The organism is Methylosinus sp., assembly GCF_036560965.1.
Lineage (GTDB): Bacteria > Pseudomonadota > Alphaproteobacteria > Rhizobiales > Beijerinckiaceae > Methylosinus.
In genome coordinates, this window is sequence record NZ_DATBQF010000070.1 from 1 (window position 1) to 55926 (window position 55926).

53 protein-coding genes are annotated in these 55926 nt (G+C 65.6%); 32 read left to right on the top strand and 21 right to left on the bottom strand.

Features of this window, described 5'->3' with window-relative positions:
* The first annotated feature begins 620 nt into the window (after positions 1–620).
* Positions 621–1217 carry a rhomboid family intramembrane serine protease gene (locus VIF40_RS18335; RefSeq protein WP_331938961.1) on the top strand — a complete coding sequence of 199 codons (597 nt, stop codon included), beginning with the start codon at positions 621–623 and terminating at the stop codon, positions 1215–1217.
* Between the two features lie 32 nt (positions 1218–1249).
* Here VIF40_RS18335 and mutM read toward each other — a convergent pair whose 3' ends face one another.
* The 3 genes from mutM to VIF40_RS18350 all read right to left on the bottom strand — a co-directional run bounded on the left by mutM (position 1250) and on the right by VIF40_RS18350 (position 3629).
* Positions 1250–2119, bottom strand: coding sequence for a bifunctional DNA-formamidopyrimidine glycosylase/DNA-(apurinic or apyrimidinic site) lyase (gene mutM / locus VIF40_RS18340; protein WP_331938962.1), 870 nt, complete (start codon positions 2117–2119; stop codon positions 1250–1252).
* Positions 2120–2187: 68 nt separating this feature from the next.
* A complete protein-coding gene (locus VIF40_RS18345) occupies positions 2188–2781 on the bottom strand; it encodes a hypothetical protein (RefSeq protein WP_331938963.1) in 594 nt (197 codons plus the stop codon).
* 545 nt (positions 2782–3326) lie between these two features.
* Positions 3327–3629, bottom strand: coding sequence for a hypothetical protein (locus VIF40_RS18350; RefSeq protein ID WP_331938964.1), 303 nt, complete (start codon positions 3627–3629; stop codon positions 3327–3329).
* A gap of 745 nt (positions 3630–4374) precedes the next feature.
* On the opposite strand from VIF40_RS18350, the gene fdhF reads away from it, so the two are divergent.
* The 4 genes from fdhF to VIF40_RS18370 all read left to right on the top strand — a co-directional run bounded on the left by fdhF (position 4375) and on the right by VIF40_RS18370 (position 11234).
* Entirely contained in the window at positions 4375–7251 is a 2877-nt protein-coding gene (gene fdhF / locus VIF40_RS18355; protein WP_331938965.1) for a formate dehydrogenase subunit alpha, read from the top strand.
* A gap of 334 nt (positions 7252–7585) precedes the next feature.
* Positions 7586–9097 (top strand): sugar transferase, encoded by a 1512-nt coding sequence (locus VIF40_RS18360; protein WP_331938966.1) that lies wholly within the window; start codon positions 7586–7588, stop codon positions 9095–9097.
* A 196-nt stretch (positions 9098–9293) separates the two neighbouring features.
* The gene (locus VIF40_RS18365) at positions 9294–10310 is read left to right on the top strand and encodes an enoyl-CoA hydratase/isomerase family protein (protein ID WP_331938967.1); all 1017 of its coding nucleotides are present in this window, start codon (positions 9294–9296) and stop codon (positions 10308–10310) included.
* 66 nt (positions 10311–10376) lie between these two features.
* Complete coding sequence (locus tag VIF40_RS18370; protein WP_331938968.1) at positions 10377–11234, top strand: nitroreductase family protein; 858 nt, start codon at positions 10377–10379, stop codon at positions 11232–11234.
* Positions 11235–11245: 11 nt separating this feature from the next.
* Here VIF40_RS18370 and VIF40_RS18375 read toward each other — a convergent pair whose 3' ends face one another.
* The 7 genes from VIF40_RS18375 to VIF40_RS18405 form a co-directional block, all read right to left on the bottom strand.
* Positions 11246–12088, bottom strand: coding sequence for an ABC transporter permease (locus VIF40_RS18375; RefSeq protein WP_331938969.1), 843 nt, complete (start codon positions 12086–12088; stop codon positions 11246–11248).
* A 48-nt stretch (positions 12089–12136) separates the two neighbouring features.
* Positions 12137–12427 carry a hypothetical protein gene (locus VIF40_RS18380; RefSeq protein ID WP_331938970.1) on the bottom strand — a complete coding sequence of 97 codons (291 nt, stop codon included), beginning with the start codon at positions 12425–12427 and terminating at the stop codon, positions 12137–12139.
* A 161-nt stretch (positions 12428–12588) separates the two neighbouring features.
* On the bottom strand, positions 12589–13335 hold the full coding sequence (locus VIF40_RS18385; protein WP_331938971.1) for an ATP-binding cassette domain-containing protein: 747 nt from the start codon (positions 13333–13335) through the stop codon (positions 12589–12591).
* Positions 13332–14282, bottom strand: a complete 951-nt coding sequence (locus VIF40_RS18390) for a YVTN family beta-propeller repeat protein (protein ID WP_331939065.1) — start codon at positions 14280–14282, stop codon at positions 13332–13334. The genes VIF40_RS18385 and VIF40_RS18390 overlap by 4 nt, the downstream gene beginning before the upstream one ends.
* 173 nt (positions 14283–14455) lie before the next feature.
* Positions 14456–15640, bottom strand: a complete 1185-nt coding sequence (locus tag VIF40_RS18395; RefSeq protein WP_331938972.1) for an ABC transporter substrate-binding protein — start codon at positions 15638–15640, stop codon at positions 14456–14458.
* A gap of 28 nt (positions 15641–15668) precedes the next feature.
* Positions 15669–16073 (bottom strand): calcium-binding protein, encoded by a 405-nt coding sequence (locus VIF40_RS18400; protein WP_331938973.1) that lies wholly within the window; start codon positions 16071–16073, stop codon positions 15669–15671.
* A 115-nt stretch (positions 16074–16188) separates the two neighbouring features.
* The gene (locus tag VIF40_RS18405; RefSeq protein WP_331938974.1) at positions 16189–17652 is read right to left on the bottom strand and encodes a histidine kinase; all 1464 of its coding nucleotides are present in this window, start codon (positions 17650–17652) and stop codon (positions 16189–16191) included.
* A gap of 92 nt (positions 17653–17744) precedes the next feature.
* Here VIF40_RS18405 and VIF40_RS18410 point away from each other — a divergent pair, with 92 nt between their 5' ends.
* Positions 17745–18377 (top strand): response regulator transcription factor, encoded by a 633-nt coding sequence (locus tag VIF40_RS18410; protein ID WP_331938975.1) that lies wholly within the window; start codon positions 17745–17747, stop codon positions 18375–18377.
* Positions 18378–18597: 220 nt separating this feature from the next.
* Here VIF40_RS18410 and VIF40_RS18415 read toward each other — a convergent pair whose 3' ends face one another.
* Positions 18598–19218: a response regulator transcription factor gene (locus VIF40_RS18415; protein WP_331938976.1), complete on the bottom strand. Its 621-nt coding sequence runs from the start codon at positions 19216–19218 to the stop codon at positions 18598–18600.
* 111 nt (positions 19219–19329) lie between these two features.
* On the opposite strand from VIF40_RS18415, the gene VIF40_RS18420 reads away from it, so the two are divergent.
* Positions 19330–20694: an ATP-binding protein gene (locus VIF40_RS18420; RefSeq protein WP_331938977.1), complete on the top strand. Its 1365-nt coding sequence runs from the start codon at positions 19330–19332 to the stop codon at positions 20692–20694.
* A gap of 230 nt (positions 20695–20924) precedes the next feature.
* On the top strand, positions 20925–22211 hold the full coding sequence (hemA, locus tag VIF40_RS18425) for a 5-aminolevulinate synthase (RefSeq protein WP_331938978.1): 1287 nt from the start codon (positions 20925–20927) through the stop codon (positions 22209–22211).
* A 228-nt stretch (positions 22212–22439) separates the two neighbouring features.
* Here hemA and purC read toward each other — a convergent pair whose 3' ends face one another.
* Positions 22440–23234: a phosphoribosylaminoimidazolesuccinocarboxamide synthase gene (purC, locus tag VIF40_RS18430; protein WP_018267133.1), complete on the bottom strand. Its 795-nt coding sequence runs from the start codon at positions 23232–23234 to the stop codon at positions 22440–22442.
* Positions 23235–23533: 299 nt separating this feature from the next.
* Here purC and VIF40_RS18435 point away from each other — a divergent pair, with 299 nt between their 5' ends.
* From VIF40_RS18435 to VIF40_RS18445, 3 genes are all read left to right on the top strand, one after another.
* Positions 23534–23860: a DUF1476 domain-containing protein gene (locus VIF40_RS18435; protein WP_331938979.1), complete on the top strand. Its 327-nt coding sequence runs from the start codon at positions 23534–23536 to the stop codon at positions 23858–23860.
* A 52-nt stretch (positions 23861–23912) separates the two neighbouring features.
* The gene (locus VIF40_RS18440; RefSeq protein ID WP_331938980.1) at positions 23913–24908 is read left to right on the top strand and encodes a tyrosine recombinase XerC; all 996 of its coding nucleotides are present in this window, start codon (positions 23913–23915) and stop codon (positions 24906–24908) included.
* Positions 24909–25136: 228 nt separating this feature from the next.
* The gene (locus VIF40_RS18445) at positions 25137–25271 is read left to right on the top strand and encodes a hypothetical protein (protein WP_331938981.1); all 135 of its coding nucleotides are present in this window, start codon (positions 25137–25139) and stop codon (positions 25269–25271) included.
* 21 nt (positions 25272–25292) lie between these two features.
* Here the strand turns inward: VIF40_RS18445 and VIF40_RS18450 are convergent, their stop codons facing one another.
* Positions 25293–25853, bottom strand: coding sequence for a hypothetical protein (locus VIF40_RS18450; protein ID WP_331938982.1), 561 nt, complete (start codon positions 25851–25853; stop codon positions 25293–25295).
* A gap of 226 nt (positions 25854–26079) precedes the next feature.
* On the opposite strand from VIF40_RS18450, the gene VIF40_RS18455 reads away from it, so the two are divergent.
* Positions 26080–26349 carry an usg protein gene (locus VIF40_RS18455; RefSeq protein ID WP_331938983.1) on the top strand — a complete coding sequence of 90 codons (270 nt, stop codon included), beginning with the start codon at positions 26080–26082 and terminating at the stop codon, positions 26347–26349.
* Between the two features lie 158 nt (positions 26350–26507).
* Here VIF40_RS18455 and lpdA read toward each other — a convergent pair whose 3' ends face one another.
* Positions 26508–27920 carry a dihydrolipoyl dehydrogenase gene (gene lpdA, locus VIF40_RS18460; RefSeq protein WP_331938984.1) on the bottom strand — a complete coding sequence of 471 codons (1413 nt, stop codon included), beginning with the start codon at positions 27918–27920 and terminating at the stop codon, positions 26508–26510.
* Between the two features lie 119 nt (positions 27921–28039).
* Positions 28040–29248 (bottom strand): glycosyltransferase family 4 protein, encoded by a 1209-nt coding sequence (locus VIF40_RS18465; protein WP_331938985.1) that lies wholly within the window; start codon positions 29246–29248, stop codon positions 28040–28042.
* A gap of 179 nt (positions 29249–29427) precedes the next feature.
* Here VIF40_RS18465 and VIF40_RS18470 point away from each other — a divergent pair, with 179 nt between their 5' ends.
* From VIF40_RS18470 to VIF40_RS18525, 12 genes are all read left to right on the top strand, one after another.
* Positions 29428–30225, top strand: coding sequence for an alpha/beta hydrolase (locus tag VIF40_RS18470; protein WP_331938986.1), 798 nt, complete (start codon positions 29428–29430; stop codon positions 30223–30225).
* Between the two features lie 275 nt (positions 30226–30500).
* Positions 30501–31310 (top strand): cellulose biosynthesis protein BcsS, encoded by an 810-nt coding sequence (gene bcsS / locus VIF40_RS18475; RefSeq protein ID WP_331938987.1) that lies wholly within the window; start codon positions 30501–30503, stop codon positions 31308–31310.
* Positions 31311–31371: 61 nt separating this feature from the next.
* Complete coding sequence (bcsA, locus tag VIF40_RS18480) at positions 31372–33678, top strand: UDP-forming cellulose synthase catalytic subunit (RefSeq protein WP_331938988.1); 2307 nt, start codon at positions 31372–31374, stop codon at positions 33676–33678.
* A gap of 43 nt (positions 33679–33721) precedes the next feature.
* Entirely contained in the window at positions 33722–36454 is a 2733-nt protein-coding gene (locus VIF40_RS18485) for a cellulose biosynthesis cyclic di-GMP-binding regulatory protein BcsB (protein WP_331938989.1), read from the top strand.
* Positions 36451–37590 (top strand): glycosyl hydrolase family 8, encoded by a 1140-nt coding sequence (locus VIF40_RS18490; protein WP_331938990.1) that lies wholly within the window; start codon positions 36451–36453, stop codon positions 37588–37590. The genes VIF40_RS18485 and VIF40_RS18490 overlap by 4 nt, the downstream gene beginning before the upstream one ends.
* Positions 37587–39683 (top strand): hypothetical protein, encoded by a 2097-nt coding sequence (locus VIF40_RS18495; protein WP_331938991.1) that lies wholly within the window; start codon positions 37587–37589, stop codon positions 39681–39683. The genes VIF40_RS18490 and VIF40_RS18495 overlap by 4 nt, the downstream gene beginning before the upstream one ends.
* A gap of 19 nt (positions 39684–39702) precedes the next feature.
* Positions 39703–40701 carry a cellulose biosynthesis protein BcsN gene (gene bcsN / locus VIF40_RS18500; protein ID WP_331938992.1) on the top strand — a complete coding sequence of 333 codons (999 nt, stop codon included), beginning with the start codon at positions 39703–39705 and terminating at the stop codon, positions 40699–40701.
* Positions 40702–40851: 150 nt separating this feature from the next.
* Positions 40852–42024, top strand: a complete 1173-nt coding sequence (gene metX, locus VIF40_RS18505; protein WP_331939066.1) for a homoserine O-acetyltransferase MetX — start codon at positions 40852–40854, stop codon at positions 42022–42024.
* A complete protein-coding gene (metW, locus tag VIF40_RS18510) occupies positions 42021–42701 on the top strand; it encodes a methionine biosynthesis protein MetW (protein ID WP_331938993.1) in 681 nt (226 codons plus the stop codon). Before metX ends, metW begins: the two co-directional genes overlap by 4 nt.
* A gap of 315 nt (positions 42702–43016) precedes the next feature.
* Positions 43017–43718: a Crp/Fnr family transcriptional regulator gene (locus VIF40_RS18515; RefSeq protein ID WP_331938994.1), complete on the top strand. Its 702-nt coding sequence runs from the start codon at positions 43017–43019 to the stop codon at positions 43716–43718.
* A gap of 94 nt (positions 43719–43812) precedes the next feature.
* Positions 43813–44304 carry a hypothetical protein gene (locus VIF40_RS18520; RefSeq protein ID WP_331938995.1) on the top strand — a complete coding sequence of 164 codons (492 nt, stop codon included), beginning with the start codon at positions 43813–43815 and terminating at the stop codon, positions 44302–44304.
* A gap of 17 nt (positions 44305–44321) precedes the next feature.
* Entirely contained in the window at positions 44322–44708 is a 387-nt protein-coding gene (locus tag VIF40_RS18525; RefSeq protein WP_331938996.1) for a DUF1636 domain-containing protein, read from the top strand.
* 48 nt (positions 44709–44756) lie between these two features.
* Here VIF40_RS18525 and ppa read toward each other — a convergent pair whose 3' ends face one another.
* From ppa to VIF40_RS18545, 4 genes are all read right to left on the bottom strand, one after another.
* The gene (gene ppa, locus VIF40_RS18530) at positions 44757–45290 is read right to left on the bottom strand and encodes an inorganic diphosphatase (RefSeq protein WP_331938997.1); all 534 of its coding nucleotides are present in this window, start codon (positions 45288–45290) and stop codon (positions 44757–44759) included.
* A gap of 25 nt (positions 45291–45315) precedes the next feature.
* Complete coding sequence (locus VIF40_RS18535) at positions 45316–45837, bottom strand: GNAT family N-acetyltransferase (RefSeq protein WP_331938998.1); 522 nt, start codon at positions 45835–45837, stop codon at positions 45316–45318.
* Positions 45838–45954: 117 nt separating this feature from the next.
* Positions 45955–46827: an undecaprenyl-diphosphatase UppP gene (gene uppP, locus VIF40_RS18540; protein ID WP_331938999.1), complete on the bottom strand. Its 873-nt coding sequence runs from the start codon at positions 46825–46827 to the stop codon at positions 45955–45957.
* A gap of 90 nt (positions 46828–46917) precedes the next feature.
* Entirely contained in the window at positions 46918–47934 is a 1017-nt protein-coding gene (locus VIF40_RS18545) for an NAD-dependent epimerase (protein WP_331939000.1), read from the bottom strand.
* A 233-nt stretch (positions 47935–48167) separates the two neighbouring features.
* Between VIF40_RS18545 and ettA the strand changes: the two genes are divergently transcribed.
* Together ettA and VIF40_RS18555 are read left to right on the top strand one after the other, a co-directional pair.
* Positions 48168–49820, top strand: coding sequence for an energy-dependent translational throttle protein EttA (ettA, locus tag VIF40_RS18550; protein ID WP_331939001.1), 1653 nt, complete (start codon positions 48168–48170; stop codon positions 49818–49820).
* A gap of 42 nt (positions 49821–49862) precedes the next feature.
* Positions 49863–50111, top strand: a complete 249-nt coding sequence (locus VIF40_RS18555; RefSeq protein ID WP_331939002.1) for a hypothetical protein — start codon at positions 49863–49865, stop codon at positions 50109–50111.
* Positions 50112–50132: 21 nt separating this feature from the next.
* Here the strand turns inward: VIF40_RS18555 and VIF40_RS18560 are convergent, their stop codons facing one another.
* Positions 50133–51107 carry a LysR family transcriptional regulator gene (locus VIF40_RS18560; protein ID WP_331939003.1) on the bottom strand — a complete coding sequence of 325 codons (975 nt, stop codon included), beginning with the start codon at positions 51105–51107 and terminating at the stop codon, positions 50133–50135.
* Positions 51108–51302: 195 nt separating this feature from the next.
* Between VIF40_RS18560 and amoC the strand changes: the two genes are divergently transcribed.
* The 6 genes from amoC to VIF40_RS18590 all read left to right on the top strand — a co-directional run bounded on the left by amoC (position 51303) and on the right by VIF40_RS18590 (position 55077).
* The gene (amoC, locus tag VIF40_RS18565; RefSeq protein WP_331939004.1) at positions 51303–52079 is read left to right on the top strand and encodes a bacterial ammonia monooxygenase, subunit AmoC; all 777 of its coding nucleotides are present in this window, start codon (positions 51303–51305) and stop codon (positions 52077–52079) included.
* Positions 52080–52484: 405 nt separating this feature from the next.
* On the top strand, positions 52485–52826 hold the full coding sequence (locus VIF40_RS18570) for an AtpZ/AtpI family protein (RefSeq protein WP_331939005.1): 342 nt from the start codon (positions 52485–52487) through the stop codon (positions 52824–52826).
* A gap of 66 nt (positions 52827–52892) precedes the next feature.
* A complete protein-coding gene (locus tag VIF40_RS18575; protein ID WP_331939006.1) occupies positions 52893–53633 on the top strand; it encodes a F0F1 ATP synthase subunit A in 741 nt (246 codons plus the stop codon).
* 50 nt (positions 53634–53683) lie between these two features.
* Positions 53684–53911 carry a F0F1 ATP synthase subunit C gene (locus tag VIF40_RS18580; protein ID WP_159728953.1) on the top strand — a complete coding sequence of 76 codons (228 nt, stop codon included), beginning with the start codon at positions 53684–53686 and terminating at the stop codon, positions 53909–53911.
* Between the two features lie 78 nt (positions 53912–53989).
* Complete coding sequence (locus VIF40_RS18585) at positions 53990–54586, top strand: ATPase (protein WP_331939007.1); 597 nt, start codon at positions 53990–53992, stop codon at positions 54584–54586.
* A gap of 14 nt (positions 54587–54600) precedes the next feature.
* Positions 54601–55077, top strand: coding sequence for an ATP F0F1 synthase subunit B (locus VIF40_RS18590; RefSeq protein WP_331939008.1), 477 nt, complete (start codon positions 54601–54603; stop codon positions 55075–55077).
* Between the two features lie 165 nt (positions 55078–55242).
* Here the strand turns inward: VIF40_RS18590 and VIF40_RS18595 are convergent, their stop codons facing one another.
* Positions 55243–55881 (bottom strand): N-acetyltransferase, encoded by a 639-nt coding sequence (locus VIF40_RS18595; protein WP_331939009.1) that lies wholly within the window; start codon positions 55879–55881, stop codon positions 55243–55245.
* Between the last annotated feature and the right edge of the window lie 45 nt (positions 55882–55926).

The following is a 55926-nucleotide window of genomic DNA, read 5'->3' on the forward strand; positions in this document are numbered from 1 at the left end:
TCTTAATGGCGCCGTTTCGGCACGCCAGCGATCGAAATCGCGGGCGCCAGACTGTTAACTGCAGCAACCGAGCCACGCGGATGCGATTAACCCTTTCGAAAGAGTTGCGTTGCGCCAAGGGCCCCCGCGTGACATTCTCCATCCTGTCCCAGGGAGGCTCGGAACGAGATGCTCCGCTCGCCAACGAGCATCCCGGACAGGCTGGGAAAAGCTCCATAAGCTGTTGCTGCGGTTGACGATTCGAATAGATGGCGAAGGCGGGAGGGAGCGCATGCTCCGGCGGTTCCTCCCCCTCGGTTCGAAACGCCAGCCGCGAAGCGCGGCGAAAGATCGACGCGGCCCGAGATGAAACAGTTGCCTGTGTCGAAACGCGCCAGTGGGGCACGGCGCGCTTCGGGGGCCGCGAGGGCGCTGGAGCGCCTTGAACAGGCCGCCGAACAGGAGACGACGTGAAGCGGGAGAAGATTTTCAACCTGCCGGGCGTCGTCGCGGCTCTCATCGCGATATTGACGGTCATTCAAATCGCGGTCGATCTGTTTCCGCGATCCGTCGGCGTCTGGACGCTGGTGTATTTTTCGTTCATTCCCGCCCGCCTAAGTTTTCTCGTGGCCCCCAATCAGGTGGTGCATGCGCTCGCCGATGTCGACGTCGACGAGTTGGCGGCCTTTCTCAATACGGCGCGATTCGCCTGGTGGACGCCGCTCAGCTACGCCTTTCTACATGCCAACTGGACCCATCTCGCGATCAATGGCGTGATGCTGGCGGCGTTCGGCGCTCCGGTCGCGAGGCGTCTTGGATCGATGCGTTTTCTCGGCTTCTTCGCGGTGACGGCCATCGCCGGCGCGTTGGCGCATCTCGCCACGCATCCGTTCGACCTGGAGCCGGTGGTCGGCGCCTCGGCCGCGATTTCCGGCGCCATGGCGGCGATCGCGCGCTTTGCTTTCGCGCCAGGTGAGGCGCTCGGCGAACGCTGGGACGGGCGAGCGCGCGACGAAAGCGAAGGACGCCGCCCTCAAACGCTTGCGCAAACTCTCTCTGATCGGCGGGCCATGGTGTTTTTGATGAGTTGGTTGCTCGTGAACCTCCTGTATGGCCTGGTTCCGCAAGCGCCTGGCGGCGCGGGCGTCATCGCCTGGGAAGCGCATATTGGAGGTTTCATGGCCGGACTGCTTTTGTTCGGCTGGTTCGATCCGAAAAAGGGCGTCGCGCGGCGCTAAGTTTTTCGGCGCGAGACGGAGGCGCGCGCGGCCTATTTCTGACAAGCGGGACAGTAGAACGTCGAACGGCCCGCTTGCGTCACCCGCGCGACGAGACCCTTGCAGCCGCGCGTTGGACAGGGCGCGTTTTCGCGGTCGTAGACGCGAAAATTATGTTGGAAGTAGCCGAGCGAACCATCGGTCTGTCGGTGGTCGCGCAGCGAGGAGCCTCCCGCCTCGATCGCCTCCGTCAAAACCGCCTTTATCGAGGTCGAAAGGCGCTCCAGCGCCTTCAAAGGCTCTCCGGCGGCTGCGAGACTTCCTGCGATGCGCAGCGGCGAGAGTCTGGCGCGGTGAAGCGCTTCGCAGACATAAATATTGCCGAGCCCGGCGATGTTTTTTTGATCTAGCAGCGCGGACTTGAGCGGCGTCGCGCGGCCTTGCAGTATCCTCGCCAGCGCCGCGGCGCTCATCGCGGGGTCCAGCGGCTCCATGCCGAGCTTCGCGAACAGCGGATGCGCGGAAATCTCCTTGGCCGCCAGCAGCAGCATGAAGCCGAAACGGCGCGGATCATTATAGGTCACGCGGGAGCCGCTCTCGAAATTAAAGACGACATGGTCGTGGGCGGGATGTTTTGAAGGCGAAAGGTGAAAATCTCCGGAGGGCGGAGCCGCGTCGATACGAAACGATCCGCTCATGCCGAGGTGCATGATCAACGCTTCGCCATTATCCAGTTCGGCGACGAGGTATTTCGCCCGCCTGCGCAATGTCGCGACGCGCCTCCCCGTCAATCTCGCCCGAAAATTCGGCGGGAACGGAAAACGCAAATCCGCGCGGCGCAGTTCGACCTCGAAAATCGACGAGCCTTCGAAAATCGGCGCGAGCCCGCGCCGCACGGTCTCGACTTCGGGCAGTTCGGGCATGCTTTCGTTGCTTTCGCGCAAGGAACGATGGCGATTTCAACGGCAAGGCGAGCGGCCGACAGCGATTTTTACCGCGCGGCCTTGCACAAGCGTCGCTTCCACTTCTCGCCGGCTTTCAGCTCCGCGTCGAGAAGACGACGCTTTCGGAGCGATCTGGGCTCGCGATCGGGTTCGGCGGCGGTTGGCCTATCAGGCGGCAAGACGATCGCCGCGGGTTCCACGAAATCTTGTGGCGCGACGCTTTCCGGCCGAACGGTCGGCGTCTTCGGCCGCATCCGAGATTTGACCCGAATGGCAGGAGCCATCTCGGCTTTTCTCGCGACACGACCGCGACGGGGTTTCTCCTCAATCTCCGTCGAAGGAACCGCGAGCGCGACGCTTTCGATGAGACTCGGCAACACCCTGCCGGTCGGCGCGTTGGGTGGAGCGATCGGTTCGGCCGCAACGGCTCCGCTTCGACCGAAAACGGCGTCGGCCGCCTTCATCGCGGTTTCATAATCGTCGCCTTGACCGCTCCGGTTCGCCGTGAAAACACCGACATCGAGGAAGGCTGGCGGCGCATTTATCGTACCGGCCTTATCGCTCCTCGGCGAACGCGGCGCCGAGGATTTAAATGACCGGGGCTTGAATTCGATGACGAAAGGTCGGACGGGACGGCGCACGGAACCTCGACAGTAAACGACGCTTCGACAGCGTGGAAATTCTTTGGGCTTACGTTCAGGCGGCGATTTTGGCGACGTGGGCGCCGCCTTGAGAGGAATCGCTCGCGACGAGAACCCAGCCGCTTCGCGCTCGAATTAGGCGTCTTGCATTTTCCCAAGGCGGGACGGGACGGAAGGGCCGTTCAGAAGCGCCTAAAAGGATTTAACGATTCTGAAAGAAAAAACAACTCTCTTCTGTGCGATCACCTGGGCTGAACTCAGCTAAATGCGCTCGATCAGGTTCGTCGCTTCGTTTTAAGCGTTTTTACGCGGCCTGCAAAAGAGAACATTCGGATAACGAAGACCCTCGCGGTCGTGATTTGCTCGCTTTTCGCGCTTCGACATCGAAACCGAATCGATGTTCGTCATCGAATCATTAGCGACTCGTCGGGCCGGGCCCCCGGCCATGCGGGCTCCGAGCGAGAAGCGCCAGATGGCCCGAACCGCGAGCGAACGAGGCCGGATATTGGACGGCCCGTCCAATCCGGCGCTCGAGATCTAGCCCATTAATTTGGTCGTTGCACTTTCAAGGTCTCCAACTCGACACGGGTGAGGCGAAAGAAGCCTCGCCCGCCGGCGCGGGTCGCGAACTTGCCGCCAGCGCGCGCGCAAAGACGTTTGAACCATTCCTCATTGGTCATTTCAGCGGGACATTCGTCAATATTCAAAATCGTTGTATCAGGCCGAAAGCGCACATGCAGGAGAACCCTCGCGCCGTTAAGGTCGGCGGCGGGCGCTACAGCTTGCTCCGCGGCCGTTTCGATCCGCGCGACCGGCGGGGGATTTTCTCGGTCAATGGCTGTGTTCATTTGCATCGCATCCTCCTTAATGGTGAAGCACACAATCGGAGCCCGGAGGTTATCCAAGCGGCCGAGCGCGGGCAGTTCGATCGCCGGCCCAGGCGATGATTTATCGCCAGATCCGCTCACGGCGGCCGCGACGCCCCCAACAGCCCGCGCCTAAACGCGACCACCGCTATGTGCGCGATATACACAACGAGATCATTACGCTTGGCGTTGAGCGCCCGCAAGATGTATTCCGAAGGTGTCTTGCCTAAATTTCAATCATACACTTATGTAATGAGGTTCATCTGGCGTTCGATATGGAACAAAAACTGTCGATTGATTTGCCTGCATCGGATGTATTGCTAACAAAGTTGTGATATTTGGTACAATACCGCGCTTGCGTCGGTCGTGATTATAAAGAGCCCGGATTTCTCGGCTAGCGCATTTTCACCCGCGCTGCTTTCCTGTTCGTCTATCGAGCATAACGATATATGTATTTGTTTACAAATAAAGAAAGTAAGCACGGAAATGGATTGGCTGCGCCGCCCGCCGCGCTTTCGCCACTTGAAAATTCAGCATTGTCGCGTGTTGACAGGATTTTCCGGTTAGATGTATCAATCGATATAATTCATATATACGGCGTGGCCGGAATTGTCGGTTGGGCTTGAGCCCTTCCGATCGTCCCGCGCCAGCGTTGGCGGCGCGAGGCGCCCGCGGTCGAGGCGGCGTTCGCCGCATCCCTTGAAATCTTGTCGATGCGAGCGAAACAATGTGCCTCATCAAGGAAATCGATTACAGAACGCCGGCCTCCACGTCGGAAAAGACGGTGACCTTGACGATTGACGGCAGGGCGGTGAGCGTCCCGGAGGGGACGTCGATCATGCGCGCGGCGATGGAGATCGGCGTCGAAATCCCCAAGCTCTGCGCCACCGACAGCATCAAGTCCTTCGGCTCATGCCGCCTGTGCCTCATCGAGATCGAGGGTCGCAACGGCCTTCCCGCCTCCTGCACGACGCCTGTCGCGCCGGGCATTTCCGTAAAAACCTCGACGCCGCGGCTGCATGCGATCCGGCGCGGGATCATGGAGCTTTACATCTCCGACCACCCGCTCGACTGCCTGACCTGCCCGGCCAACGGTGATTGCGAGCTGCAAAAAATGGCGGGCGCGGTCAGCCTGCGCGAGGTGCGATACGGTTACAGTGGCAAGAACCACGTCTTCGCCCGCAACGAGGGCAAGCCAAACGCCGAATGGCTGCCCAAGGACAAGTCGAACCCTTATTTCACCTACGACCCCTCGAAGTGCATCGTCTGCAATCGCTGCGTGCGCGCCTGTTCCGAGGTTCAGGGCACGTTCGCGCTGACGATCGAGGGGCGCGGCTTCGACAGTCGCGTCTCGCCGGGGATGGGCGAGGGCTATATGGAGTCCGAATGCGTTTCCTGCGGCGCTTGCGTTCAGGCCTGTCCCACGGCGACGCTGATCGAGAATTCGGTCATCGAGATCGGCCAGCCCGAACATTCGGCCGTCACCACCTGCGCTTATTGCGGCGTCGGCTGCACTTTCAAGGCCGAGATGCGCGGCGAGGAGATCGTGCGCATGGTTCCCTGGAAGGGCGGCAAGGCCAATCACGGCCATAGCTGCATCAAGGGCCGCTTCGCCTATGGCTATGCGCTGCATCGCGACCGCATCCTTTCCCCGATGATCCGCGAAAAGATCACCGACCCCTGGCGCGAGGTGAGCTGGGAGGAGGCGATTAATCACGCCGCCTCGGAGTTCAGGCGGATTCAGGCGAAATACGGGCGTCTTTCGGTCGGCGGCATCACCTCCTCGCGCTGCACGATCGAGGAGACCTATCTCGTGCAAAAGCTGATCCGCGGCGGGTTCGGCAATAATAATGTCGACACATGCGCCCGCGTTTGCCATTCGCCGACCGGCTATGGCTTGAGCCAGGCCTTCGGCACGTCGGCCGGCACGCAGGATTTCGACTCGGTGACGGAGGCCGACGTCGTTCTGATTATCGGCTGCAATCCGACCGACGCCCATCCCGTGGTCGGCTCGCAGATCAAGAAGCGGCTGCGCGAAGGCGCCAAGCTCATCGTGGTCGATCCGCGCCGCACGGAGCTGGTGCGCTCGCCGCATATCGAGGCGGACTTTCATTTGCCCCTGCGCCCCGGAACCAATGTCGCCATCGTCACGGCGCTGGCGCATGTAATCGTCACGGAAGGTCTGGCCAACGAAAAATTCGTGCGCGAACGCTGCGATCTCGACGAATATCAGGACTGGGCGGCCTTCGTTTCGGAGGAGCGCAACAGTCCCGAAGAAAGCGAGAAATACACTGGCGTTCCCGCCCATCTCGTGCGCGGCGCGGCGCGGCTTTACGCGACGGGCGGCAATGCGACGATTTATTACGGCCTCGGCGTCACCGAACACAGCCAGGGCTCGACGACCGTCATGGCCATCGCCAATCTCGCGATGGCGACCGGCAATCTCGGACGGCGCGGCGTCGGCGTCAATCCGCTGCGCGGGCAGAACAATGTGCAGGGCTCCTGCGACATGGGCTCCTTCCCGCATGAGTTTCCCGGCTATCGCCATGTCTCCGACGACACTGTGCGCAAGCTGTTCGAGGAGGCCTGGGGCGTGCCGCTGGACGGCGAGCCGGGCCTACGCATCCCCAATATGTTCGACGCCGCCGTCGATGGCGTGTTCAAGGGCCTCTATGTGCAGGGCGAGGATATTCTGCAGTCCGACCCGGACATCAAGCATGTCTCCGCCGGGCTCGGCGCGCTGGAATGTCTCGTGGTGCAGGATCTCTTCCTCAATGAGACGGCCAATTACGCGCATGTCTTTTTGCCCGGCGCGAGCTTCCTCGAGAAGGACGGCGTCTTCATCAACGCCGAGCGCCGCATTCAGCGCGTGCGCCGGGTGATGAGCCCCAAGGCCCGCTACGCCGATTGGGAGGCGACGCAGCTCTTCGCCAATGCGCTGGGCTGCAATTGGAATTACACCCATCCGAGCGAGATCATGGACGAGATCGCCAAGCTCACGCCTTCCTTCGCCCATGTCTCCTACGCCAAGCTCGACGAGGTCGGCTCCGTGCAATGGCCTTGCAATGATGCGGCGCCGGAAGGCATGCCGATCATGCACATCGACCATTTCGCGCGCGGCAAAGGCAAGTTCGTCATCACTGAATATGTGCCGACGGAGGAGCGCACCGGGCCGCGCTTCCCGCTGCTGCTGACCACGGGCCGCATACTCTCCCAATATAATGTCGGCGCGCAGACGCGCCGCACCGAGAACAGCCAATGGCATCCCGAGGATGTGCTGGAGCTCCATCCGCATGACGCCGAGGTGCGCGGCGTGCGCGAGGGCGATTGGGTGCGCGTGCAAAGCCGCGCCGGCGAGACGACGCTCCACGCCAAGATCACTGATCGCGTCGCGCCGGGCGTCGTCTACACGACCTTCCACCATCCTCTGTGCCAGACCAATGTCGTCACCACCGACAATTCCGATTGGGCGACCAATTGCCCGGAATATAAGGTGACGGCGGTGCAGGTCTCGCCCTCCAACGGCCCCACCGAATGGCAGGAGCGCTATCGCGAAATGTCGGAGAAGAGCCGACAGATCGTCGCCGTCGGGGAAGCGCGCTAGGCGCAGTATCGGCGTTTCGCCGATCATCCGGCGACTTATCCACAAATGACTCGCCGCAGCCCCGCGCGGGCTCGGCGACGTCTGTCTCAGACATGCGCTGCATGATCGTCATGACGCGCGTCCGGCCCGAGCCTGTCCGTCATGAGCGCGTCCGTCATGGACCTTAGACGCCAGCCCGGAGTGACTTTTCGAAAAATGCGCGCCAGTTTCCGATCGCGATCGGAGAATTTGCGCCATGCGATTGGCTTCGCCAGCATCGAGAGACCGAATTCGTTTTCGAATCGAGGCCGCCGATCTTCTGTCTGCGATCGCTGCGCCCCTTGTCGCGCTCGCATTGCGGGACCCCGTCCTGCTCGATCCCGGCGCGCTTCCCTGGGACTTTCCGGCACCCTATCAATACGCTTTCATCTCGACCGCTTGCGCCCTGCTCATGATGCTCTGCTTCCGGCTGAGCGATCGCATGGGGCAGTTTTTCTCCGTGCGCGACGCCTTCGCCGTCTGCGGCGCCGCGGCGGGCGCCGTCGTTTCCAGCTGCGCGATTCTCTTCGCCCTCACGCGCTTCGAGGGCGTGCCGCGCTCGACCCCGCTGATCTATGGCCTCGTGCTGAGCGCCTCGATGATCGCGATTCGCGTGGCGACGCGGCTGCTGCACAAGGATCTCGAGCGCAAGCCCGGGCCCGACTCGAGGACGCGCGAGGACGATCTGCAACGCGTGATCGTGGTCGGCGTCGATCGTCTCGCCTCGGCCGCGATCAAATTGACGGATTACCTGCTGCCCCGCAAAACGCAGATCGTCGCCGCGCTCGATGGGCGGCCGGGTCTCGTCGGTCGGAAGATCGCCGGCGTCTCGATCGTCGGCGATCCTCGCGACATCGGCTCCATCATCGATGAATATGCGGTCCATGGCGTCTATGTCGATCAGGTTTGGCTCGCCGAAGACAGGACGCTTCTGGCCCCCGACCTCCTCGCGGCGTTCCATGCGCAATGCGCGGCGCGCGGCGTGGCGATCGTCGGCATATCGGAGGCCTTGAATTTCATCGCCTCGCCGCCGACCGCCTCGGTCGCGGGCGCCGCGATCGACGCGGCGGGACAATTCGAGCCGCCCGATTACTTCGAGTCGAAGCGCCTGATCGATCTATGCGCGGCGAGCCTTTTGTGCGTCGCGACTCTTCCGCTCGCGCTCTGCGTCGCCTATGTGGTCTTTCTCGATGTCGGCGCGCCTTTGCTGTTCTGGCAGCAGCGAATCGGGAGGAACGGTCAGAAATTCCTGCTCTACAAGTTCCGCACCTATCGCGCGCCCTTCGACGAGAACGGCCTACCGGCGCCGGAGGACCAGCGCCTCTCGAGAGTCGGGCGCATGATCCGCGCGATCCGCCTCGACGAGCTTCCGCAGCTCTACAATGTGATCGCCGGTCACATGTCGCTCATTGGTCCGCGACCCTTGTTGCCGCAGGATCAACCCGATGATCCAGGCCCCCGTCTCAGCGTGCGCCCGGGCCTCACCGGATGGGCGCAGATCAACGGCGGGACAGCCGTTTCGCCGGAGGAGAAAAACGCGCTCGACCTCTGGTACATCAAGCACGCCGACCTGCGACTCGATCTCGAAATCGTCGTCGGCACGCTGCTGGTCGCTCTGGCGGGCGTAAGGCTGAACGATCGCGCCATCGACGACGCGGTTCGCTGGTATCACGAAGAATTCGACGCGGCCGGACGCGACGCTGCGCGAGGCGAAGAGACGCCGCGCGACCGTCATCGCCGCGAGGGAGCCTCCGACCAGACCAATAGGCGTCGGAAGCTCGAGGCCGTGCAAATCGATTACCCCTATCGCGCCGTCGAACCCGGTTGAGCGCATCGTCCGACGTATTTCGGACGAGCGCGCTCGCTGTCGGGCGCGAAACGATCGCGCGGACGGTGCGGCCGCAGCCTCTCCTCGGTCTTTCGACCGATCCAGCGTCGTCGGCGAAAACGTCGTGCTGTCGACTCTGGCTCGACGCGCGGCTTTGCATTTTCGGTCGGCGCTCGACGTGAGCAGGAGATTTCAGATGCAGCATGACGTCAATTTTCAGGACGAGGCGAAGCGCGCATTGCTCGGGCTCGTCGATGTCACGGGCTTGCGCTACAGAATCGGCGACAGGACGCTTCGCGTCACCCTATCGGACCCGCCCAATCACAATGCTCTGACCAGAGCCGCGATGGACAGTCTCTATGCAACGCTTCGCCGTTTTCAGGCGCTTCCCTTCGACCGGCTGACGCTGGCGTTCGATACTGCGTCCGGTTCGGTCGCCTGCGCCGGTCTCAATCTGAAGGACTTCGAAACGTCGGCGCGGGCGCTGCGCCCCGGCGACGATCTGCTGGGGGAGGAGAGCTATTTCGTTCGCGCGGCCTCGGCTTTGCGCCGATTGAGCCGCATCATTCCCACATCGGCTTTCGTCGACGGACATCTCGTCGGCGCCGGCGTCGAGCTGGCTCTGAGCTGCCGAGAGGTCGTCTGCGCGCGGTCGGACAGCAAGATTCTGCTGCCGCATCTGCGGATCGGCGTTCCCTATCACACCTCCGGCCTCTGCCATATGGCCGGCGTCGTCGGATGGGACGTGATGTCGCGAGCGATGGTGACGGATGCGATTCCTGTGCTGCTGTCGCAGGTGCTCGCCGCTCGCGCGAGGATAGAAGGCCTCACGCCGGCCGAGCGTATCGCAGACGCGAAAATCGCGCTCGATCGCATGGCCGCCGTCTTCCATGGCCGGCCGGCGCAGATCGGCGACGCTTTTTTCGCCGTGGAGGATCGCACCGGCAAGACGCGCAGCATCGCCGAAGCGCATCTCATCCAGATCATGTCGCAAATATTCTTCGGCGACGATATGGACGCGCTGCCGCTCGCATTGCGGGAGATCATCGATGCGCCGCGCGTGCGCGCATCGTCTCGCGCGGACAGTCGGCTGGCGGAATCGCTCGCCGCCCATCGCGAGAAGCCGAAGCGTCTCAACCATCATTTCTCGAAAGCCATCGGCGCGGGCTGCGCTTCCGAGGAGCCGGGCGACGCCGATCGCCTCATCGGATGACGTCGCGCATCGGCGCTATCCGAATCGGCGCCGATGCGGCGTCTGCCCGAACGCAGGAGCGATTGCATGGAAACGATAGGCCTCGAGCAGGGATTGCGCGAGCGAAGGGCGGTCAGGCATTTCAGCGACGCGCCTGTCGGCGATGCGCTGCTCGCGGAGATTTTCGAGCTCGCGTCATGGGCTCCGTCGCCGGGCAATACGCAGGCGTGGAAAGTGATCGCGCTCGGCGATGACGCCTCGAAGGATGTGATCGCGCGCTTCGAGCTGGCCGGATGGGAATCGGTCTTTCCCGTGCTGGAGCAGGTGCTCCGCAATGACGCGGCCGAGCGCGCCTCTGCCGCGCCGCGCGGCGAGGCGGATGATCTGCGACCGGCGACGGCGGATGACTGGAGCCGGCGCGTGATCGCCATGTATCAGCGCCATTTCGAGGTGAGGGGCGGGCCGAGGCTGGTGTTCGTCTATCGCACCGTCGACAGGCGGAGATACGCAAATCTCGTGCGTCTGTCGCTGTCGGCGGCGATACGCCGCGCGCGTCGCGAGCCTTCGCGTCTCGATGGGCTGCGCTGCTTGCTTTCGTCGCTGCGAAACGTGCCTGTGCTGGTGCGCGTCAACGCGCTGACGCGAACATTCGGACTGGCCAATTTCACTTACGCGCTGACGCTCGCCGCCGCCTCGCGCGGTCTGGCGACTTGCATTCAATCCAACTATCTCAATGTTCAGCGCGACCTTCGGCGCTATCTCGGTCTTGCCGCGGACGTCGACATCGTCGCCTCGGTGTTGATCGGCTACAAGGCGGCCGACGCGCTGCCGGCGCCGGAGACGTTCCGCACGCGCAAGCCGGTCTCGGTCGATTGGATCGATGCCTCTCCCGGCGTCGCTGCGGCGTCGCGACGCGATGCGAAAATCTTCGAATCTGTCGAGTGAGGCAGGGCGGCTCAGCCGCCCTTGCGCGTCAGCATTCCTTTGGCCGGATCATAGGCGATGAGCGCTCCCGCCGAGAACAAGGTCGTGTAGCCCGCGACGGCGGCGAGCGACTCCCAGGAGATTTTCTCATAGAAGGCGAAGCGGATCAGCTCCACCGCATGGGTGAAGGGATTGGCGAGGCAGATCCAATAGAGCACGGGGCTGGATTCCTGCACGCGCCACAGCGGATAGAGCGCCGAAGAGGCGAAGAACATCGGGAAGATGACGAAGTTCATCACGCCGGCGAAATTCTCGAGCTGCTTGATCGCCGAGGAGAGCAGCATGCCCAGCGCGCCGAACATCAATCCGGCGAGCATGAGCGCCGGCAGAACGGTGAGATAGCCGAGCGGCGTCGGCGGCTCGATCTCCCAGAAATAGGCGATGATCAGATAAGCGTAGACCTGCAGGATCGAGACGGCGACGCCGGCGAAGAGCTTGGCGCCAAGAAGGAACCAGCGCGGGAAGGGCGACACCAGCAGCGTGCGCATATTGCCCATCTCCCGATCGTAGACCATGGAGAGCGACGATTGCATGCCGTTGAAGAGCTGGATCATCGCCATCAAGCCCGGCGTGATAAAGACCTCGTAGAGAACATAGGTCTCATAGGGCGGGATGATGGAGACGCCGAGCACCTGGCGAAAGCCCGCCGCGAAGATGAGCAGCCAGACGAGCGGCCGCACCAGCGCGGAGACGAAGCGCTCGCGCTGATGCAGAAAGCGCAAGGCCTCGCGCCAGACGACGCCTGCGAGGCAGATGGCGTATTGGTGAATGGAGAATGGCGCCAGCGTCGATGGAGAATTCGTCGCTGCTTTCATGCGCACGTCCTTTCCAGTTGTTTTTTCGCTTCAGTCGCGTTGTCATGATCATCGTGAGCGCGCGCTCGCGATGATCAGCAGGCCGATCGACAGGGCGACCGCAAATAGGACCAGAAATGTCTTCACATTCTTGCGGCTCCCTTCGATCGCATCCCCTGGCCGGCCGCGAGGGTAGACGATCGGCAGCTCGGCGCCGATAGGCGGCGGCGCCTCGCGCGCGATCGCCAGCTCGAATGTCCCACCCTCGACGGCATACTCGGCCATGCAGCGGTAATAGACGTGGTAGCCGGCTTCGCCGCGATCGTTGCATTGTCTCTCGACACGGGAAATTTTCGCCATCGTCTCGATTGGGGCGCGAGTCAGAAAGCGCAATGGCCTTCGCAACAAAAAGGCGCTGGCGCCGAAAAACAGCGTAAGTGCAACGACTACGCCGAATGTGCTTTGCAGCATTTCCACTCTGCGGCCTTTCTTTCGTCTGGCGGCGCGCTGGAAGACGCAGCCTAGCTCGCTGCGGCAAGACCGGTGATCGCCGTGAACGCCGCGCCGATGTCGACGACGCCGTTTTGCGTGACGATATTCTCCGCGCTTCCGCGCGCCAGCACCTTGCCCTGATGCAGAATAACGACATCGTCGCTCGGCGCGACCTCGTCGATGAGATGCGTCGTCCACAGCACGGCGAGATTTCGCTCGGCGACGAGCGCGCGCACCTGCGCGAGAATATCGGCGCGCGCCTTTATGTCCAGGCCGACGGTGGGCTCGTCGAGCAGCAGCAGAAGCGGCTCATGCAGCAGCGCGCGCAAGATTTCGACGCGGCGCATCTGTCCGCCGGAGAGATCGCGCGCCTTGTCCTTGGCGCGGTCGGCGAGGCCGGCGCGCTCGAGCAGGCCCGCGCCGCGCCGCTTCGTCTCGGCGGGGCCGATCCCATGCAGCGCCGCGTGATAGACGAAATTCTGCATCACGTTCAATTCGAGATCGAGCGTGCGCGCCTGGAAGACGACGCCGAGCCGGCGCAGCGCCTTGCCGCTCTCGCGCGCAACGTCATGGCCGAAGATTTCGATTTTTCCCTCGCGCGCGGCGTAGAGATGCGTGATCAGCGAGAACAACGTGCTCTTGCCGGCGCCATTGAGGCCGAGCAGCACGGTGAAGCTTCCCGCCGCGACGGAAAAGCTCACATCGTCCAGCGCGCGCCGCGCGCCATAGGAATGGCCGATCCGCGCGACATCGAGAGCGAGCGGCTCGGCGCTCATTTGGTCGCCACGGCGATGCCCCAGGGGAATGCGCCCACGGGAATGGACTTCAGCACCTTGAGGCTCGCCACGTCGATGATGGAGACATCATTGGAGACGCCATTGGCGGTCAGGAGATATTTCTTGTCCGGCGTGAAGGCGAGATGCCAGACGCGCTGGCCGACGAGCAGATATTTCTCGATTTTCTTCGTCGCCGTGTCGATGACGGCGACGCGATTGGCCGGGCCCAGCGCGACGAAGGCGCGCTTGCCGTCATTGGTGAAGGCGACGCCGATCGGCTGAATCGCCTCCTTGGAGAGGCCCGGAATCTCGAAGCGGATTTTCTGCGTCACGGCATGCGTTTGCGGATCGATAACGGCGACCGTGCCGCCGATCTCCGACGACACCCACAGCTCGGAAGCGTCGGGCTTGAAGGCGGCGAAGCGCGGGCGCGCGTCGACGAGCACATTGGCGATGATCTGCTTCGTCTGCGTGTCGATGAGATGCGCCATATTGGTCGTCTCGGACGTATTCACCAGAATGCGTCCGTCCGGACTCACCGCCATGCCTTCCGGCTCGACGCCGACGGGCACGTCGCCGATCTGGCGCTTCGTCTTGGTGTCGATCAAGGTGACGAGATTGTCGTTCTCGTTGGACACATAGATCGTCTTGCCGTCCGGGCTCAGTATCATCAGCTCGGGATCGGGGCCGGAGGGCAGATTGCCGGTGATCTTCAGCGTCTTGGTGTCGAGCACCTGGATCGTGTCGTCGTCGCCGGCGCAGATATAGAGCTCGGAATTATCCTTGGAGATCTCGATGCCGCGCGGCCGGCGCCCGACCTTCACGGTCTTGATCGCCTCCATCTTGTCGGTGTCGATGATGGTGACGCTATTGCCTTTCTCATTGCTGACATAGGCGGTGAAGGCGTGGGCCGGGGCGGCGAGAAGTGTGGCCGCCGCCGCGAACATGCAGAACGCGCGTCCCTTCTCCCATTTGTGGGAGAAGGTGTCGCGCGAATGCGCGACGGATGAGGGTCCGTCCTGGGCGGCTTCGTCGAGGGCCCTCATCCGACCCCACTTCGTGGGGCCACCTTCTCCCGTAAACGGGAGAAAGAAGAGCGCCCGGAGATGTCTCGTCGCTTTCATTGCAGCCTGCATTTGGTTTCGGGCTTGTCGACGCCCAATGTGTCGAGCTCGGAGGTCTGGTGCAGGAAGCCTTCCTGCGGCGACACCGAAACAACCATGCGGCCGTCGCCGAGCAGAATAGGCTGACGCAGCTGCCGATTCCAGGGCCGCAGCGACAAGCGCACGCCCTTGAACGCCGCAATGGTGAAATCCGGGCCGGTGAGATAGGCGGCCAGCGTCTTCGGATCGGCCGAGGAGGCGCGCGTCGCCGCCTCGCCGATCATGCGCGCGGCGACCCAGGCCTGATGATCGCGGGCGTTCATGCCGCGATGGAACTGCTTGCGGAAGCGATTTTGCAGCTGCACCGCGCCCCATTGCTCATGCGAGGCGTCCCAGCTCGTCGGAACGAGTCCGGCGGACCCCGCCACCGGCCGTGGATCGAAGGTCCGATAGGGCAGATAATTGCCGAACACGTCGCTCTCGTCGGCGGCGATCAGCACGTCATAGCTCGCGCCCTGCGTCAGCGGCGGGATCAGCCGCTGCGTCTGCACGCTGCCGGAATCGGAGCGGCGGCCGCCCTCCGTATCGACATAAATGCGCTCATCGACGATTTTCGCGCCGAATTTCTTCGCGCTGGCGCGATAGGCCTTGGCGAGAAGCTCGTCCTCCGGATGCGATCCCTTGACGAGGAGCCAGCGGCGCCATTGCTTCCAGACGAGATATTGCGCGAGCCCGTCGGTCAGCATGGAGCGCGTCGGCGCGACATGGAGGACATTGGCGCGGCAATCCTCCTCGCGCAGCGAATCATCGGTCGCGCTCACATTGAAGAGCAACGCGTCGCGCGATTTCAGCGCGTCGGCGACGCGGAGAAGATCGGCGGCGGGAAGATCGACGACAATGGCGACCGCGCCGTCGTCGACGAGCTTTTGCGCGGCGGCGACGGGGTCCTCGCCGCTCGCGAGCTTCGCGTCGACGGCCTCATAGCTCTGGCCGGTGAAGCGGCCGGTCGTATTGTCGTCGGCGACGCCGATCAGCGCGCCGGCCAGCGTGTCGTCCTCGGCCGGCAGGTCGAGGATCGACAGGGTCTCGCTCGAATGCGGCTGGCGCAGCACGCCGAATGTCACATGCAGCGGCTCGGCCGCGGCGGGGAGGGTGGAGAGGAGAGCGGCGATCGAGACGCCAATGACGCAACGCTTGATCATGACGCGTGACGGCCGCTCCTTCCTTCGTTCAGCGAATCAGCTTCAGCAGCGCCCGGCCGGCCTTGGACTTCAGCTCCTTGGCGTCGAGCGTGCCTTCGTCGTCCTTGTCGGCCGCTTTGAACAGCTTGCCGACGAGGGCGAGATATTCCTCTTTCGTGAGCGTTTTGTCATCGTCCGGATCGGCGGCGGCGAATTCTTTCTTGCCGATGCGCGCGCCGACCTCCTTGCGGTCGACCGTGCCGTCATTGTCCTTCTCGAGCGTGTCGAACACGGCCGCCGCCGCCTTGCTCACCTCGGCGAGGTCGAGCGTGCCGTCATTGTCCGTGTCGAAGCTCTTGATCGGCGAAGGAGCGGCGAAAACAGGTTGTGCGACCAAGGCCGATGCGAGGCAAAGTCCCGCGCCGAGGGCGATCACGTGAAATTTAGAAGTCATGTCTTGCCTCCATTTCCCGTTCATATCATGCAGAGTCGGCAATCTGATTGTCCGATTCTCCCAATATAGGCGGAGGCGGCCGATCACACAAAGCGTGGCGGGCGACAATGCTCCGCTACAGATCGTCACCCTCCCGCTCCTCACCGTCCCGCTCCTCGACCTCGGGAAGCGGCAACAGCACCTCTATGCGCGTGCCGCCTTGCGGGCCGGGCTCCATCCGCATGAGGCCGCCGAGCGCATGGACGCGCTCGCTCATGCCGATGAGGCCGAGGCCGAATCGGTGCGCCTCCGGCAGGCCGACGCCGTCGTCCTCCACCAGAACGCGCAGCGCCTCGGCCGCGCCGGCTTCGGCGAGCTCGGGCGGAGCCTCGACGAATTCGAGCCGCGCCTCGGCGTTGGCGGCGGCGGAATGGCGGAAAATATTGGTGAGCGCCTCCTGCACGACGCGATAGGCGGTGAGCGCGATCTTCTCGTCGAGGCAGGAGAGATCATGGACGATGCGCAGCGACAGCCGCACATCGCCGCGGCTGCCGGTCCAGGAGGCGAAAAGGCCGCGCAACGCCGTCTCCAGGCCGAGCTCGCTCATGGCCGGCGGGCGCAGCCGCTCGAGCATGCGGCGCAGCAGCGTCTGCAGCGCCTGCCCGGCGGCGTCGATATTGGCGCAGGTTCGCCGCAGCAGATCGTGATCGGGAAAATTGCCCGAAGTGGAGGCGGCGAGCGTCGCCGCGCCGGCGCGTATGGAGAAGAGACAGGGCCCGGCCTCGTCGTGCAGATCGCGCGCTATGTCGTGGCGCTCGGAATCCTGGACCGCGAACAGGCGGTCGATGAGCGAATGATTCTCGTCCTGCACGCGGTCGAGCGTCGTGGCGAGCGAGTTGAGCTTATGGGAAATATCCCTGAATTCCGTGGCGCCGCGCAGATCGAGGCGCACCTCCTTCTCGCCCGCCTCGAGCCTCGCCAATCCGCGGCCGAGCGAGTCGAAAGGCGCGAGCGTGCGGCGCAGCAGCTCGAGCACCAGAGCCAGCATCAGCAGCGTGACGGCGAGGCTGATCGCGCCGAGCCACAACAGGTCCGACCAGATTTCGGCGAGCTCGTCGACCGGATTGGAGATGATGGCGATATTGCCATATTGGACGTCGCCGATCCGCGCCGGAATAATGTCGACCTTGGGCGCCGGCGCGACGAGGCTCACGAACCAATCGGGCACGCCAGTCTGCATTTCGGCGCGCAGTTTCGAGTCGAAGCTCGGCGCAATGTCGTCATTGGGCAGGATCTCGATCTCGATATGGCGGAGATTGCGCAGATTTTCGAAGAGCCGCCGCAGCGATGGGATCGGGTCCCTGGTCTCCTGCAGGCTGGCGAGCGCGGTCTCGACGAGCTCATGCGACAGATGCTCTATGCTCTCCGCCTCGGCGCGCACGCGCGGGCCGGCATGGCCGATCATGATCGTCACATTGACCGCCAGCATGGCGGTGAGCACGACGGCGATGAGCCAGCCGAGGCGCGCCTTCAACGACATGGCTTTCCACGACACGGCTCTCAACGACCTGGCCTTCCACGAGATGGCCTTCAAGGACATGGAACGCTCCCGCTTTCGCCCTGCGCCGGTGATTGACAAACAAGATTTTGTATTCCCATAGTAATCTCACTCTGTAACAGTGGCTATGCCCGATGCGCGTGCTGATCGTCGACGACCATCCTATGGTGATTGCCGGATGCCGCGGCATGTTGTCCGGGCAATCGGACATAGAAGTGCTGGAGGCGCGCGACGCCGACGCGGCGTTGGAGGCGCATGCTTCCGCGCAGCCGGACGTCATCGTGCTCGACATTAATCTGCCGGGCCTTTCGGGTTTCGAGCTGCTGCGCCGCATGCTCAAGCGCAAGCCGGACACGAAGGCGATCGTCTTCACCATGAACGACGATCCGGTCTTCGCCGCGCGCTCCATAGAGCATGGGGCCAAGGGCTATCTCGCCAAGAACGAGGACCCTGCGCTGTTCGTGAAGGCGGTGCGCATGGTCGCCGCCGGCGAGCGCTATCTCTCCAATCAAGTGGCGCAGAAGCTCGCCTTCTTCGATCAAAAGCACGGCGCCAATCCGCTCGAGGGGCTGAACGGCCGCGAGCTGGAGATTTTGCGCCTGCTCGCCGAGGGCAAGGGCATGGCGGAGATCGCGCATATCATGCGCGTGTCCTACAAGACGGTGGCGAACAGCTGCTCGCTGCTGAAGCGCAAGCTCGGCGCCCGCTCGCGCGCCGATCTCATCCGCATCGCCGTCGAGAACAGGCTCGCCAAAGAACTGGTCTGAGATCTCCGTGCGCGCCCCTTGCTCCCGCTCGCGAGAGAAGGCGGCCCTCGCGTCGGATGAGGGCGCGGCGTGTTCCGAAGCCTCGATTTTGTCTCAGGAATATTTAGACATTTCGCTCGGGAAAAATAGGAAAACGAAATTCCGCGGGGCCCTCATCCGACGCTTGCTGCGCCAGGGCCGCCATCCGCCGCGAGCGCGAGCCGGAACGAAGCGAGCCTCTTCACGCCAGCCGCTGCTCGATCGCGATGCGCACCAGATCCATCGGCGTGCGCGCGCCGAGCTTGCGCTTCAGCAGCGAGCATGTGTTGGCGATCGTCTTGTACGACACATGCACGGCGTCGGCGATTTCCGTCATGCTCGAGCCCTTGCCCAGCATGCGCAATATCTCGAGCTCGCGCGCGCTCAGCTCCGCCAGAGGATTGGCGATCGCCGCGGTCTTGTCGAAGGCGAGCCGGTTGGCGAGCCGCGGCATCAGGAACACGCCGCCGGCCGCCACGTCCCGCACGGCTTTCAGCAATAGAAACGGATCGTCGTTCTTCGTCACATAGCCGCGGGCGCCGGCCTCGATCGCCCGCGCGGCGAAGATCGGATCGTCATTCATCGAGAAAATGACGATGCGCGCCTCGGCGTCGTGACGCAGCATGCGGCGGGTCAGCTCGAAGCCGGAGGCGCCGGGAAGGTTGATGTCGACGACGGCGACGTCCGGCCGCCATTCGACGAAGATGCCGAGCGCCGTCTCCGCGTCGCCGGCGTCGCGCGCCTCTATGTCGCCTTCGCCGGAGAGCATGGCCGCGCAACCGGACACGATGATCGGATGATCGTCGACGATCAGGACACGCATGTTGTGGCTCACGACGCCTTTTATCGGGACGCTTCGCTCGGAAGCGCCAGGACGGATTGACCGGGCGCTACCCATACGTAAAGTCGCCGCGCATTGCAAAGGCGGGTCCCCATGCTGCAAGGATTGTCGTTGCGCGCCCGGCTGCTGGCGCTGCTCGGCGCGACCCTCGCCGCCGGCCTCGCGCTCGGCGTGGGCCTGTTGATGCTGCACGCCGCCTCGCGCGTGCGCGCCGAATCGGACAGCACCGCCCGCCTCGCCCGGGAGTTCGTGGCGACGGCGCTGGCCAGCGTCGCGGAGAGCGACGATCCGCTGCTCGCTTTGCGTGGCCGGCTCGCCGATGTCGAGCGGCTGCGGCACATTCACATCGTCATGGCCGGCTCGGGCGAGGAGGCGGCGCTGGCGGGGGAGGGCCGGGGCGCGCCCTTCTGGTTCGCGGCGCTCGTCGCCGGCGCGCCCAGCGTGACGCGCATCGCCCTCGACGGCCGCGGCCGGCTGCAGGGCGAGCTGGTGCTCGCCGCCGACCCCGGCGACGAGATCGACGAGATCTGGGAGGAGGTCTGGCTGCTGGCGCTGGGCGCGGCGGCTCTGGCGATCGCCGGCTTCGGCGTGGTGTCGGTCGTCGTCTCGCGCGCGCTGGCCCCGGTCTCGACGGTCGCCGAGGCGCTGCTGCGTCTCGAGCGCGGCGACCGCAGCGTGCGCATGGCCGCCGGCGATGCGCCGGAATTCGTCGCCATCGCCAGCCGCGTCGATGCGCTGGCGGAGACGCTCGCGCGTTTCGACGCCGAGAATCGCGCGCTGGTCGAGCGCATCATCCATGTGCAGGACAAGGAGCGTCGCGACATCGCCCGCGATCTGCACGATGAGATCGGCCCCTTTCTCTTCAGCATACGCGCCGGGCTCGGCGCGCTCGCCCGCAAGCTCGAGGGCGCGCGGCGGGACGATTGCCTGGCCATAGACGGGCAGCTCGGCGCATTGCAGCAGGTCAATCGCCGCATTCTCGGACGGCTGCGGCCGGCGGCGCTGGAGGAGATGGGTCTCGAGGGCGCGCTGCAGGCGCTCGTCCAGGGCTGGCGCGATCTCGATCCGAAGGTCGCCGTCGACCTGCATGTCGCGGAGTCTCGGGCGCCGCTCGACGAATCGATCGCGCTCACCGCCTATCGCATCGTCCAGGAGGGGCTGACCAATGTGTTCCGCCATGCGAGCGCCGCGCGGGTCGATGTGACGGTGGAGCGCATTTTCTGCGGCGGAAAAGCCGAATTGCGCGTCACCGTGCGCGACGACGGCGCCGGCGTTCCGGAGGGCGTGCGCGAAGGCATCGGCCTGCGCGGCATGGCCGAGCGCGTCGCGGCGCTCGGCGGTCGGCTGACGCTCGACGCCGCGACGCCGCGCGGCGCGCTGCTCGAGGCGCGCTTGCCGCTCGAGAAGCGCTCGCCGCTCGAGACGCGCGCGCTCGAGATTTTGTGCGACGCAAAATAGGTTTTGATCCAGACGCGCGAAATTCTTTCACGCTCACGCTCGTGGAGAGAAAAGGATTCGTGGCCATTTCGTGACTTCGTCTCGGCGCGACGATCTGCCTCTCGCCAAGTCTCTTCAGATAGTTTATGTAGCAAAACGTACAAAGCGAGAGCAGCGCGGTTCCATCGCGCAGGCGCCTCGCAAGGGACGACGCGTATCGGTCTCCCTATAGCGGCATAAAGGGTCGTCACATGGACTATCGGCGCTTTTTCGAGACGGCGGTCACTCGTCTCCAGGAGGAACGTCGGTACCGGGTCTTCGCCCATCTCGAACGCTGTGTCGAAACCTTCCCACAGGCGGTCTGGCATCGCGACGACGGCTCCACCCGCGAGGTGACGGTGTGGTGCTCGAATGATTATCTCGGCATGGGCCAGAACCCCGAGGTGATCGCCGCGATGGTCGACACCGCCACGCGCGTCGGCGCGGGCGCCGGCGGCACGCGCAACATCTCCGGCACCAGCCATGCGATCGTGGAGCTCGAGAGCGAGCTCGCCGATCTCCATGGCAAGGAGGCGGCGCTCGTCTTCACCTCGGGCTGGATCTCCAATCTCGCGGCCATTTCGACGATCGCCGATCTACTGCCCGATTGCGTGATCCTCTCGGACGCCTCCAATCACAATTCGATGATCGAGGGCGTGAGACGCTCGCGCGCCGAGCGCAAGATTTTCCGCCACAATGATCTCGCCCATCTCGAGGAGCTGCTCGTCGAGGCCGGAAATCGGCCCAAGCTCATCGTCTTCGAGAGCCTCTACTCGATGAATGGCAATATCGCGCCGGTCGCCGAGATCGCGGCGCTCGCCGAGCGCTATGGCGCGATGACCTATATCGACGAGGTCCATGCCGTCGGCATGTATGGCGCGCGCGGCGGCGGAATCTGCGAGCGCGAGGGCGTCATGCATCGCATCGACGTCATCGAGGGCACGCTGGCCAAGGGTTTCGGCACGTTGGGCGGCTATATCGCCGGCGACCGCGTCGTCATCGATGCGATTCGCAGCTATGCCGCCTCCTTCATTTTCACCACGGCTCTGCCGCCGGCCATCGCCGCCGCGGCGACGGCCGCCGTTCGCTTCCTGAAAGCGCGCTCCGATCTGCGCGCCGCCCATCAGCGCGCCTCGCATATCACCAAGCATGCGCTGGCCGCCGCCGGCCTGCCGGTGCTGGAGAATGGCTCGCATATCGTGCCGGTGATGGTGCGCGACGCCGAATTGTGCAAGGCGGCGAGCGACATGCTGCTCGAGCGCCACGACATTTATATCCAGCCGATCAACTATCCGACCGTCGCGCGCGGATCGGAGCGTCTGCGCATCACGCCGACGCCGCGCCACACGCCGGAGCATATCGTCGCTCTGGTCGAGTCGGTGGTCGATGTGTGGCACACGCTGGGCATCGCTTTTGTGGAGCCGCCGCAGCATCTCCATGTCGATGCGGAGAGCCGCGAGCGCTGTACCTATCCCGAGATCAAGCTCGCCGCGCAGTGAGCGGTAGCGACTCGGGCTCGAGGATTTAAACAGCTTCGCGTCCCCTTCTCCCGCCTGCGGGAGAAGGTGGCCCTCGCGTCAGCGAGGGTCGGATGAGGGTCCGCGCCCTTGCGCACTGAAACCTTCATCGTCCCCGGAAACCGCAGCCGCCCTCATCCGACCCCGCTTCGCGGGGCCACCTTCTCCCACGAGTGGGAGAAGGAAGCGCGCTCGATTGATGCGGTTTTTTTACTGCACCAGCTTGGGCTGGCTCGGCCGAGGCGTCTCGTTCTCTTGCAGAATGCCGAGACGACGCGCCACTTCGGTATAGGCCTCGACGAGGCCGCCCATGTCGCGGCGGAAGCGATCCTTGTCCAGCTTGTCGTTGGACTTGATGTCCCACAAACGGCAGGAGTCGGGAGAAATCTCGTCGGCGACGACGATGCGCATCATGTCGCCTTCCCACAGCCGCCCGCATTCCATCTTGAAGTCCACGAGACGGATGCCGACGCCGAGGAAGAGGCCGGAGAGGAAATCATTGACGCGAATGGCCAAGGCCATGATGTCGTCGATCTCCTGCGGGCTCGCCCAGCCGAAGGCGGTGATGTGCTCTTCCGAGACCATCGGGTCGTCGAGCGCGTCGTTCTTGTAATAGAACTCGATGATGGAGCGCGGCAGCTGCGTGCCTTCCTCCATGCCGAGGCGCTTGGACAGCGAGCCGGCGGCGACATTGCGCACCACGATCTCGAGCGGAACGATCTCCACCTCGCGAATCAGCTGCTCGCGCATGTTCAACCTGCGGATGAAATGCGTCGGCACGCCGATGTCGTTCAGATGCTGGAAAACGAATTCCGAGATGCGATTGTTGAGGACGCCCTTCCCGTCGATGACTTCGTGCTTCTTGGCGTTGAACGCGGTGGCGTCGTCCTTGAAATGCTGGATCAACGTCCCGGGCTCCGGGCCCTCGTAGAGGACCTTGGCCTTGCCTTCGTAGATGCGGCGGCGGCGGTTCATCGGGATCAACCGGGGCTTGAGAAAATCCATTGACGGGCCCGTGGCTCCTCGGTTCGGCTCCGGAAACGATCGCCGCCCCGGCCAGAGCGCGAGCTCGGGTAGAGGGACGTCGGTCCGAAGCGGCGTTCGCAACGGCCGCGGATGGAACTGGGTCGTATCCTGTTCCAGCGGCCGTTACAACCCGCGATGCGAGACTAACCGAATCGAGGGGCGGACACAACTTGACTGAAATTTTCGTTAAATGGCCAATGTCATTGGTTTTTAGATCGAATCGCCTACATCCCGATCGCGCCTGATCAGCGCGGGCCGACAAAACATCCGAGGGTTGCATGAGCACATTCGACAACCGGGAAGAATCTTTCGAGAAGCGCTACGTCCATGAGCAGGAGCTCCAGTTCCGCGCCGAGGCGCGGCGCAACCGGCTGTTCGGCCTGTGGGCGGCGGAAAAGCTCGGCAAGACCGGGCCGGAGGCCGAGGCCTACGCCGAGGCGCTGGTCGCCGCGGAGGCTTCCGCCAATGCCGAGGAGCGGGTCCTGGATGCGGTGAGGGGCGATTTCGGCGCGGCCGGCGTCGACCAGTCCGACCATCAGCTGCGTCGCACGCTCGACGAATTGCTGGAGACGGCGAAAGCCGAGCTGAAGCAGGGCCCAGCCTGACGGCCGGCGCGGTTTACCCTTCCTTTATCCGCGCGCGTCACCACTTATCGCCATGCGCGATTCCCCAAGAGCCGCAAGCAAAAGATCGGGCGCCGCCTTTTTGGCGGCGCCCGATGTCGCGTCGCAGGCTCTGGCCTGGCTCGACCATCTGGCGGGCGAAAGGCGCTCCTCCCGCCACACGCTCGACGCCTATGCGCGCGACGCCCGGTTTTTTCTCGCCTTTCTCGCCGAGCATCGCGGCGCGCCGGCCGACGCCGCCACATTGAGCGCGCTCGCCCCGGCCGACATACGCGCCTTCATGGCGCGGCGCCGGATGGAGGGGCTCGAGAATCGCTCGCTGCTGCGGGCGCTGGCCGCCGTGCGCTCGCTGCTGCGCTTCCTCGAGAAAAAAGGCCTCGCCAAGACCGATGTCTTCGGCGCCGTCCACGCGCCCAAAAAGCCGCACAGCCTGCCCAAGGCGCTGAGCGTCGCCGACGCGCGCGACCTGACCGACGCCAAAACCCGGGCCGGGGAGGCGCGCGAGCCCTGGGTCCTCGCCCGCGACGCCGCCGCTCTGGCGCTGCTCTATGGCGCGGGATTGCGCATCTCCGAGGCGCTGTCGATCGAGCGCGACCGCGCGCCCATCGGCGCCGTCGATCGCGTCTCCATCGCCGGCAAGGGCGGCAAAACCCGCGTCGTCCCGGTCATCGAGCCGGTTCGCCGCGCGATCGAGGACTATATTTCGCTGTGTCCCTATGCGCTGGCCGGCGGCCCGCTGTTCGTCGGCGCGCGCGGGGGGCCGCTGTCGCCGCGCATATTGCAGCTCGCCGTGGAGCGCATGCGCGGCGCGCTGGGCCTGCCCGACAGCGCCACGCCCCATGCGCTGCGGCATTCTTTCGCCACCCATCTCCTGGGGCGCGGCGGCGATCTGCGCAGCATACAGGAGCTGCTCGGCCACGCCTCCTTGTCGACGACGCAGATCTACGCCGCCGTCGACAAGGAGCGCCTGCTCGAGGCCTGGCGCTCGGCGCATCCGCGCGGCGCCCGCCATCCCGCCAAATCGACTTGATTTTACTTAGAATTCAATCGATCTCGTCAAGCGCTCCCTTGCCGAAATTTTGATCTTCGGCGAGGTCTCGCCTTTTCGCGGCCGCGCCCTTCCTTTCCTTGCGAGCCTGCCTTGCGAGCCCGCTGGTTTTGTCGCTTCGTGCGATCCCGCACGCCTTTGATTTTCCGGCTCGGGCAGGTTGACGGCGTCCGTTGAGGGGACGAGCGCCGGCGATCGGTGGAGGGGAAAATGGGTCAGACGCCGAGGCTATCGCTGCTCGGAGTGTTTCTCGTCATGGCTTTCGCCTATGGCGTGTGGATCATCGTCACCTCGGGACAGGCGGCTTCGGCCGACGCCTGTCTCGGCTATGCGCTCTGCCGCTGAGCGGCGGAGCGGACCGCCTCGTCACGCCGCGCCGCGGCGGCGGACGAGGGCGCGCAACAAGGAGAGCTTGCGCGCGAAAGTCGAGCGGCCGTCCTCGCCGAGCGCGCGAGCGAGCTGCGCTTTCACGAAATCCATCGCCTCCCGAATCTGTCGCTTGAACGGCTCGACGCGCTCATGCGCCCAGCGGCTGACGCGCAGCACGGTCGCGTAGAGCTCGGCGAACCAGCCGATCTGCAGCAGCTTCTCGCGGCTCGCGTCGAAGAGGAAGGACGTGACGCCGAGCGCCAGCGTCTTGGCGGCGAGGATCACGCCCAGCCCGGCGATCACATGGCCATGGGCGATGGCCGCTACCGCCAGCAGCTTCAACGGCAGAATCGTGATCGCCGGAAGGGCGAAGACGGCGAGCGTCGCGGCCGGCGAGAGGCCGGCGATGAAGGCGCGCAGCCGCGTCTCGAGCTCCTTCACCCCCAAAGCGCTCGCGAGCCGCAGGAGCCATAATTTCACATGGTCCCACAGCCAGCTCTCGACGAGGAACAGCACCGCGAGGCTGAACCAGAAGGCGCGCGCGAGGCGCTGCTTCATCGATTCCATTGGCGTTCGTCTCCGATTCGGGCGCGTGAGGCGCAACAGCCGCGCGGCGTCGCGTCAGCCCTAGATGGGCGTTCGTCGCGCAAATGTCACGCGCCGCCGTCAGCACTCACTGGCGCCTGCTGCTAGCATATTGTTTTTAAAAGTTTATTCGGCATTCGTCTTGCATCTTGATCGCTGTCGAACCATCGTTCTCACGCGATCGAGGAGGAGGCGTCACATGGCGTCGCGCGAATTTCGCCGCATGCTCGAAGGCTATGGGCTGACGACGGCCAATATTTTCTACCGTCTGCCCGATCATCCCGCGATCATGCAGTCCTACATCTGGCAGGACTATGATCTGCAACCCGAATTTCCGCATTTGCGCAAATTCCTGGATTTCTGGCAGAAGAGCCTCGATGGACGGCTCCATTCCGTGCAGGTGGCGCATAGCGGGCTCATCCGCCCGGCGGAAATCTCGCTGGTCGGCGAGGAATTCCGGATGCACTGAGATTCGCAGCGCGAAACACTTCCAGTCCCCTCACCCTGAGGAGCCCCCGCAGCGGGCGTCTCGAAGGGCGCGCCGCGCCGCCTTCCGGAGCATCCTTCGAGGCTTTTTGCGTTCCGCGAAAAGCGCCTCGGGATGAGGGAATTGGATCTGCGAGCATGTCACAAATGGATGGAGCGCTTGGCGACGCCGAGCGCCGCTTCCTTGATCGCCTCCGACAAGGTCGGATGCGCATGGCAGGTGCGGGCCAAATCCTCCGCCGCGCCGGAGAACTCCATCAGCACGCCGGCCTCGGCGATCAATTCGCCGGCGTCCGAGCCCAGAATATGCACGCCGATCACGCGGTCGGTGGCGGCGTCGGCCAGCACTTTGACGAAGCCGTCCGTCTGCCGGTTGGCGCGCGCGCGGCCATTGGCGGAAAAGGGGAATTTGCCCACATTATAGGCGACGCCGGCCGATTTGGCGTCCTCCTCGGTCATGCCGACCCAGGCGATCTCGGGCATCGTGTAGACCACCGAGGGAATGACCCCGTAATTCACATGTCCCGACTGGCCGGCGAGGATTTCCGCCACGGCGACGCCCTCCTCCTCGGCCTTATGGGCCAGCATGGCGCCGCGCACGACGTCGCCGATCGCGAAAATCCCCGGCACATTGGCGCGAAAATGCTCGTCGACGACGACGCGGCCGCGCTCGGTGGCGACGCCGATCTCCTCGAGGCCGAGGCCGGCCGTATAGGGAATGCGCCCCGTGGCGATGAGCACGGCGTCGGCGGCGATGGGGGTGCCGCCGCCGCCCTTGGTGGAGGCGTAGGCCACCGAGACGCCTTCGGCGGTCTTGTCGATCTTGGTGACCTTGGCGGCGAGATGGAAGGCGAAGCCCTGCTTCTCCAGAAGCTTCTGGAAGCGGGTCGCGATCTCCGCGTCGGCGCCGGGCAAGATGCGGTCGAGATATTCGATGACCGTCACCTGCGCGCCGAGCCGCCGCCAGACCGAGCCGAGCTCGAGGCCGATGACCCCCGCGCCCACGACGACGAGATGCTTGGGCGCCGCATCGAGCTCCAGCGCCCCGGTCGACGACAAAATCGTCTTCTCGTCGAAGGCGATCTCCTTGCCGTCGACGTCGCGCAGCGGCGCCGCCGCCGAGCCGGTCGCGATCACGATATATTGCGATTCGAGAATTTGCGTCGCGCCATTCTCGCCGACCACCTCGACGCGCCCGGCGCCAAGAATGCGGCCGACGCCGTGATAGGAATCGATGTTGTTCTTCTTGAACAGAAAGGCCACGCCGCCGACATTGGCGGCGACAGTGTCGGCCTTGTGCTTCATCATCGTCTTCAGATCGAGGCGCGGCGGATCGACGATCACGCCGAGATCGGCGAGGCCGTGGCTCGCCTCGTCGAACATATGCGAGGCGTGCAGCAGCGCCTTGGAGGGGATGCAGCCGACATTGCCGCAGGTGCCGCCATGGGTCGAGCGCTTCTCGACGACGGCGGTCTTGAGGCCGAGCTGCGCCGCACGGATTGCGCAGACATAGCCGCCCGGCCCCGTGCCGATGACGATGAGATCATATGCCATCCGCCAACTCCTTTTGTTGCGCCGCGATCGACCGCTAGATATCTTTTATGGAAGGAGAATATCCGCTTCGCAGGCTCGAGGTCGAAACATTTCTTCCGCATCTGCTCGAGAGCCGCGCGTCATGCGCCTGCCGTGAGCAGGCGCTCATAGGCGTCGAGCGTCGCGCCGCACATGCGCTCGACCGAAAAATGCGTCTGCGCATGCAGCCGCGCGCGCGTCGTCAGCCCCTCCCGCGCGGAGGGGCGCAGCTCCAGCGCCTCGCGAATCGCCCGCGCCAGCGCGACGGCGTCGCCCGCCGGCGCGCGCCATCCGGTCGCATCGGCGGCGTCGACCTGCGGCGGCGCGAGCACGGTTTCCACCGCCGCGCCGAGATCGGAGACGATGACCGGAGCCCCCATCGCCTGCGCCTCTATGGCGATGCGGCCGAAGGCTTCCGGCGTCGTCGAGGGCGCGACCGCCACGGCGGCGGCGAGATAGGCGGCCGGCATGTCGGCGCAATAGCCGGGCGCGCACATGATTCCGGCGAGTCCGGCGCGCGCGATATGGGCTTCGACATCGGCGCGAAAGGCTGCGTTGGGCGCATCGCCGACGCAGACGAAGCGCACGTCGCAGAGGCCCTCGCCGACCAGCTGCTTCGCCGCGTCGACGAGCACGAGATGGCCTTTGCGCGCCGAGAGCCGCGCCGGCAGCAGCACGACGCGCTCATGCCGCGCCACGCCCCATGACGCGCGCACGCGCTCGACACGCGCCGGCTCGACGGCGGAGGGCGAGAAGGCGCGCAGATCGACCCCGCGCGCGATCACGACGATGCGCTGCGTCGCCTGCGGATAGAGCGCGGCGACATGGCGAGCGGTGAAATGCGAGTTGGCGATCACGAGATCGCCCGCCGCCATGATGGAATTGTAGCGCTGCTTGATCGGCGAGGAGCCGCCATAGATGCTGTGGAAAGTGGTGACGAAGCGCGCGCCCGCTCGGCGTGCGGCGTAATGGCCGACCCAGGCGCAGGCCCGCGAGCGCGCATGGACGATATCGACCGCCTCCTCGCGCAAGATGCGGGCGAGGCGCAGCGAGTTCAGCGCCATCGCCAGCGGATTCTTCGTCGCGGCGGGGAAGGGCAGCCACACCCCGCCCTTGGCCTGCAGCTCGCTGACCATGCGGCCGCCCTCGGAGGCGACGAGCGCGCGCGCGCCGGCCATATGCAGCGCATCGGCGATGTCGATCGTCGTGCGTTCGGCGCCGCCGGACTGGAGATCGGGCACGATCTGTAGAATCGTCCGACCCGCGAGCGGGCGGCTGGTCGAGGGGAAAGCGTGGAAATTGTCTAGCATGGAGCCGATCTGCCCAGTAAACGAGATCGTCGTCTTGGTCGAGTGGCGGGGGGCCTTCTTCGCCTCAGAAATGGGCCGGCAATATGGCCCCTTTGGTCCCTAGATCGGACCATGTTATTGAGCAGGCGAGGAATTTTTTTTCATTGGCGCATCGGCGCGCCCGCGCGGCGGGGGATGGGATGGCTGTGGACGGCGTCGAGGAAGGGCTCAGCTTCGTCGATCTCGCCCTCGCGGGGCGGGAGCCCTGGCGCATCGCCCGCCGGTTTCGCGCCGCCCGTGGGGCGGGGGCGGAGCGTCCCGGCGTCATGCTGCTCGGCGGTTTCAAATCCGACATGCTGGGCGCCAAGGCCTCTCATCTCGACGCCTGGGCGGAGCGCGAGGGCCGCGCTTTCCTGCGCTTCGACTATTCGGGTCACGGCGAATCGAGCGGACGATTCGCGGATGGGACGATCGGCGATTGGCTCGCGCAGAGCCTCGCCGTCTTCGACGCTTCGACCCGCGGTCCGCAGATTCTCGTCGGCAGCTCCATGGGCGGCTGGCTCGCTCTGCTGATGGCGCGCCGCCTCGCGGAAGCGGGCCGTCGCTCGCACGGTCTCGTGCTGATCGCGCCCGCTGTCGATTTCACCGAGGAGCTCCTGTGGAAGAACGCCGACGAAGACGTTCGCCGCGCGATTCTCGAAGAGGGAGCATGGCTGCGTCCCTCGCCCTATGCGCCGGAGCCGACTCCGATCACGCGCGGACTGATCGAGGAAGGCCGCGCACATCTCATGCTCGGCGCGCTTATTCGCGTCGATGCGCCCGTGCATATAATGCAGGGAATGCGTGACGAGGATGTGCCTTACGCGCATGCGCTGCGGCTCATGGATTGTCTGGCGAGCGACCCCGTCGTGCTGACGCTGGTGATGGAAGGCGACCATCGCCTGTCGCGCGAGACGGACCTCGCCCATCTCACGGCGACGATCGAGGCGCTCGGCTAAGTCGCGCGAATGCTCGCGATATAGGTGAAGCTCTGCCGTAGCAGGTCGAGCTCTGCTATATTGGCATAAGCTTCGCTATTTCAAGTAGAGCGCTGCCGTACCGTGTGTTAAGCATAACATCTGCTTTCCAGTGCGCTAAAGGATTCAATAAAGATTGTCCGATTAACCTCCCTTCTTAAGGAAGCGCCATGTCAGGCGCTCTTGATCGAGAGACGCGAATGTCATCGCGGATAGTCCCGCGCGCGTCACTCCATCGGGCCGGGGAATGAAGAGTCATGATGCTCTCGAAAACGGCGATGCCGCTGGCGTTGTGCGCGGCAATGTGGTCGACGGCTCGGGCCGCCGATTGGTATACGGGCGCTCCGGCGGAGGAGACGCCGCCTCCTCCCGCCTCGCCTCAGCCGACGGTCTCCATCGATCTTTCGGTCGATGGCACGTCGCGCAGCTCCATCGCCGGCGCCGCCATCGGCAAGATCGCGCCGTTCGGCTCGATCGCCGAGAGCGGACCGCGCATTCGCGTCTCGACGGTCATCGGCAAATACGCTTATGACGCGAGCGATCTCCCCGTCTATATCCCCGTCGGCGCCGCTTTCATTCCCAGCAATTCCGGCTTTGGCCGCGTGCATGGAACGCTCGAGGACGGCTCCTTCATGGTCGGCTACGAGGTCGTCTCCAATCAGGGCGGCGTCGCCGTCTATGTCGGCCCGGATGTGATGAATCACAGCCTGTCGCCGTTCGATCCGGGCAATCAGGTGCGTGGCGTCTCCGTCGGCGCGAAGGTCGGCGTCGAGGCCTTCACGCGGCCGACCGACTCCACCATGCTGGCGCTCATCGCCTATTATTCGACGGTTCACAATTCCTACTACACACGGCTGAAGTTCGGCGTCGAGCTCGCCGATTATGTCTATGTCGGCCCGGAGGCGCTGGCGCTCGGCGACGATTATTTCGCGCAATGGCGCGCCGGCGCGCATATCACCGGATTGAAATTCGGCGCGCTGCAGATCGGTCTCTCCAGCGGCTATCTGCGCGATCGCGTGCGCGGCAGCGGCGCCTATGGAATTCTCGATACGCATATCGCTTTCTGATAAGACGGCCGATTTTTCCGGCCGGCCGATTTCATCCATCCTTTTTTTCGAAGGCGTCGCCATGTCGACCTTGCGTTTTCTCGCTTTTCTCCTGTTCGGCGCCGCCGCCGTCGCTCTCGCCACGCAGCCGGTCAGCGTGCAGGCGCAGCTCGTCGCCAGCCTCGCCGTCATCTTCCTGCTGGCGGCGCTGTGGAAATTCGCGCGCGGCCCCGAATCGCGCCAGCTGTTCATCGCGCTCGCGCTATTCGTGGTGCTGCGCTATGTCTACTGGCGCATCACCTCCACGCTGCCGCCGCTGTCCGATCCGGTCGGACTGACTTGCGGCTCCATATTGCTCGCCGCCGAGCTCTATTGCGTGACGATGCTGTTCCTCACGCTCATCGTCAACGCCGAGCCGCTGACGCGCGAGCCGCCGCCGCAAATCGAGGACGAGGCGCTGCCTGTCGTCGACGTGCTGGTGCCGAGCTATGACGAGGACGCCGCCATTCTCGCGACGACTCTCGCCGCGGCGAAATCCATGGATTACCCCGCCGATCGGCTGAATGTCTTCCTGCTCGACGACGGCGGCACGGATCAAAAATGCGCGCATCTCGATCCGCAGATCGCCGAGCGGGCTTGCGCGCGCCGCGCCGCTCTGCAGGAGCTCTGCGCCGCGCTCGGCTGCTATTATCTCACCAGAGAGCGCAATGAGCACGCCAAGGCCGGCAATCTCAACGCCGCGCTGGCGCATGTCTCCGGCGACATCGTCGTCGTGCTTGACGCCGATCACGCGCCGTTCCGCTCCTTCCTGCGTGAGACGATCGGCTATTTCTTCGAGGACGATCGGCTGTTTCTGGTGCAGACGCCGCATGTCTTCCTCAATCCCGATCCGATCGAGCAGAATCTGCGCACCTTCCGCCGCATGCCGTCCGAGAACGAGATGTTCTACGGCATCACGCAGCGCGGGCTCGACAAATGGAACGCCGCTTTTTTCTGCGGCTCGGCCGCGCTGCTGCGCCGCGCCGCGCTGGACGAGACCGACGGCTTCTCCGGCGTCTCCGTCACCGAGGATTGCGAGACGGCGCTGGAGCTGCATGCGCGCGGCTGGACGAGCGTCTATGTCGACAAGCCGCTCGTCGCCGGATTGCAGCCGGAGAGCTTCGCCTCCTTCATCGGCCAGCGCGTGCGCTGGTGCCAGGGCATGCTGCAGATTTTCCTGCTGCGCAATCCGCTGCTGAAGCGCGGCCTCGAGCCCTTGCAGCGGCTCGGCTATCTGTCGAGCATGGCGTTCTGGCTCTTTCCCTTCCCGCGTCTCGTCTTCATGCTGGCGCCGCTCGCCTTCATCCTCTTCGATGTGAAGATCTTCGTCTCCAACATAGAAGAGGCGATCGCCTATACCGCGACCTATGTCGTCGTGAATGCGATGCTGCAGAATTATCTGTTCGGCAAGGTGCGCTGGCCCTGGGTGTCGGAACTCTATGAATATTGCCAGGGCGTGTTCCTGGCCAAGGCGATCGTCTCCGTCGTTCTGCGGCCGCGCAGCCCTTCCTTCGCGGTGACGACCAAAGGCTCGGCGCAGACGCAGGACCGTCTCTCCGAATTCGCCTGGCCCTTCTTCGCCCTCTATGGATTGCTCGCGCTCGGCGCCGCCGTCGCCGTCTATCGCTGCATCGCCGAGCCCGGCGTGCGCCAGCTGATGTTCTTCGTCGGGCTGTGGAACGCGTTCAATCTCGTCACCGCCGGCGTCGCGCTCGGCGCCGTGGCGGAGCGCCGTCGCCGCGAGACGCATCCGCGTCTCGCCGTAGAGCGGCGCGGCGCGCTGGCGTTGGGCGAGCAGCATATTCGCGTCGCCATAGAGGAGGTCTCTGCCGGCGGCTGCCGTCTGCGCGCCGCGACCGAGGCCGACGCGCAGGCGCTCGCCGTCGCAAAGGTCGCGGAGGGACGTCTGTTCATCGACTCCTGCGTCGACGCCGCGCGCCGTCCGAGCCTTTCCGCGCGCATCGTGAGCATCGCGCCGGACGGACGCCGCTGGGCCGCTTTCGCCTTTTCGCAGCCGCAGGATTATCTCGCGCTCGCCGATCTCATGTATGGCGACGCGACGGCGCTCGAGCGCTTCCAGGCCGCGCGCCGCAAGCACAAGGGCATAATCGCCGGCACGGTGCAGTTTCTCTGGTGGGGCGCGATCGAGCCTTTGCGCGCCTTGGCCTATCTGCGCCCACGCGCCGGCGACCCCACGCTGCGCGAGCCGCCGCCCTTCGCCGATCTCTCCACGCTCTTCGGCCGTCGCCAGCCGCGTCTGCGACCGCCGGCGCAGGCGAGAACCCCGGCGCAGGAGAAAGCGTCGCTCGCCATAGAGCGCAAGCGCTCCGCCGCCGATGAAAACGTCTGATCCTTTCGCTCGCAAGACATACTCGAAAAAAATGAGTGCCAAGATGCAGTTCCGAGTCCTCGCCGCTCTGCTCGCGACCACGACGGCGTTGACGCCGATCGCGGCCTTCGCCCAGGCGATCTTCACAACGGCGCCGCAAGAGCAGCTGTTCCGTTTGAAAGTCGACAGGCCGAAGCCTTCCGTCTCCGGCCTCCAGCCGATCATCCCCGCGCGCTTCGCCGCGCGCGAGCTGTCTCGCGTCGCCGCCGTCGAGAGTCCCTCCGCGCCATCGTCATCCCCATCGCCGTCGCCATCGCCGGCGCCCGTCGCGGCTCCGCGTCAGCAGGCGCCGCGGCCGGCCATCGCCGGCGCGATGCTGCGGCATCTCACCAATAATATTCAGGGCTATCGTCTCGCCGGCGAGATCGGCGCCTCGGAATGGCCGATCTATGTCACCGAGGCGCAGGCGTCGCGCCGGCTGCAATTTCGCGTCGGCTATCTCGCCGCCGTGTCGGTGATGCCGGAAGCCTCGGCGCTGACGCTGACGATCAACGATCAGACCATCGGCGACACGCCGATCCGCGCCGTGCAGGAGGTCGAGACCATCGTCTTCGACATTCCGCCGGGCGTGATGCGGCCGGGCTTCAATTCGGTGCGCCTCTCGACGAGCCAGCGCCATCGCGTCGATTGCTCGCTCGAGGCCACCTACGAATTGTGGACGCAGATCGATCCGACCGAGACCGGACTCGTGCTGCCGGAGGATGACGCCGGCGTCGCCAGCCTTTCCGATCTCGGCGCGCTGCCGCCGGACGAGCAGGGCGCGCTGCCGATCCGCGCCGTGCTCGGCGCCAATGCGCGGGCTTTCGAGATCGAGCGCATGCTGCGCGCGGCGCAGGCGATCTCGCTCGCCGGCCATTTCGAGCAGCCGGTCGTCGACGCCGGCCCCGCGGCGGGCGGGCGTTACGGCGCCAATCTCTTCGTCGGCGCGGTGGCCGAGCTCGCCGGCAAGGTCGATCTCTCGCGCGCAGGGCCGATCGACGAGCCGCGCGCCTTCGTGCTGCCGGCGGCGCCCGGCCGGCGCGCCAGCATCGTCGTGACGGGCGCGACCTCCGCGCAGGTCGACGAGGCGATCCGCCGCCTGCTCGTCTCGCCTGCGCAGCAGGGCTCGCCGCAGGGGCTGCGCGCCGCCGCAGCCTTCCCCGGCTATCGTCTCGACGGCGGCCGCAAGGTGAAGCTGCGCGATCTCGGCGTCGCCAGCGAGGAGTTCACCGGCCATCTCTATCGCGCCGCCTTCAACATCGTCATGCCGCCGGATTTCTATGCGGCGGATTATGGCAATGCGCTGCTGCGCCTCGCCGGCGGCTATGCGGCCGGGCTCGACTCCAATGCGCAGATCGTCGTCAAGGTCGACGGGCGCACGGCGGTCAGCCTCAATCTGCTGAAGGCTTCGGGCGAGGTGTTTCGCGACAATCCGCTGCCTTTGCCGCTCGGCTTTCTGAAGCCCGGCCTCAATCGCATCGAGATCGAGGCGCATGTGCCGACCAGCCAGGACGCCGATTGCGATCCGCTCGCCTCGCTGCGCGCGGCCAAGCGCTTCCTCTTTCTCGACGAGACGGAGATCGAGCTGCCGCCGATCGCGCGCATCGCGCGAATGCCCGATCTCGCGGTGACGGCGAGCGGCGGCTTTCCCTACGCCGGCTCCAAGGGGCGGCCGAAGCTCTATATGCCCTCGCTCGACTCCGACGCGGTCGGCGCGGCGGCGACGATCGTCGCGCATTTCGCCATCGCCGCCGGCCGGCCGATCGATTTCGAGATCGTCGACACGCCGCCCGGCGAGGGTCAGGGGCCGACGCTCGCCGTCGCGCCGCTCGATGCTTTCGACGCGGCGCTGCTGCAACGGCTCGACATGCCGGCCGACATGCTGCGCGAGGCCTGGGGCCCGCATCTGACCGCGGATCGCCGCAAGGCTTCCGAGAAGCGCCTGTCGCAGCTCGAGATCGCGGCGCGCAATCGCTTCGTGCTTCAGCGCAATTTCCCGATGGCCTGCTACGCGCCGCGCATGATGCTCGACAAGACGATCACCGCCCAAGCCGGGCCCACGACCGGGCCCGCCAACGCCGGGCCTTCGAACGCGCTGTCCGCGATCGCCACGCCCACGACCGCCGCGCCGGCGCCGGGCGACGAGTCCGAGCGCGTCGATTTCGCGCCGGTCGGCTCGGTGCGCGGCCGCATGGAGCGGGGCGAGGGCGAGCAGGATCTGCTCGAGGCGTGGCGCGACGATCTGCGTCGCGAGGGCCGCTGGGGCTTCGGCGTCGTCGAGCGGCTGCGCGTCGCCGGCGCCTGGAGCGCCGCGCGCGTCACCGACGCGGCGCTCTGGCTGCGCGCCGGCTTCGAGGCGGAGGCGGCCGACCGCGCCGCCACGCAGCACGCCGCGCTGGCGATGAGCCAGACGATCACCGGCGACACGGTCAAGGACGTCTGGACCATCGTCACCGCGCCCAACGCCGCGACATTGGCGGAAGCCTCCGCCTGTCTCGTCGATCCGCGCGTCTCGCGCCGCGTGCAGGGCCAGCTCGCCATGCTCGACATGACCAACGCCTCCGTAGCGGCGAGCGCCGCGGACAGTCCGCGCTTCATCGTCACGCGTCCGCTCTCCTTCGGCAATCTGCGGCTCATCGCCGCCGGCTGGATGTCGCTGCATCCCGGCGTCTATGTCGGTCTCGCAATTCTCGTCGCGGCGCTGTTCGCGGCTTCGACGCGCTGGCTGACGCGCAATATCGGAAGGAGCTCGAGATGAGATTTCTGTCTCTCGCCGCTCTCGGCCTCGCCGTCGGGCTCGCGCCCGTCGCGCCGCGCGCCGAGCCTCTCGTCGAGCCTCTCGCCGAGGTCGCCGCGGCGGTCGGCGTGCCGCTCACGCTCGACGCGCATAAGATCAAGCTCGGCGGCGCGCTGAAATCGCCCGAGGCGTGGAGCGCCTATAAGAAGCGCTTCATCGCCGAGCAGGGCCGCGTCATCGACACGGCCAATGACCAGGTCAGCCACAGCGAGGGGCAGGGCTACGCCATGCTGCTCGCCGTCGCCGCCAATGATCGGCCGACCTTCGATCGTCTGTGGAGCTGGACGCGCGCCAATCTCATGGTGCGCAACGACGAGCTCGTGGCCTGGCGCTTCGATCCGCAGCGTCGTCCCGCCGTCGGCGACATGAACAATGCGTCCGATGGCGATCTGCTGATCGCCTGGGCGCTGGCGGAGGCGGCCGATCATTGGGACGATCTGCCCTATCGCATGGCGGGCCGGCGCATCGCCGTCGAGCTGTCGCGCAAGGTGGTGCTGTTCAAGACGAAGATCGGCGCGCTGCTGCTGCCGGCGGTCGCCGGCTTCAACGCCTCGGACCGTTCCGACGGGCCGGTGGTGAACCTCTCCTATTACGTCTTTCCGGCCTTCGCGCGGCTCGACAGCGTCGCGCCGGAGGTGGATTGGGCGGGCCTCACCCAGACGGGTCTCGATCTGCTCGAGGCGGCGCGGCCGACGCCGCAGACGCTGCCCGCCGATTGGATCGCGCTCGAAGGCTGGCGGGCGCGGCCGGCGGAAGGCTTCGCGCCGGAGTTCGCCTACAACGCCGTGCGCATTCCGCTCTATCTCGCCTGGGCCGGCGTCGGCGAGCGCGCGCATTACGCGCCTTTCCTGGCCTGGGCGCAGCGCGCCAAGGACGCGCCGCCGATCGTCGACGTCGCATCGGGCAAGGATGTCGGCCTGTTCGGCGGCAGCGGCATCGCCTCGATCGGGGCGCTCGTCGCCTGCGTGGTCGACGGCGGCAAGCTCCCGGCCGACTTCGCCGCGCCCAAGGCCGATGAAGACTATTACCCCGCCACTCTGCACCTGCTGGCGTTGCTCGCCGCGCAAATGAGGTATCCGTCGTGTCTCGCCAATTGAGAGCTCTCCTCCTCGCGGCCTGCGCCGTCTCTCTGTCGGCGGCCCCTGACGCGCTCCGCGCCCAAGGCGCCGCTCCGCAATCCAGCCTCGTCGCGCCGGCGTCCTCCGCCGCGGCGTCCGATCGCGAGAAGCCCGACGATCTCGCCTTGCGCTATTACGCCGCGCTCGATCAGCGCGCGCGCGTTCGCGCCGAATTCTCGCGGCTGCGCCGTCTCTATCCCAATTTCGAGCCGCCGGCCGATCTCTACGGTCCGCGCCGCGGCGACATCGACGAGGCGGGGCTGTGGGAGCTGTTCTCGGCCGACAAGCTCGACGAATTGCACGAGACCATCGCGGCGCGCCGCAAGGACATGCCCGGCTGGCGTCCCTCCGAAGATCTGATGCAGAAGCTCAAGCAGAAGGAGCAGCGCAACACGATCTTCACCTTCTGGCGCGAGGGGCGCTGGCTCGACATCGCCTCCTTCGCGCGCGACGGCCGCTTCTTCGTCGCCAACGCCGATGTCGAGGCGCAATGGACGATCGCCGAAGCCTTCGCCCGCACCGGCCAGATCAACGAGGCGATCGAGGTCTATAAAGCGATCTTCGCCTCCAATGAGGACAAGCATCTGCGTCTCGCGACCATGCAGAAGGCGATGGCCAATCTGCATATGAGCGATGTGGAGACGCTGCTGGCCGAGGCGCGCAAGAGCTCGAAAGGGCCGGACGACGAGTTCGTCGCCGTGGCCATAGACATCACGCGCGCGCGCATCGTCGCGGTGCTGCGCGATGAGCGCAAGGACGAGATTTCCGCCGAGGAGCTGCAGCGTTTCGAGAGCTTCGCCAAGCTGACGCGCGCGCCGCAGCAGCTCGGCCTCGTGGCCTGGCTGCAATATAAGCGCCGCGATTTCCGCGCCGGCCTCGAGACCTTCAAGGCGGCGATCGAGAATGGCGGCGACGCCATGATCGCGCATGGACTCGCTCATACGCTGCGCGCGCTCGATCTGCGCCGCGAGGCGGAGGAGGTATCCTACGCCTGGCGCGCGCCGCTGGTGAACAATGGCATTCTGTTTCTCGATCTCCTGGAGCGCGAGCTCTCGCAGGAGACGCCGGCCTATGTCGAGCCGGCGCGGCTCGCCCGCTATGCGGGGGTGACGATCGAATCGGCCTCGGGCGAAGGCGCGCAGGGCCTCGGCTGGTACGCCTATAACTCCTGCCAGTTCGACGTGGCGCGCTTCTGGTTCGAGCGCGCGGTCGCCTGGTTCCCCAAGGAGGCGACCGTCTATGGCTATGTGCTGACGCTGAAGCGCCTGCGCAAGGACAAGGAGGCGCTGGAGCTCATCAATCGCTATGACGGGTTGTTTCCCAAGGTCGTCGAGCTGCTGTTCCCCGATGATTATTATCATCCGCCGTTTCCCTGCGACTCGCGCGTCGCCGCCAAGGCGCATGGGCCGGCGGTGAAGATGGCCGGCTATATCGTGCCGGGGCCGGCCGGCCCGGCGCTCGCCGCCGAGCGCGATCGGCTGCGCGTCGAGATCGAGAAGAAGGAGGCGACGACGCCGGACGCCGCGAAGCTGGCGGCGCAGGCGCAGCAGCGCGAGCGCGTGCTGAAAGCCGCGCGCGGCAAGTTCCCGATCGCCGTCACCGCGGAAAATCCGCTGCGCTTCGCGCCGCTCGCGTCGGTCGCGGCGGCGCGCTCGGCCTCCGTCCCGGCGGCGCCGGTCGTCGTCGCGGTCGCCGCGCCCGCCGGCCTGCGGCCGGAGCCGGCGCCGGGCAAGGCGCCGCTGGTGGCGCGGCGCGTGCCGGGCGTCGGCCCCATGCCGTCGGAGCGCTATGGCTTCATCCTCTCGCCCGGCTGGAACGCCGTCGATCTCGCGACCTGGCCGCCCGCCTCCGAGCAGGTCGCCCCCACCGGCACGCAATGGGCCAATCAGGAGGCCGATCCGGCCTGGATCGGCCAGCAGAAGGCCGATGCGGCGACCAAGCTCTCGGCGACAGCGGCGGAGCATGTCGCAACCGCCATGGCGCCCCGCGCCCGCTACGGCGCCGCGCCGCCGCCGCCGGACCTCGCCGCCGTCCTCTCGCTGCCGAGCTCCAAGCAGAGCCAGACCCGCTGATCCTTTCGGAGATTGCGTCATGAGACATTTTTCGAGACATTCGCCGCCGCTGCTGATTTTTGCGCCGCCGCTGCTGATTTTGGCGCTCGGCCTCTCCGCCTGCTCGACCATGCCGACGCGCGGCGTTCTCGCCGTCGATCCGACGCCGACCGGCGCCACCGCCGGCCCGCCGGCGGCGCAGGGCGTCGAGGCCCGCAGCGGCGCCGCGGCCATATTGGCGCTGCCGGCCGAGGCGCGCGTGCGCGGCGGCCTCGAGGAGCGCCGCTACGCCAATGGCTGGCGCCAGAGCGTCGCGCTGGATCGCGCTTTGATGGGCAAGGGCTGGAACGAGCTGACCGTCGACATGCGCGTCGCGCCGGCCGGGAGCGGCCGCGAGGGCGAGATACCGATGGGCAAGCCCACGCAGGAGGGCTTGCGCCAGGAGCTCGCGCTGCGTTTTCCGACGACGCGCATGCGCATCCTCGCCAAGCCGCTGCGCAATGAGCTCGGCCCCTTCGGCCTCGCCGTGGGCCCGGGACCGGACGGCGCGCGCTGCGCCTTCGCCTGGCAATGGGTCGACGATCTGCGCGCCGTCGCGCGCCCGGACGCCGCCGCCACGACGATCGTCCGCGGCGACGAGATCCCGGCCTCGATCCGGCTGCGCCTTTGCCGCAAGGGCGTCACCGAGCAGCAATTCGCGGATTGGTTCTCGCGGCTGCGCGCCACCGAGGCCGCCAATGTCGAGCGCATCGTCGAGGCGGCCCGCAGCGGCGTCGACGCCCCGGTCCCGACTCCCGCCGCCGGCGATCGGCCCACGGCTCCGGCGACGGTGGCGAGCATCGCCGCGCCGGCGAAACGGCCGATCGTCCACAAGGTCAGGGCGCGGCCCGTCCCTCGTCACGAGGAGACGACGACGATCGAGGTGCGCCGATCGCGCGAGCCGGCCAGGACCGTCGAAACGAGGGCGGCCTCGATGGGCTTCGATCCGGCGCTGCCGCCCCAGGCCTTCGCCGGGCCGCCCAAGCCGGCGGCGCGGTGAGCCGGTCCGGGCCGGGGCGCGACGCCCCGGCTCGACGTCCCGGCTCGACGCCCAAGGCCTTGACACACTCTTCTCGGCCGCCGATGTTGCCGAACAAAATGTTCGGCATATCGAACAGGAGAGAAGAATTTGGCCAATGCGCTTCCTGCCATAGAGACGTTGTCCTCTTCGGACCCGCTCAATGGGCGCATCGTCGAGTTCCCGCTGGACCGGCCGCTGCTCACTGACGGTGGCGGCTGCGTCGCGCCTTTGACGATCGCCTATCAGACCTATGGCGAATTGAACGCCGAGCGTTCCAACGCCATTCTCCTGTGCCATGCGCTGACCGGCGACCAGCACGCCGCCAATGTGCATCCGCTGACCGGCAAGCCGGGCTGGTGGGATGTGATGGTCGGTCCCGGCAAGCCCTTCGACACGGAGCGTTACTTCATCGTCAGCTCCAATGTCGTCGGCGGCTGTCTCGGCACGTCGGGCCCCTCCTCGATCAATCTCGCCACCGGCCGCGCCTATGGCCTCGATTTTCCGGTCGTCACCATTCACGACATGGTGCGCGCCCAGGCGATGCTGATCGATCATCTGGGCGTCGACACGCTGTTCTGCGTCGCCGGCGGCTCGATGGGCGGAATGCAGGTGCTGCAATGGGCGGCGAGCTTTCCCGAGCGCGTGTTCGCGGCCATGCCGATCGCGACCGCGCCCAAGCATTCGTCGCAGAATATCGCGTTTCACGAGGTCGGCCGGCAGGCGGTGATGGCGGACCCCGACTGGCGCGGCGGCCGCTATCTCGAATTCGGCGTGCGCCCGGACAAGGGCCTCGCCGTCGCGCGCATGGCCGCGCATATCACCTATCTGTCGGAGCCGGCGCTGCAACGCAAGTTCGGCCGCAAGCTGCAGGATCGCGAGGCGCCGACCTTCTCCTTCGACGCGGACTTCCAGATCGAGAATTATCTGCGCCATCAGGGCATGGCCTTCGTCGATCGCTTCGACGCCAATTCCTATCTCTATGTCACGCGCGCTTGCGATTACTTCGATCTCGCGGCCGATTACGGCGGCTCGCTGGCGCAGGCGTTCAAGGGCACGAAGACGCGCTTTTGCGTCGTCTCCTTCAACACCGACTGGCTCTATCCGACCTCCGCCTCGCGGGCCATCATGCATGCGCTCAACGCCGGCGGCGCCTCGGTCTCCTTCGTCGAGATCGACAGCGACAAGGGTCATGACGCTTTTCTCGTCTATGAGCCGGAGTTCATCGCGACGACGCGCGGCTTTCTCGAGGCCGCCGCGGCGGCGCGCGGCCTGCCGCGGGCCACGGGAGGCGACAGACGATGAATGCTCCCACCTTTTCGCAGGGCGAGCAGAAGCGCCCGGTGCGTCTCGATCTCGCCGCGGTCGCCGCGATGGTCGCGCCGGGGAGCCGCGTGCTCGATGTCGGCTGCGGCGATGGCGCGCTGCTGCAATTGCTGGCCGCCACCAAGCAGGTCGACGGGCGCGGCGTGGAACTGTCGCAACGCGGCGTCAATGATTGCGTCGCCAAGGGCCTGTCGGTCATTCAAGGCGACGCCGACACCGATCTGCGCGACTATCCGACCGACGGATTCGACTATGTGATTCTCTCGCAGACGCTGCAGGCGACGCATCACCCGCGCCAGGTGCTCGTCGACATGCTGCGCATCGGCCGGCGCGCGATCGTGTCGTTTCCCAATTTCGGCCATTGGAAGGTGCGCCTGTCGCTGCTGGCGAAAGGTCGCATGCCGCAGACCACCACGCTGGCGCACGCATGGTACGACACGCCCAACATACATCTCTGCACGATCAGGGATTTCGTCGATCTCGTGGAAGCGCTCGGAGCGCATATAGAGCGCGGCGCCGCGCTCGATCACGACGGCGCGCCGATCCGAGTGAACGCGCCTTGGTGGGTGTGGAATCTGTTCGGCGCGCAGGCGATCTTCCTGCTCGAGCGCGATCCGCCGAAAAAAATATCATCTTTTGCTGCGAAAAATACTTAGGCTCTTGAATTCGGCGGCGCTCGGCGGCTGCCGTAATACTGCGGAGGCGCCCGGCGCGCACTGTCGCCGCGCCGCCGCGCGATTTACGAAAGATACGGGAATTCAAGGCCGAGCGCTGCTTTTTGCCGGCGTTCGCGCGTCGTCCTGACGCGTCTCGTGCGACCTCCTGTCCGCGAACGATGGCTTTCCCATGGCGAAGCTTCACGATAGATTGCCGGCAATGACCGACGGACACGCGCCGATTTGCGCAAAGAAATCGTCGGCGACCGCGGGAGCGCGCTAATGCTTGAGCCGCCGTCTCTTCGGGACGTGCCGATGTTCGCGACTGTCGACGCGCAGTCGATGCTACGGCTGACGCGCGACGCGAAATTAGAACAGTTCGAAGATGGACAGACGATTTTTCGTCAGGGCGATCGCGCGCTCTATGTGGCGATCGTGCTCGACGGCTTCGTGAAATTGACGCGCACCGCGTCCTGCGGCGACGAGACTCTCATAAATATCTGCAATAACGGCGAGAGCCTCTACGAGGCGTTGACGCCGGACGGCGAGAGCTATCGCATCGGCGCGGAAGCGATCGGACATGCGCATGTGATGAAGCTGTCGGCGCCGCGATTTCGATACACGCTGCGTGAATCGCCCTCGCTGGCGATGGCGGTGATCGAAGAGGCGTCGCGCAAATTGAACGGGCTCATCGGCGAGATCGAATCGCTCAAGGGACAGACCGCCGAGCAACGGCTCGCGCGTTTCCTCTTGTCGCTGTGCCCGCCGAACGCCGAATCCTGCTGCCTGCGGCTGCCCTATGACAAGCGGCTCATCGCCGCGCGGCTCGGCGTGAAGCAGGAGACGCTGTCGCGCGCTTTCGCCAAGCTGCGCGAGATCGGCGTGCGCACGGAGACGCGGGACGTCACGATCGAGAATGTCGCGCGCCTGTCCAGCGAATGTTGCGGCGGCGAGCGCGAGCCTGCTCTGCCCTCCGAGCGCCGCGATCTGATCGAGAGCCGCGGCGCGCTCGCCTGACAATTCCGTCGCCTGCGCGCTCGCCTTGATTTCGTCCCCGGATGACGCAATTCTCCGCCCCGCGCGCGACGCGCGCGCCTGAGAGGAATTGCGCATGAAACGGATTGTGAAACGGATTTTTTCGACGGCCATTTTCGTTCTCGCGACCAATGGCGCAGCGCTCGCCGGCTCGACGACCGATGGAGCCGGGGCTTTGTCCCTGGCGGCGCTGGCCGGCAAGCATTCGCCGTCGGTGAAGCCGGCCGGGAAGGCGGCGCTCGCCAAGCTGGCCGACGGCCATGCGAAGATCGCTTTCCCCAAGGGCAAGACCATCGACGTCGTGGTCGATGCGGTCAGCTGCCGCTCGAGCAATGTGGACATCACGCAGCACGCATGCGAATTGACCTTCGGCGAGAAGAAGGTCCGGGTCGCCGGCCGCCTCGCGCATGAGATCTTCGCGACTCTGCTCGAAGCAGGCGTTCCCCCGGACGGCGCCGCCGGAACGATTTATGCTGCGGTTTCCGCTCTCGACTGCACGGTCGATCCCGAGGAGATCGCGCAAAAGGCCGGCGGCGGAGCGCAATGCAAATACGAGCCGCCGAAGTGAGCGGCGAAGGAGGTCGATTGAGCGAACCGGAGACAATCGTCCAGACGACGGTCTATGTGTGCACCGTTTGCCGAGCCAAGGACGATCCTGAGGCGCGTCCCGGTCAGGCGCTGCTGGAGGCGTTCGACGCGCGTCTGAGCCCGGAGGATCGCGCGATCGTCGCGGCCGAGCCGGTCGAATGTCTCGGCGTCTGCTCGCGGCCCTGCACCGTGGCCATGGCGGCGCGCGGCAAATGGACCTATGTGCTGGGCGATTTCGACAGCGTCGACCATGTCGACGATCTCGTCGAATCGGCGCGCCGCTACTCCGCCTCGGAGAATGGCCTGGTGCCGAAGAAGGATCGTCCCGACGCGATGCGCAAGGGCGTCGTGTCGCGCACGCCGCCTGCGCCATTCGCGAGGTGAGAAGCGAGTGGCGAGCCGCTCGATCGGCCGCCCGCCACTCATGATTCGCTATTTTTCCGCTGTCGCCCGCGCGATCGCCTCTCTGACGATGCGATGCGCCGCCTCGGCGTCGCCCCAGCCGGCCGCCTCGACCCATTTGCCGGGCTCGAGGTCCTTGTAATGGGCGAAGAAATGCTCGATCTGCCGCGTCGTGATATCGGGCAGATCGGTGTAGGTCTGCACCTTGTCGTAGCGCTTGGTCAGCTTGGGCGCCGGCACGGCGATGATCTTCTCGTCGCCGCCGGCCTCGTCGCGCATGTAGAGGACGCCGATCGGGCGCACCGCGATGAGCGCGCCGGGCGCGATCGGCCGCGTGTTGGCGACCAGCACGTCGCAGGGGTCGCCGTCCTCCGACAGCGTATGGGGAATGAAGCCGTAATTGCCGGGATAGCGCATGGACGTGTAGAGGAAACGGTCGACGACGAGCATTCCGGAGGCTTTGTCCAGCTCGTATTTGATCGGCTCGCCGCCGAGCGGCACCTCGATCACGACATTGACTTCGAATGGAGGATTGGCGCCGATTTCAATGGCGTCGAGACGCATATCACAACTCCTGGAGGGGGAAATTTCAGCGGACGGGCGCGGACACGAATCCGAAGGCGACGCGCGTCAGCATGTCGTCGCCGAAGCGCTCTTCCGCGCGACGTATGGTCAGGCCGCCGAGCCGGCGATAGAAGGCGAGCGCCTTGTCATTGTCGGCCAAGGCCCAGACCACGGTGGAGAGATAGCCGTGCTCGGCGAGCTCCTGCCGGGCGGCGTTGAACAGCCGCCGGCCGAAACCGATCCCCTGATATTCGGGCAGGAGATAGATTTCGAAGATCTCGCCCGAATAGGGCATGGAAGGGACGCGATTGCGCCCATAGGTGACATAGCCGACGACGTCCCGTCCGAATTCCAGCACGAGAATGCCGCTGCCGCGCACGATCGCCCGCGCCCACCATTGCGGTCCACGTCGGGCGATCATGCGCTCGAGCTCGCCGCCCGGAATCACGCCGCGATAGGCGTCTCGCCAGGAGGAGTCGTGCACATGGGTGATCGCCTCGGCGTCGCCGGGTCCAGCGTGGCGAATGAGGGTGGTGGTCTCGACCATGGCCCCGATGTTAGGTCTCGAGGGCCGGTTTGGGCAAGTGCCGGGCGCCGACAAAGCGAACAAAAATAAAAGATCACGGCGCCGAAACGGGAGGATCGGCGCCTCCCGCCTGCGGGCTCAGGACAATAGGTGGGTCGCCGCGCCGGCGAGCAGAACCACGCCGATGAAGGCCCGGTAGACGACGAAGGGCCAGGTCGAGAAGCGCTCCAGAAAACGCATCAGCCCCCAGATGGCGGCGAAGGCCGAAAGGGAGGCGACGACGAGGCCGACCGCCAATACCGACCAGCCATGGGCGTCGAGATGCGCCTTGTGGAGCTCATAGAGCTCTTTCAGGCCGGCCAGGGTGATCGCCGGCAGGCCGAGCAGAAAGGAGAATTGCGCCGCCTGCTCGCGCTTGAGGTCCAAGAACAGTGCCGCGGTCAAGGTCGAGCCGGAGCGCGACACGCCCGGCACCAGCGCGCCCACCTGGGCGAAGCCGACGATCAGCGCATCCTTCAGATTCACATGGTCCAACGTGCGGGTGTGGTTGCAATAGAGCTCGGCGATGGCGAGCAGCGCCGCCATCACGATGCAGGAGATGCCGATGACCGGCAGCGTGCGCAGCGGCGAGCCGCAGGCGTTGAGCACGCCCGAGAGCGCGATCCCGGCGAGGCCGATCGGTAAGGTGGCGAGGGCGATCCAGACGACGAAGCGCAAGTTCCAGTCGCTGAAATCGCGCTTGGCGAGGGCGCGAACGGAGCCGAAGGCGAGCGCGCGAATGTCCTTCCAGAAATAGCTGACCACAGCGGCGAGCGCGGCGAGCTGCATGGCGGCCGAGAAGGCCGAGCCCGGATCGGTCCAGCCGAGCAGCGCCGGCACGATGCGCATATGGGCGGTGGAGGAGATGGGAAGGAGCTCGGTGACGCCTTGAACGACGCCGAGCGCGGCCACTTTCGCGTAGCCGAGCTCGACGAAGCCGGTGTCGAGACCCGAAGTGCAAGCCAAGGCCATGAAGCGTTCTCCGAAACGAGGCACGCGGCCGCGCCTGAGGGGCGCGAATCGCCCCCGCGCGGCGGTTACGGCCTTGTCTCAGACAGATGGTTAAGGATTGCTCACGGTCCCCGCGCCCGGCGGCCCGAAATAATCGCGATACCAGTCGACGAAGGCCGAAACGCCTTCTTCCACCGATGTTTGCGGCCGGTAGCCGGTCAGCCGCTCCAGCAGCGAGCAATCGGCGAAAGTGCGGGGCGCGTCGCCCTTCTGCATGTCGAGATAGTTGCGGATCGCCGTCTTGCCGAGCTTGCGCTCGATCGCCTCGACGAAATCGAGCAGCCCCACCGGCTCGCCGCGCCCGATGTTGACGATGCGGAAGGGCGCCGCCGGCGAGACCGATTCGTCGGCGCCGATCTCCGGCGCGCGGTCGAGGAGGCGCGAGATCGCCTCGACGAGATCGCCGACATAGGTGAAATCGCGCTGCATCCGGCCGTGGTTGTAGATGTCGATCGGCTGTCCCTTCTCGATCGCGTCGACGAATTTGAACAGCGCCATGTCCGGCCGGCCCCAGGGGCCGTAGACGGTGAAGAAGCGGAACATGGTCGTCGGAATGCGCCACAGATGCGCATAGGAATGCGCCATGGCCTCATTGGCCTTTTTGGTGGCGGCGTAGAGCGTCAGCGGGAAATCGGCGCGCTCGCTCTCGAGGAAGGGGACGTGCTGATTGCCGCCATAGACGGAGCTGGTCGAGGCCATCAGCAGATGGCGGACCGCGTGGAGGCGGGCGATCTCCAGCACATTGAAGCCGCCGACGAGATTGGCGTCGACATAGGCGCGCGGATTCTCGAGGCTGTAGCGAACGCCCGCCTGCGCGGCGAGGTGGACGATGATCTCGGGCTCGGCCGTCTCCGCCGCGCGCGTCAGCGCCGCCATATCCTCGAGCATGGCGATATGGGCGCGAAAACCGTCGAAACGCGCCAGCTCGGCGTGGCGCGCCTGTTTCAGAGTCACGTCGTAATAGGGGGTCAGGCCGTCGAAGCCGTCGACCCGATGGCCGCGCTCGAGCAGGCGCTTTGCGAGGTGGAAGCCGATGAATCCGGCCGTGCCGGTCACGAAGACGCGCATGCGGCCGCTCCTAGAGCGCTTTCCGATCGATCAGAACTCGCTCCGCCGAAAGAAAGCTCGGACCACGCTCCGAGCCGGGACGTGAGCCGTCCCGCCCCCTCTTGCGGAAAAGCCGCGGCGCTGTCAACTTTCGCGGCGTGACTTTCGCCGCCTGACGAAACGCTTTTCACTCGGCCGCAAAAGGCGCTAAACATCGCGCCGAGCCTTTCATTCTCGAGCGGGACCGATCACCCATGGCGCGGCAGTTCATCTATCATATGAAGGGTCTGACCAAGACCTATCCGGGCGGCAAGAAGGTCCTCGACAACGTCCATTTGTCCTTCTACCCGGACGCGAAGATCGGCGTGCTCGGCGTCAACGGCTCCGGCAAATCGACCCTGCTTCGCATAATGTCGGGCATCGACAAGGAGTTCACCGGCGAGGGCTTCGTCGCCGAGGGCGCGCGCGTCGGCTATCTGCCGCAGGAGCCGCAGCTCGACCCCGAGCTCGACGTGCGCGGCAATGTGATGCTCGGCGTCGCCGGGAAAAAGGCGATCCTCGACCGCTACAATGATCTCGCGGTGAATTATTCCGACGAGACCGCCGACGAGATGACCCGCCTGCAGGACGAGATCGAGGCCAAGGGCCTCTGGGACCTCGACAGCCAGGTGGATCAGGCCATGGAGGCGCTCGGCTGCGCGGCGGACGACGCCGACGTCACCAAGCTCTCCGGCGGCGAGCGACGCCGCGTGGCGCTGTGCCGCCTGCTGCTCGAGCAGCCGGAGATGCTGCTGCTCGACGAGCCCACGAACCATCTCGACGCCGAGACGGTGAACTGGCTCGAGGGCCATTTGCGCAATTATCCGGGCGCGATTTTGATCGTCACCCATGACCGCTACTTCCTCGACAATGTGACCGGCTGGATTCTCGAGCTGGATCGCGGCCGCGGCATCCCCTATGAGGGCAATTACACGACCTGGCTGCGGCAGAAGCAGAAGCGCCTGGCCCAGGAGGGCAGCGAGGAGAAGGCCCGCCAGCGCGCGCTCGAGGCGGAGAGCGAGTGGATGGCCTCCTCGCCCAAGGCGCGGCAGGCCAAGTCCAAGGCCCGCATCCAGCGCTACGAGGATCTCGTCGCCAAGCAGAACGAGAAGGCGCCGACGACCGCGCAGATCGTCATTCCGGTGGCCGAGCGCCTCGGCGACAATGTCGTCGAGTTCGTTCATATGTCGAAGGGCTTCGGCGATCGTCTGCTGATCGACGATCTCTCCTTCAAGCTGCCGCCCGGCGGCATCGTCGGCGTGATCGGCCCCAACGGCGCCGGCAAGACGACCTTGTTCCGCATGATCACCGGACAGGAGACGCCGGACAAGGGCTCCATCACCGTCGGCGACAGCGTGCAGCTCGGCTATGTCGATCAGTCGCGCGACGCGCTCGAGGACAAGAAGACCGTCTGGGAGGAAGTCTCCGGCGGCAATGACGTCATCTATCTCGGCAAGCGCGAGATCAACTCGCGCGCCTATTGCGGCGCCTTCAACTTCAAGGGCTCCGACCAGCAGAAGAAGGTCGGCGGCCTCTCTGGCGGCGAGCGCAACCGCGTGCATCTCGCGAAAATATTGAAGCAGGGCGCCAATGTTCTGCTGCTCGACGAGCCGACCAATGACCTCGACGTCGACACGCTGCGCGCGCTGGAGGAGGCGCTCGGCGATTTCGCCGGCTGCGCCGTGGTGATCTCGCATGATCGCTTCTTCCTCGACCGTATCGCGACGCATATTCTCGCCTTCGAGGGCGAGTCCCACGTCGAATGGTTCGAGGGCAATTTCGCCGATTACGAGGAGGACAAGAAGCGCCGCCTCGGCCTCGACAGCGTCATCCCGCATCGGCTGAAATATAAGAAATTCTCGCGCTGAGTGGGCGGGTACGCCCCGCGGGCTCCGGTTGGAGACGCGACGATGCATGAAGACGAAGTTCCGTGGGAACTACGACGCCTCGACGCCGCCGCGACATTCGCGGCGCGTTGCAAGGAGCTGTATGCCGAAAATCCTTATTCGGAGCCGCCGCTGATCGGCGTCGTCAATGATCTCATGACCGAACTTTGGGACCGTGGCTTCAGCCAGTCCGAAATTCGCGAGGCGTTCCTGGGAGCGATAGAGGATATGCCGCGTTACGCCGCTGGAGAAGAAAGACGCGGCGGTGGCTGATTATTGGTAGACGCCTTCACTTCATACCGGCTCTCGCCCCTTCGCGCGCGCCGGCGGCGGCGCTTCCTCCGCCGGCGCCTCCACGACGCCGCGGCAAATCTCCACGATCTCGCGGCGCAGCCAGGCGTGGGCCGGCTCGCGATCTTGCAGCGAGTGCCAGACCATCAAAAGGTCATAGGGCGGGAACTCGATCGGTATCTCCAAAATCTTCAGCGGCGCCAGACGCACGAAATGCTCGGCGATGCGCAGCGGCAGCGAGAAGACCAGATCGCTGCTGGCCAGGATCCAGGGCGCCGAGAGAAAATTCGGCACGACGAGCGAGACCTTGCGCGCGAGGCCGCGCTGCTCCAGCCAATCGTCGATGATGCCGGTGCCGGCCTCGCGCCGCGACATCAGCATGTGCCGCGCCGCCACGAATTGCTCGAGCGTCGGCTCGTCGCTCGGAAAATCCGGATGGTCCCGCCGCACCAGCGAGACGATGCGATCCGTGTAGAGCCGCTCGCGGCGCACATAGGGCGTCGAATCCAGGATCACGTCGAAGCCGATGACGAGATCGACATCGCCGGCGTCGGCCGCCTCGCGCAGCGAGCCGGAGGTCTGCACGAGATGAATCTCCACATTCGGCGCCTGGCGGCTCACCGATTTCATCAGCGGCGGCAGCAGGCAGAATTCGACATAATCATTCGTCGCAATGGTGAAGCGCCGCTGCGTCGCCGCCGGCGAAAACTCCTTCGAGCCGCGGATCACCTGCTCGACCTCGTTCAATATGGCCGCGACCGGCTCGACGAGGGCGAGCGCGCGCTGCGTCGGCTTCATGCCCTGCGGCGTCTTCACCAGAACCGGGTCGTCGAGCTGCTGGCGCAAGCGTTGCAGCACATGGCTCATCGCCGATTGGGTGATGAACATCTTCTGCGCCGCGCGCGACACATTGCGCTCCTCCATCAGAAAATCGAAGGCGACGAGGAGATTGAGATCGAAGTTCCGCAGCTCGGTCATGTGTCAGCCTTCCGCCCCTCGCGCGAGCCATGATCACGCGTGAAGATGACGCCAGAACGGCGCCCGCCACGCCACTGAATATTTTCGATAGCATGATGAAAACAATGCATTTTACGTGAGAACGAGACGGACCTTACCTCTCCTGACGGCCGCGCGGAAGGGCGCGCGGACGCAAGACGACAAAAGGAGAGAAATATGAGCCTCACCACGGAGACGGCCGGCAGGGCCGGCGTCGCGGACGACGTCGACGCCATCGTGAATATGAAGCCGTTCTGGATCGGCGCCGCGGCGCTCTGCACATTCTACCTGATCGTGCGTATTTACGAGCAGATTTTCGGCTGGCGCGCCGGCCTCGATTCCTTCGCGCCCGAGTTCCAGACCTATTGGCTGTCGATCCTCTGGACCGAGATCCCGCTGGAGCTCGTCGCCGGGCTCGGCCTCGCCGGCTATTTGTGGAAGACGCGCACGCGGGACATGTCCGCGGTGACGCCGCGCCAGGAGCTGCGCGCGGTGGTCGACAATCTGAAATGGCTGACCATCTACGCCATCGCCATCTATTGGGGCGCGAGCTTCTTCACCGAGCAGGATGGCACCTGGCACATGACGGTGATCCGCGACACCGATTTCACCCCGTCGCATATCATCGAATTCTACATGAGCTATCCGATCTACTCGATCATGGCGGTGGGCGCCTTCTTCCACGCCAAGACGCGCATCCCCTATTTCTCCAAGGGCTATTCGCTTCCCTATCTGATCGTCGCCGTCGGCCCGTTCATGATCATCCCGAATGTCGGCCTCAATGAATGGGGCCACACCTTCTGGTTCATGGAGGAGCTGTTCGTCGCGCCGCTGCATTGGGGCTTCGTCTTCTTCGGCTGGATGGCGCTCGGCGTGTTCGGCGTCGTGCTGCAGCTGTTGATGCGCATCAAGGCGCTGCTCGGCGAGGACGGCGTGGAGGCGGTCATCGGCTGATCCCACACGCCAGCCGCCGCCTCCGGCGACGGGCGGCTTTCCGTCTCCGATCATGCTCCCGGGGATAGGGAAAGCGAGCCGCTCCGCGCGCCGCCCGAAGGGGCGAGGCGAGGGGCGGCTTTCGTGCATCGCGGCCGCGGCGTCTCGCAACCGCGAAAGCGAGACTGCGCAAGAATTGGACAATCACGAAAAACCCCAGGTTTTCCGGGCGATTCGAGCCGACGGCTGCGGCTTGACACGAAATGGCGCTGCCCATATGTTGCGCGCGGCTCGAACGACTAGGCCTCCCGGCCCTTATCGCGTCGCGTCGAAATCCCTTCCGTCGCCCCCTGTCCGGGCGTTTCTTCGGCGATCATCTATGCTGCTCGCGCGCGCTCACCAGCTTTTGCGCGAGGGAGAGAGCCGATGAGAACGGACAAGAACGAGAGCGACAACGACAACGAGCTGCGCGCGAGGCTGGAGAGGCTCCAGGCCGCGCTCGGCAGCAAGGAGGCGGAGCGACGCGTCGAGACAGGCGGAGGATTGCCGGTCGGCGGGTCGTTCGGAAAGGCGTTGAGCGCGGGCTTCACCGTGCTGTCCGAATTCGTGGCGGCGATCCTCGTCGGCGCGCTGATCGGTTGGCAGGCGGATCTCTGGCTCGGCACCAAGCCGTGGCTGCTGGTCCTGTTCCTGGGGCTCGGCGTCGCCGCCGGCTTCTACAATGTGTTTCGCTTCGCTGCGCCGAAAGACGCGCGAGGCGGCGGATGAAACGGGCGGCCCGACTTCCTCGGCGCCGCGGAGATGAAGGGCCGGGCGCGCCGTCCGGATCGAGCGATGAATCCTATCGAGCAGTTCGAGCTCCAACGCATTGCGCCTTACTTCATCAACGGCGTCGACGTCTCCTTCACCAATTCCGCCCTCTACATGCTGCTCGCGGCGGCGGGGGCCATCATCCTCACGCTGTTCACGACGTCCAAGCGCGCGCTGGTGCCGGGCCGTGGACAGGCGCTCGCCGAAGTTCTCTATGAGTTCGTCGCCAATACGGTGCGCCAGACGGCGGGCAAGGAGGGGATGCGCTTCTTCCCCTTCGTCTTCACGCTGTTCACCTTCATTCTGGTGTCGAATCTGATCGGCCTCGTCCCCTACACCTTCTCGCTGTCGAGCCAGATCGTCGTCACCTTCGCCTTCGCGGCCTTCGTCATCACTCTGGTGGTCCTCTACGGGCTCTATCGCAACGGCTTCGGCTTTCTGAAGCTCTTCGTGCCGCATGGCGTTCCGGCGCCGGTGCTGGTCGTGCTGATCCCGATCGAGATCATCTCCTTCCTCTCGCGCCCGGTGTCGCTCTCCGTTCGTCTCTTCGCGAACATCCTCGCCGGCCACATCACGCTGGCGGTGTTCGGCGGCTTCGTGGTGATGCTGCTCGGCGCCGGCGCCTGGGCCGCGCTCGCGCCCATCCCGATCCTCGCGGTCGTGGCGATGTATGCGCTCGAGCTGCTCGTCAATTGTCTTCAGGCGTTCGTCTTCGCCGTCCTCACTTGCGTCTATCTCAACGACGCGATCCACCCGGGCCACTGATAAACATCCAACAATAAATGGTCGCCCACTGAAAAGAGCAGGAGTTACCAATGGCTGATGCTTCTTCCTTCCAGCTGATCGGCGCGGGTCTCGCCGCGATCGGCACGGGCGCCGCCGCTATCGGCGTCGGTCTGATCTTCGGCAATTTCGTCAATGGCGCGCTGCGCAATCCGTCGGCCGCGGCCGGCCAGTTCACCAACGCCATCATCGGCGCGGCGCTCGCCGAAGGTCTCGGCATCTTCGCGTTTCTGATCGCGATCCTGCTCTATCTGAAGTGATTTGTCGCGAAGGCCCGGGGCGAAGCGTCCCGGGCCTTCGTCGCATCTCTTACGCACTCGAGAGGTTTCGGAGCCGTCATGGCGAATATCGTTCTCGCCGCCGCCGAGGAAGCGGCGCCGCACGCCGCGCAGGGCGCGACGCATGGGACTGTCGAGCACGGCAGCGCCGAGCATCACGGCGGGGGTGACTTTCCGCCCTTCGACACGAATAATTTCGCGCCGCAGCTCGTCTGGCTGGCGCTGATCTTCGGCGCCCTCTACATCCTCATGTCGCGCATCGCGCTGCCGCGCATCGGCTCGATCCTGAGCGAGCGCGAGAGCCGCATCGAGAGCGATCTGTTCGCCTCGCGCGAGCTGCAGGGCAAGGCCCAGGCCGCCTCCGCCGAGCATGACGAGACGCTGCGCGCCACCAAGGCGCAGGCGCAGGAGATCGGCCGCGTCGCGCAGCAGCAGGCCTCCGCCGAGACCGCCTCTCGTCGCGCCACCGAGGAAGCCGCCTTCGCCAAGAAGGTCGCCGAGGCCGAGGCGCAGATCCTCGCCGCCAAATCCGAGGCGCTGTCGCATGTCGAGCAGATCGCCACCGAGGCGGCCGGCTCCATCCTCGAGAAGCTGACCGGCGCCCGCCTCGCCGCTGAGACGCTGCAGAGCGAATTCCGCACCATCAAGGCCAGCTGAGCAGAGGATAAGCCATGCATTACGACGCGGAACTTTTCGTCGCCATCGGCTTCGGCATTTTCCTCTGCGTGCTCCTCTATGTGGGCGCGCATAAGAAGCTCGGCGCCGCGCTCGACACGCGCGTGGATCGTATCAAGAGCGAGCTCGCCGAGGCCGAGCGTCTGCGCAGCGAGGCCGAGAGCCTGCTCGCCTCCTTCGAGAAGAAGCGTGAGGACGCCGAGACCGAGGCCAAGGCGATCGTCGCTCAGGCCAAGAGCGAGGCCGAGCTGCTGGCCGCCGAGGCGCGCCAGCGCCTCGAGGACTATGTGACCCGCCGCACCAAGCAGGTCGAGGGCAAGATCGCCCAGGCCGAGGCGCAGGCCGCCGCCGAAGTGCGCGCCAGCGCCGCCGACGCCGCGGTGAAGGTCGCCGAGGCCGTGCTGCGCAAGGGCGTCGCCGGAACCGATTTCGTCGCCGCCGGCATCGCGGATGTGAAGTCGCTGGCGCACTGACGCCCGTTTCACCACGGACAAAAACAAAACGGCCCGAGGTCACGCGACCTCGGGCCGTTTTGTCGTTTTCGAGGCCCGCCCCCGAGGCCCGCCCCTTTGTCCGCGCCCTGGCGGTCTTCCGTTTCGAATGACGTCGAGACCGATCAGCTTCTTTTGTCTCTGAGCTCAGGCCGCGCGCGCCAGCTCCGGCGAAACGGAGCGGAGCGTCGTCGCGTCGCGCGCGCCGGCGCCCGAGACGCGGCCCTGCGCGCCCGCGAGCGCGTCCTTCGAAAGCTCGAGGCCGAGGAAGCGCTCGCGCTCCACCGGCCCCGGCATGATCAGCGCATCCGTGAAGCGCCGGTCGAAGCCGAAGCGCGCATAATAGGGCGCGTCGCCGACCAGCAGCACCGCGCGATGATTGCGGGCCGCGGCGCGGCAGAGGCCTTCCTCGATCATGGCGGCGCCGAGCCCCAGCGAACGATAATCGCGCGCGACCGCCAGCGGACCGAGCAGCAGCGCCGGACGGCCAGCGCCGGCGAAGATCGGCCACAGGCGCATGGTGGCCACGACACGATCCTCGTCCTTGGCGACGAGCGCGAGGCCGCGCGCCGGCATGCGCCCTTCGCGAAGGCGCTCGCAGGTCTTCAGAAAGCGCGCCGGGCCGAAGGAGGCGTCGAGCAAGGCTTCGCGCGCCGCGACATCATCCGGCGTTTCGTCGAGGATATCGAAGGCCGGACCGCGAGCCTTCAGGCTCGCCGCCGCAATCTCCGGAGCGAGCGCGAAGGCTCGCGGCGCAGGCTGATGACAAGAGAATTCAAAGGCCATCTCTTCCCCCATTCGAGGACGGACGACCCTCGCGCCTGGCGCGCA

What these genes read in the sequence shown, in the direction of transcription:
- mutM (WP_331938962.1), bottom strand. Translation starts at nt 2,119, where the DNA reads ATGCCCGAACTGCCCGAAGTCGAGACCGTGCGGCGCGGGCTCGCGCCG.
- VIF40_RS18350 (WP_331938964.1), bottom strand. Translation starts at nt 3,629, where the DNA reads ATGAACACAGCCATTGACCGAGAAAATCCCCCGCCGGTCGCGCGGATC.
- fdhF (WP_331938965.1), top strand. Translation starts at nt 4,375, where the DNA reads ATGTGCCTCATCAAGGAAATCGATTACAGAACGCCGGCCTCCACGTCG.
- VIF40_RS18365 (WP_331938967.1), top strand. Translation starts at nt 9,294, where the DNA reads ATGCAGCATGACGTCAATTTTCAGGACGAGGCGAAGCGCGCATTGCTC.
- VIF40_RS18370 (WP_331938968.1), top strand. Translation starts at nt 10,377, where the DNA reads ATGGAAACGATAGGCCTCGAGCAGGGATTGCGCGAGCGAAGGGCGGTC.
- VIF40_RS18375 (WP_331938969.1), bottom strand. Translation starts at nt 12,088, where the DNA reads ATGAAAGCAGCGACGAATTCTCCATCGACGCTGGCGCCATTCTCCATT.
- VIF40_RS18380 (WP_331938970.1), bottom strand. Translation starts at nt 12,427, where the DNA reads ATGGCGAAAATTTCCCGTGTCGAGAGACAATGCAACGATCGCGGCGAA.
- VIF40_RS18385 (WP_331938971.1), bottom strand. Translation starts at nt 13,335, where the DNA reads ATGAGCGCCGAGCCGCTCGCTCTCGATGTCGCGCGGATCGGCCATTCC.
- VIF40_RS18390 (WP_331939065.1), bottom strand. Translation starts at nt 14,282, where the DNA reads ATGTTCGCGGCGGCGGCCACACTTCTCGCCGCCCCGGCCCACGCCTTC.
- VIF40_RS18395 (WP_331938972.1), bottom strand. Translation starts at nt 15,640, where the DNA reads ATGATCAAGCGTTGCGTCATTGGCGTCTCGATCGCCGCTCTCCTCTCC.
- VIF40_RS18400 (WP_331938973.1), bottom strand. Translation starts at nt 16,073, where the DNA reads ATGACTTCTAAATTTCACGTGATCGCCCTCGGCGCGGGACTTTGCCTC.
- VIF40_RS18405 (WP_331938974.1), bottom strand. Translation starts at nt 17,652, where the DNA reads ATGTCCTTGAAGGCCATCTCGTGGAAGGCCAGGTCGTTGAGAGCCGTG.
- VIF40_RS18410 (WP_331938975.1), top strand. Translation starts at nt 17,745, where the DNA reads ATGCGCGTGCTGATCGTCGACGACCATCCTATGGTGATTGCCGGATGC.
- VIF40_RS18415 (WP_331938976.1), bottom strand. Translation starts at nt 19,218, where the DNA reads ATGCGTGTCCTGATCGTCGACGATCATCCGATCATCGTGTCCGGTTGC.
- VIF40_RS18420 (WP_331938977.1), top strand. Translation starts at nt 19,330, where the DNA reads ATGCTGCAAGGATTGTCGTTGCGCGCCCGGCTGCTGGCGCTGCTCGGC.
- hemA (WP_331938978.1), top strand. Translation starts at nt 20,925, where the DNA reads ATGGACTATCGGCGCTTTTTCGAGACGGCGGTCACTCGTCTCCAGGAG.
- purC (WP_018267133.1), bottom strand. Translation starts at nt 23,234, where the DNA reads ATGGATTTTCTCAAGCCCCGGTTGATCCCGATGAACCGCCGCCGCCGC.
- VIF40_RS18435 (WP_331938979.1), top strand. Translation starts at nt 23,534, where the DNA reads ATGAGCACATTCGACAACCGGGAAGAATCTTTCGAGAAGCGCTACGTC.
- VIF40_RS18440 (WP_331938980.1), top strand. Translation starts at nt 23,913, where the DNA reads ATGCGCGATTCCCCAAGAGCCGCAAGCAAAAGATCGGGCGCCGCCTTT.
- VIF40_RS18445 (WP_331938981.1), top strand. Translation starts at nt 25,137, where the DNA reads ATGGGTCAGACGCCGAGGCTATCGCTGCTCGGAGTGTTTCTCGTCATG.
- VIF40_RS18450 (WP_331938982.1), bottom strand. Translation starts at nt 25,853, where the DNA reads ATGAAGCAGCGCCTCGCGCGCGCCTTCTGGTTCAGCCTCGCGGTGCTG.
- VIF40_RS18455 (WP_331938983.1), top strand. Translation starts at nt 26,080, where the DNA reads ATGGCGTCGCGCGAATTTCGCCGCATGCTCGAAGGCTATGGGCTGACG.
- lpdA (WP_331938984.1), bottom strand. Translation starts at nt 27,920, where the DNA reads ATGGCATATGATCTCATCGTCATCGGCACGGGGCCGGGCGGCTATGTC.
- VIF40_RS18465 (WP_331938985.1), bottom strand. Translation starts at nt 29,248, where the DNA reads ATGCTAGACAATTTCCACGCTTTCCCCTCGACCAGCCGCCCGCTCGCG.
- VIF40_RS18470 (WP_331938986.1), top strand. Translation starts at nt 29,428, where the DNA reads ATGGCTGTGGACGGCGTCGAGGAAGGGCTCAGCTTCGTCGATCTCGCC.
- bcsS (WP_331938987.1), top strand. Translation starts at nt 30,501, where the DNA reads ATGATGCTCTCGAAAACGGCGATGCCGCTGGCGTTGTGCGCGGCAATG.
- bcsA (WP_331938988.1), top strand. Translation starts at nt 31,372, where the DNA reads ATGTCGACCTTGCGTTTTCTCGCTTTTCTCCTGTTCGGCGCCGCCGCC.
- VIF40_RS18485 (WP_331938989.1), top strand. Translation starts at nt 33,722, where the DNA reads ATGCAGTTCCGAGTCCTCGCCGCTCTGCTCGCGACCACGACGGCGTTG.
- VIF40_RS18490 (WP_331938990.1), top strand. Translation starts at nt 36,451, where the DNA reads ATGAGATTTCTGTCTCTCGCCGCTCTCGGCCTCGCCGTCGGGCTCGCG.
- bcsN (WP_331938992.1), top strand. Translation starts at nt 39,703, where the DNA reads ATGAGACATTTTTCGAGACATTCGCCGCCGCTGCTGATTTTTGCGCCG.
- metW (WP_331938993.1), top strand. Translation starts at nt 42,021, where the DNA reads ATGAATGCTCCCACCTTTTCGCAGGGCGAGCAGAAGCGCCCGGTGCGT.
- VIF40_RS18515 (WP_331938994.1), top strand. Translation starts at nt 43,017, where the DNA reads ATGTTCGCGACTGTCGACGCGCAGTCGATGCTACGGCTGACGCGCGAC.
- VIF40_RS18520 (WP_331938995.1), top strand. Translation starts at nt 43,813, where the DNA reads ATGAAACGGATTGTGAAACGGATTTTTTCGACGGCCATTTTCGTTCTC.
- ppa (WP_331938997.1), bottom strand. Translation starts at nt 45,290, where the DNA reads ATGCGTCTCGACGCCATTGAAATCGGCGCCAATCCTCCATTCGAAGTC.
- VIF40_RS18535 (WP_331938998.1), bottom strand. Translation starts at nt 45,837, where the DNA reads ATGGTCGAGACCACCACCCTCATTCGCCACGCTGGACCCGGCGACGCC.
- uppP (WP_331938999.1), bottom strand. Translation starts at nt 46,827, where the DNA reads ATGGCCTTGGCTTGCACTTCGGGTCTCGACACCGGCTTCGTCGAGCTC.
- VIF40_RS18545 (WP_331939000.1), bottom strand. Translation starts at nt 47,934, where the DNA reads ATGCGCGTCTTCGTGACCGGCACGGCCGGATTCATCGGCTTCCACCTC.
- ettA (WP_331939001.1), top strand. Translation starts at nt 48,168, where the DNA reads ATGGCGCGGCAGTTCATCTATCATATGAAGGGTCTGACCAAGACCTAT.
- VIF40_RS18555 (WP_331939002.1), top strand. Translation starts at nt 49,863, where the DNA reads ATGCATGAAGACGAAGTTCCGTGGGAACTACGACGCCTCGACGCCGCC.
- VIF40_RS18560 (WP_331939003.1), bottom strand. Translation starts at nt 51,107, where the DNA reads ATGACCGAGCTGCGGAACTTCGATCTCAATCTCCTCGTCGCCTTCGAT.
- amoC (WP_331939004.1), top strand. Translation starts at nt 51,303, where the DNA reads ATGAGCCTCACCACGGAGACGGCCGGCAGGGCCGGCGTCGCGGACGAC.
- VIF40_RS18570 (WP_331939005.1), top strand. Translation starts at nt 52,485, where the DNA reads ATGAGAACGGACAAGAACGAGAGCGACAACGACAACGAGCTGCGCGCG.
- VIF40_RS18575 (WP_331939006.1), top strand. Translation starts at nt 52,893, where the DNA reads ATGAATCCTATCGAGCAGTTCGAGCTCCAACGCATTGCGCCTTACTTC.
- VIF40_RS18580 (WP_159728953.1), top strand. Translation starts at nt 53,684, where the DNA reads ATGGCTGATGCTTCTTCCTTCCAGCTGATCGGCGCGGGTCTCGCCGCG.
- VIF40_RS18585 (WP_331939007.1), top strand. Translation starts at nt 53,990, where the DNA reads ATGGCGAATATCGTTCTCGCCGCCGCCGAGGAAGCGGCGCCGCACGCC.
- VIF40_RS18590 (WP_331939008.1), top strand. Translation starts at nt 54,601, where the DNA reads ATGCATTACGACGCGGAACTTTTCGTCGCCATCGGCTTCGGCATTTTC.
- VIF40_RS18595 (WP_331939009.1), bottom strand. Translation starts at nt 55,881, where the DNA reads ATGGCCTTTGAATTCTCTTGTCATCAGCCTGCGCCGCGAGCCTTCGCG.